The organism is Xanthomonas sp. GW, assembly GCF_014236815.1.
Taxonomy (GTDB): domain Bacteria; phylum Pseudomonadota; class Gammaproteobacteria; order Xanthomonadales; family Xanthomonadaceae; genus Xanthomonas_A.
Map to the genome: position 1 here is coordinate 5,115,268 of NZ_CP051189.1, position 57,671 is coordinate 5,172,938.

General features: G+C 67.0%; 45 protein-coding genes (2 of these 45 only partly in view). 22 read left to right on the top strand and 23 right to left on the bottom strand.

Features of this window, described 5'->3' with window-relative positions:
- Nucleotides 1–3,032: the 5' portion of a galactose-binding domain-containing protein gene (locus tag HEP73_RS21955; protein WP_185821564.1), read on the bottom strand. It extends 34 nt beyond the left edge of the window; only the first 3,032 of its 3,066 coding nucleotides appear in the window; the start codon lies at nt 3,030–3,032; its stop codon lies beyond the left edge, outside the window.
- A 388-nt stretch (nt 3,033–3,420) separates the two neighbouring features.
- Here HEP73_RS21955 and HEP73_RS21960 point away from each other — a divergent pair, with 388 nt between their 5' ends.
- Both HEP73_RS21960 and plsB read left to right on the top strand, forming a co-directional pair.
- Nucleotides 3,421–4,365 carry a hypothetical protein gene (locus HEP73_RS21960; RefSeq protein WP_185821565.1) on the top strand — a complete coding sequence of 315 codons (945 nt, stop codon included), beginning with the start codon at nt 3,421–3,423 and terminating at the stop codon, nt 4,363–4,365.
- On the top strand, nt 4,365–7,037 hold the full coding sequence (plsB, locus tag HEP73_RS21965; protein WP_185821566.1) for a glycerol-3-phosphate 1-O-acyltransferase PlsB: 2,673 nt from the start codon (nt 4,365–4,367) through the stop codon (nt 7,035–7,037). Before HEP73_RS21960 ends, plsB begins: the two co-directional genes overlap by 1 nt.
- Nucleotides 7,038–7,176: 139 nt before the next feature.
- Here plsB and HEP73_RS21970 read toward each other — a convergent pair whose 3' ends face one another.
- From HEP73_RS21970 to HEP73_RS21990, 5 genes are all read right to left on the bottom strand, one after another.
- Nucleotides 7,177–7,746, bottom strand: coding sequence for a DUF488 domain-containing protein (locus HEP73_RS21970; protein WP_185821567.1), 570 nt, complete (start codon nt 7,744–7,746; stop codon nt 7,177–7,179).
- Nucleotides 7,743–7,937, bottom strand: a complete 195-nt coding sequence (locus tag HEP73_RS21975) for a YdcH family protein (protein WP_003469862.1) — start codon at nt 7,935–7,937, stop codon at nt 7,743–7,745. The genes HEP73_RS21970 and HEP73_RS21975 overlap by 4 nt, the downstream gene beginning before the upstream one ends.
- Before the next feature lie 163 nt (nt 7,938–8,100).
- Complete coding sequence (locus HEP73_RS21980; protein ID WP_185821568.1) at nt 8,101–9,117, bottom strand: glycoside hydrolase family 43 protein; 1,017 nt, start codon at nt 9,115–9,117, stop codon at nt 8,101–8,103.
- A 30-nt stretch (nt 9,118–9,147) separates the two neighbouring features.
- Nucleotides 9,148–10,632 (bottom strand): MFS transporter, encoded by a 1,485-nt coding sequence (locus tag HEP73_RS21985; RefSeq protein ID WP_185821569.1) that lies wholly within the window; start codon nt 10,630–10,632, stop codon nt 9,148–9,150.
- Nucleotides 10,633–10,808: 176 nt separating this feature from the next.
- Complete coding sequence (locus HEP73_RS21990) at nt 10,809–13,748, bottom strand: TonB-dependent receptor (RefSeq protein ID WP_185821570.1); 2,940 nt, start codon at nt 13,746–13,748, stop codon at nt 10,809–10,811.
- 493 nt (nt 13,749–14,241) lie between these two features.
- Between HEP73_RS21990 and HEP73_RS21995 the strand changes: the two genes are divergently transcribed.
- From HEP73_RS21995 to HEP73_RS22015, 5 genes are all read left to right on the top strand, one after another.
- Nucleotides 14,242–15,552: an MFS transporter gene (locus HEP73_RS21995; RefSeq protein WP_185821571.1), complete on the top strand. Its 1,311-nt coding sequence runs from the start codon at nt 14,242–14,244 to the stop codon at nt 15,550–15,552.
- Nucleotides 15,553–15,651: 99 nt separating this feature from the next.
- Nucleotides 15,652–16,632: an endo-1,4-beta-xylanase gene (locus HEP73_RS22000; RefSeq protein WP_185821572.1), complete on the top strand. Its 981-nt coding sequence runs from the start codon at nt 15,652–15,654 to the stop codon at nt 16,630–16,632.
- Between the two features lie 58 nt (nt 16,633–16,690).
- Nucleotides 16,691–18,109 (top strand): glucuronate isomerase, encoded by a 1,419-nt coding sequence (gene uxaC, locus HEP73_RS22005; RefSeq protein ID WP_185823549.1) that lies wholly within the window; start codon nt 16,691–16,693, stop codon nt 18,107–18,109.
- 107 nt (nt 18,110–18,216) lie between these two features.
- Nucleotides 18,217–20,913: a beta-galactosidase GalB gene (gene galB / locus HEP73_RS22010; RefSeq protein ID WP_255423820.1), complete on the top strand. Its 2,697-nt coding sequence runs from the start codon at nt 18,217–18,219 to the stop codon at nt 20,911–20,913.
- Between the two features lie 95 nt (nt 20,914–21,008).
- Nucleotides 21,009–22,187 (top strand): endo-1,4-beta-xylanase, encoded by a 1,179-nt coding sequence (locus HEP73_RS22015; RefSeq protein WP_185821574.1) that lies wholly within the window; start codon nt 21,009–21,011, stop codon nt 22,185–22,187.
- 119 nt (nt 22,188–22,306) lie between these two features.
- Here the strand turns inward: HEP73_RS22015 and HEP73_RS22020 are convergent, their stop codons facing one another.
- Entirely contained in the window at nt 22,307–23,644 is a 1,338-nt protein-coding gene (locus HEP73_RS22020) for an XVIPCD domain-containing protein (RefSeq protein ID WP_185821575.1), read from the bottom strand.
- 11 nt (nt 23,645–23,655) lie between these two features.
- Nucleotides 23,656–24,129 carry a hypothetical protein gene (locus HEP73_RS22025; RefSeq protein WP_255423605.1) on the bottom strand — a complete coding sequence of 158 codons (474 nt, stop codon included), beginning with the start codon at nt 24,127–24,129 and terminating at the stop codon, nt 23,656–23,658.
- Between the two features lie 360 nt (nt 24,130–24,489).
- Here HEP73_RS22025 and HEP73_RS22030 point away from each other — a divergent pair, with 360 nt between their 5' ends.
- Both HEP73_RS22030 and HEP73_RS22035 read left to right on the top strand, forming a co-directional pair.
- Nucleotides 24,490–25,527, top strand: coding sequence for an SMP-30/gluconolactonase/LRE family protein (locus HEP73_RS22030; protein ID WP_185821577.1), 1,038 nt, complete (start codon nt 24,490–24,492; stop codon nt 25,525–25,527).
- A 64-nt stretch (nt 25,528–25,591) separates the two neighbouring features.
- Nucleotides 25,592–26,080, top strand: coding sequence for a DMP19 family protein (locus tag HEP73_RS22035; protein ID WP_185821578.1), 489 nt, complete (start codon nt 25,592–25,594; stop codon nt 26,078–26,080).
- A gap of 438 nt (nt 26,081–26,518) precedes the next feature.
- Here the strand turns inward: HEP73_RS22035 and HEP73_RS22040 are convergent, their stop codons facing one another.
- Entirely contained in the window at nt 26,519–27,394 is an 876-nt protein-coding gene (locus tag HEP73_RS22040; protein WP_185821579.1) for an aldo/keto reductase family oxidoreductase, read from the bottom strand.
- Between the two features lie 112 nt (nt 27,395–27,506).
- Between HEP73_RS22040 and HEP73_RS22045 the strand changes: the two genes are divergently transcribed.
- Nucleotides 27,507–28,403, top strand: a complete 897-nt coding sequence (locus HEP73_RS22045; RefSeq protein WP_185821580.1) for a LysR family transcriptional regulator — start codon at nt 27,507–27,509, stop codon at nt 28,401–28,403.
- A gap of 186 nt (nt 28,404–28,589) precedes the next feature.
- On the opposite strand, the gene HEP73_RS22050 is transcribed toward HEP73_RS22045, so the two are convergent.
- Together HEP73_RS22050 and HEP73_RS22725 are read right to left on the bottom strand one after the other, a co-directional pair.
- Nucleotides 28,590–29,153 carry a DUF6891 domain-containing protein gene (locus tag HEP73_RS22050; RefSeq protein WP_185821581.1) on the bottom strand — a complete coding sequence of 188 codons (564 nt, stop codon included), beginning with the start codon at nt 29,151–29,153 and terminating at the stop codon, nt 28,590–28,592.
- Nucleotides 29,154–29,362: 209 nt separating this feature from the next.
- Nucleotides 29,363–29,800, bottom strand: coding sequence for a SymE family type I addiction module toxin (locus tag HEP73_RS22725; RefSeq protein WP_241094072.1), 438 nt, complete (start codon nt 29,798–29,800; stop codon nt 29,363–29,365).
- Between the two features lie 573 nt (nt 29,801–30,373).
- Between HEP73_RS22725 and HEP73_RS22060 the strand changes: the two genes are divergently transcribed.
- The 7 genes from HEP73_RS22060 (at nt 30,374) to HEP73_RS22090 (ending at nt 35,303) form a co-directional block, all read left to right on the top strand.
- Nucleotides 30,374–31,240 carry a hypothetical protein gene (locus tag HEP73_RS22060; protein ID WP_185821582.1) on the top strand — a complete coding sequence of 289 codons (867 nt, stop codon included), beginning with the start codon at nt 30,374–30,376 and terminating at the stop codon, nt 31,238–31,240.
- A 49-nt stretch (nt 31,241–31,289) separates the two neighbouring features.
- Nucleotides 31,290–32,270, top strand: a complete 981-nt coding sequence (locus tag HEP73_RS22065; protein WP_185821583.1) for a hypothetical protein — start codon at nt 31,290–31,292, stop codon at nt 32,268–32,270.
- Between the two features lie 293 nt (nt 32,271–32,563).
- Nucleotides 32,564–32,884, top strand: a complete 321-nt coding sequence (locus HEP73_RS22070) for a hypothetical protein (protein ID WP_185821584.1) — start codon at nt 32,564–32,566, stop codon at nt 32,882–32,884.
- 90 nt (nt 32,885–32,974) lie between these two features.
- Entirely contained in the window at nt 32,975–33,556 is a 582-nt protein-coding gene (locus HEP73_RS22075) for a hypothetical protein (RefSeq protein WP_185821585.1), read from the top strand.
- A 269-nt stretch (nt 33,557–33,825) separates the two neighbouring features.
- Nucleotides 33,826–34,137 (top strand): DUF3658 domain-containing protein, encoded by a 312-nt coding sequence (locus tag HEP73_RS22870; protein WP_185821586.1) that lies wholly within the window; start codon nt 33,826–33,828, stop codon nt 34,135–34,137.
- 68 nt (nt 34,138–34,205) lie between these two features.
- Nucleotides 34,206–34,583, top strand: coding sequence for a hypothetical protein (locus HEP73_RS22085; protein WP_185821587.1), 378 nt, complete (start codon nt 34,206–34,208; stop codon nt 34,581–34,583).
- A 201-nt stretch (nt 34,584–34,784) separates the two neighbouring features.
- Entirely contained in the window at nt 34,785–35,303 is a 519-nt protein-coding gene (locus tag HEP73_RS22090; protein ID WP_185821588.1) for an O-acetyl-ADP-ribose deacetylase, read from the top strand.
- A 128-nt stretch (nt 35,304–35,431) separates the two neighbouring features.
- Here the strand turns inward: HEP73_RS22090 and HEP73_RS22095 are convergent, their stop codons facing one another.
- From HEP73_RS22095 to HEP73_RS22110, 4 genes are all read right to left on the bottom strand, one after another.
- Nucleotides 35,432–35,911 (bottom strand): hypothetical protein, encoded by a 480-nt coding sequence (locus HEP73_RS22095; protein ID WP_185821589.1) that lies wholly within the window; start codon nt 35,909–35,911, stop codon nt 35,432–35,434.
- Nucleotides 35,912–36,369: 458 nt separating this feature from the next.
- Nucleotides 36,370–36,693 (bottom strand): hypothetical protein, encoded by a 324-nt coding sequence (locus HEP73_RS22100; RefSeq protein WP_185821590.1) that lies wholly within the window; start codon nt 36,691–36,693, stop codon nt 36,370–36,372.
- Nucleotides 36,694–37,253: 560 nt separating this feature from the next.
- Entirely contained in the window at nt 37,254–37,616 is a 363-nt protein-coding gene (locus HEP73_RS22105) for a VOC family protein (RefSeq protein WP_179570159.1), read from the bottom strand.
- A gap of 70 nt (nt 37,617–37,686) precedes the next feature.
- The gene (locus HEP73_RS22110; RefSeq protein ID WP_185821591.1) at nt 37,687–38,085 is read right to left on the bottom strand and encodes a hypothetical protein; all 399 of its coding nucleotides are present in this window, start codon (nt 38,083–38,085) and stop codon (nt 37,687–37,689) included.
- Between the two features lie 105 nt (nt 38,086–38,190).
- On the opposite strand from HEP73_RS22110, the gene HEP73_RS22115 reads away from it, so the two are divergent.
- Nucleotides 38,191–38,595, top strand: a complete 405-nt coding sequence (locus HEP73_RS22115; RefSeq protein WP_179570163.1) for a hypothetical protein — start codon at nt 38,191–38,193, stop codon at nt 38,593–38,595.
- 78 nt (nt 38,596–38,673) lie between these two features.
- Here the strand turns inward: HEP73_RS22115 and HEP73_RS22120 are convergent, their stop codons facing one another.
- From HEP73_RS22120 to HEP73_RS22145, 6 genes are all read right to left on the bottom strand, one after another.
- Nucleotides 38,674–40,143 carry a mannitol dehydrogenase family protein gene (locus tag HEP73_RS22120; protein ID WP_185821592.1) on the bottom strand — a complete coding sequence of 490 codons (1,470 nt, stop codon included), beginning with the start codon at nt 40,141–40,143 and terminating at the stop codon, nt 38,674–38,676.
- A 378-nt stretch (nt 40,144–40,521) separates the two neighbouring features.
- Nucleotides 40,522–43,263, bottom strand: a complete 2,742-nt coding sequence (locus HEP73_RS22125; RefSeq protein WP_255423607.1) for a glycoside hydrolase family 3 protein — start codon at nt 43,261–43,263, stop codon at nt 40,522–40,524.
- A gap of 3 nt (nt 43,264–43,266) precedes the next feature.
- Nucleotides 43,267–44,919: a glycoside hydrolase family 43 protein gene (locus HEP73_RS22130; protein ID WP_185823552.1), complete on the bottom strand. Its 1,653-nt coding sequence runs from the start codon at nt 44,917–44,919 to the stop codon at nt 43,267–43,269.
- Between the two features lie 53 nt (nt 44,920–44,972).
- Entirely contained in the window at nt 44,973–46,232 is a 1,260-nt protein-coding gene (gene manD / locus HEP73_RS22135; protein ID WP_185821593.1) for a D-mannonate dehydratase ManD, read from the bottom strand.
- A 10-nt stretch (nt 46,233–46,242) separates the two neighbouring features.
- Nucleotides 46,243–48,234 carry a sialate O-acetylesterase gene (locus tag HEP73_RS22140; protein WP_185821594.1) on the bottom strand — a complete coding sequence of 664 codons (1,992 nt, stop codon included), beginning with the start codon at nt 48,232–48,234 and terminating at the stop codon, nt 46,243–46,245.
- The gene (locus HEP73_RS22145) at nt 48,231–50,432 is read right to left on the bottom strand and encodes an alpha-glucuronidase family glycosyl hydrolase (RefSeq protein ID WP_255423608.1); all 2,202 of its coding nucleotides are present in this window, start codon (nt 50,430–50,432) and stop codon (nt 48,231–48,233) included. Before HEP73_RS22145 ends, HEP73_RS22140 begins: the two co-directional genes overlap by 4 nt.
- Before the next feature lie 182 nt (nt 50,433–50,614).
- On the opposite strand from HEP73_RS22145, the gene HEP73_RS22150 reads away from it, so the two are divergent.
- The gene (locus tag HEP73_RS22150; protein WP_185821595.1) at nt 50,615–51,691 is read left to right on the top strand and encodes a LacI family DNA-binding transcriptional regulator; all 1,077 of its coding nucleotides are present in this window, start codon (nt 50,615–50,617) and stop codon (nt 51,689–51,691) included.
- A 26-nt stretch (nt 51,692–51,717) separates the two neighbouring features.
- Here the strand turns inward: HEP73_RS22150 and xylA are convergent, their stop codons facing one another.
- Nucleotides 51,718–53,058: a xylose isomerase gene (xylA, locus tag HEP73_RS22155; protein WP_185821596.1), complete on the bottom strand. Its 1,341-nt coding sequence runs from the start codon at nt 53,056–53,058 to the stop codon at nt 51,718–51,720.
- Nucleotides 53,059–53,570: 512 nt separating this feature from the next.
- Here xylA and ttcA point away from each other — a divergent pair.
- The 3 genes from ttcA (at nt 53,571) to HEP73_RS22170 (ending at nt 56,868) form a co-directional block, all read left to right on the top strand.
- Nucleotides 53,571–54,458 carry a tRNA 2-thiocytidine(32) synthetase TtcA gene (gene ttcA / locus HEP73_RS22160; protein ID WP_185821597.1) on the top strand — a complete coding sequence of 296 codons (888 nt, stop codon included), beginning with the start codon at nt 53,571–53,573 and terminating at the stop codon, nt 54,456–54,458.
- 130 nt (nt 54,459–54,588) lie between these two features.
- The gene (locus tag HEP73_RS22165) at nt 54,589–55,497 is read left to right on the top strand and encodes a recombination-associated protein RdgC (RefSeq protein WP_185821598.1); all 909 of its coding nucleotides are present in this window, start codon (nt 54,589–54,591) and stop codon (nt 55,495–55,497) included.
- Nucleotides 55,498–56,088: 591 nt separating this feature from the next.
- On the top strand, nt 56,089–56,868 hold the full coding sequence (locus HEP73_RS22170) for a YgjP family zinc-dependent metalloprotease (RefSeq protein WP_185821599.1): 780 nt from the start codon (nt 56,089–56,091) through the stop codon (nt 56,866–56,868).
- 694 nt (nt 56,869–57,562) lie between these two features.
- Here the strand turns inward: HEP73_RS22170 and HEP73_RS22175 are convergent.
- On the bottom strand, nt 57,563–57,671 hold the final stretch of the coding sequence (locus HEP73_RS22175) for a methyl-accepting chemotaxis protein (RefSeq protein WP_185821600.1). 2,072 nt of this gene lie beyond the right edge of the window; only the last 109 of its 2,181 coding nucleotides appear in the window; the start codon falls outside the window, past its right edge — the gene reads right to left on this strand; its stop codon occupies nt 57,563–57,565.

Here is a 57,671-nt window from a genome sequence, read left to right on the forward strand (position 1 = left end):
GCCAGCACCACGCCGGCAGCGTCGTAGGCGTCGATGCGCCGCCCGTCCACGCGCAGCTGCGTCGGCCGCGTGCGCGAGGGCCAGGCCACGCGCACCGCGGTGCCCGCGCGCAGGCCGCTGCCGAGCTCGATCCGCAGCGTGTCGCCGCGCTGACGCGCGCGCATGCTCAGCTGGCCGTACGCGGTGGGCAGGCGCTGCACCGCCAGGCCCTCGCCCTCGACCCAGGCCGGCGGCGCGCCCGGCAGCAGCACCAGCGCGTCGTCGCCCTCGTGCATCAGCATGCCGAACACGGTGCGCGCGTACTCGGCGCCGATCCAGGTGTGCGGCATGTCGCCCAGGTAACGCGGGAAGCGCGGCCGCGAATGCACCACTTCGGCCAGCACCTGCCATTCGAACGGGCGGCGGTCGCGCAGCATGTCCTGCAGCAGTTCGTCGGCGACCTGCGGCTGGTCCAGGTGCACGTAGGTCAGCACGTTGCGCATCTCGTACGGCGAATACGCCCACAGCGCGTTGGGCTGCTTGCGCTTGCGCACGTCGTCGAGATAGCGCGCGAAGGTGGTACGCAGCGCCGGTTCCGGCAGCAGGTCCTGCTGGCCGGTGGGATCCAGCGCGATCGACACGCTGCTCGGATCGCCGTCGCCCAGGTCGGCCGCCGCGGGGATGAAGTCGGCGCCCTTCCACGCCATCGTGGCGCGGATCGAGGCGGCCAGCGAGGTGCGCAGCGCAGCGTACTGCTCGCGCGCCCAGGCCGCGGTCGCCGCATCGCCCAGCGACTCGGCCAGCCACGCGCCGTCGTGCCAGCCCTTCAGCGCCCAGTAGTCGTCCCAGTAGCTGTGGGTGGGGCTGGAATAGCCTTCGTGGCTGATCGATGGCGCCAGGATGCCGCGGAAGCGTTCCGGCGCCGGCTGCTCGGCCATGTAGCCGGGCACCAGGGTGCGCTCGCGCAGTTGCTGCATGAACTGCATCGCCAGCTTCACCTTCGGCAGGTAGGCGCGCACGCTGTCCGGGCCACCATCCAGGCGCGCCACGTCGGCGACCAGGGTGATGTATTCGCCTTGGCTGTCGTATTCCAGGTCCGAGCCGAAGCCGTCGTTGACGCTGCCATCGTCGTTGAGGATCGGCGACACCAGTCCGTTCGGGTGCACTGCGTGGTCGCTGTACCACTGCAGGTAGTCGCGCGCGACCTTGGCCTGGCCCATGCGCAGCAGGATCGCCGAGGTGGCCATGCCGTCGCGGATGAAGGAGCGGTTGTAGTTGCGCGGGCCGGGCTGCATCGCCGGGCCGGTCTGGTTGATCAGCATGTACGCGGCCTGCGCGCGCAGCATGTCGACCAGGCTGGCGTCGGGCAGGCTCAGGCCGACGTTGCCGAGCCGGCGTTGCCAGTCGGCGGACACGCGCTCGGCCAGGGCGTCGAAGCCGCGGCCGGGAGTGCGCGCATCGGCGCCGAGCAGCGCGGCGCGATCCAGCGCCGGTGCAGGCGGCAGCCGGCCCTGCGCATCGGCGCTGGCGGTACCGAGCGGGAACGCCAGCACCACGTCCTGCTGCGCGCCCGGCGCCAGCGTCACCGCGTAGTTCAGCATCGCCGCGGCCAGGCCGTCGGCGTCGTGCGCATCGCGCTGCGCCGGCAACGTGCCGTCCGCGACATGACGGGTGATCTCGGTTTCCCCGTGTGCGCCGAACGCCTCGGCGCCGGTACCGCTGGGCGCGCTCAGCGATTCCAGCAGCAGGCGGCCGTTGACGCGCACCGCGGCGTCCTCGACGGCAATGTCGTGGATCGGCGACAGGCCGCCGTTCTGCCACGGCGGATTCATCTGCATCGGCCGCACCAGCAGCGACAGCGTGCCGCTGACCGGGCTGCTGCCGGTATTGCGCAGGCGGTGGCGCAGCAGCGTCACCGGTTGCCCGCCGTGTTCGATGGTGAAGGTCTCGCTGCGCAGTTCCAGCCCCGGCTGCGGCGACCAGCTCACCGACGGCATCGGCTTCCAGCCTTCGCGCAGCGCATGCGTCAGCGCGTGGCCGTCGGCGCCGGCGGCGGCGCCGGACGCATCGCGCCACAGCGGCTGCACCAGCGGCGCGCCCTTCCACGCCTCCAGGTTGCCGTACTCGTCGAAGATCGATTTCTGCCGTCCGGCGTGGATGCCGACCGCGGTCCAATAGGTCTGCTGCATGTGCAGCGAGGCCGGAAACAGCGCGCCCTGGCCGCGCTGCGCGGCTACCTGGTAGCGCTTCATCGGCGTCATCACCGCCTTCGGCCCGAGCAGGCGCAGGCGCCGCAGCGCCGGTGCGGCGGCGCCAGGCGCGGTATCCACGCTCAGCCGCAGCGCGCGCGCCTCGACCGGCGCGGTGCCGGCCAGATAGGCGCTGTCGCTCTGCCCGGCCTGCGGATCTTCGGCCAGCGTGCGCCAACGGCCCGCGGCGTCCTGCGCCTGCAGCCGCGCCGCGCCATGCGCACCGGCGAATTCGACGACCAGGCCGGCGCTGGCGAAGGCGCGCGGGAAGGCGATGTCCAGCTGCCGCGGCTGCGCGCCCTTGCCGGGCATGGCCAGCGCCGCGCCGCCTTGCCACAGCGCCGCCGCCGCATCCGCCGACACGCCGCGCAGGCGCGCGCTGGCCGCTTCGCCCAGCGGCTCCATCTCGAAGATCGAGATGCCCCAGTCGGCGGTGCGTTCGGGACTGGCCAGGCGCAGGTAGCGCGCGCTACGCGGCGCGAAGAACAGCGTCTCGGTGCCGCCCATCGAATCGGCCATGGTGTAGACCGTGTCCCAGCGCTGGCCGTCGCGCGAGGCCTGCAGCAGGAAACCTTCCGGATTGGCGCTGTCCCATTGCAGGCGCACGCCGCCGAGCCGCGCCTCGCGACCCAGGTCGACCTGGAACCAATGGCCGGGACTGAACGCGCCGCCGGTGCGGGTGGTGGCATCGCCGTCGATCAGGTAACCGATCGCCTGCGCCTTGACCTGGCTGGAAGAACTGGACGCGCGCCATGCCTCGCGCGGCGGCAAACGGCCGTCCTGCGCGTGCGCGGGCAGGGTCATGGCCAGGCCACACAGGACGCAGGCCAGGGTCAATCCGCCACGGCCGATACCAGCGTGACACAGTGCGCGGAAGATTTCGGACATGTATCGCACTGGGACCCCCGTCCAGTACCACCTCGAGGCAAGGTGGGCGGACGGTAACAGCAACTGCAAGCGGTTACATGATGCGCCGCAACATTGCGTAATGTGGCGGCACACTGTGCGATACGCCGACATCGCAGCGACATCGTTGTCTCGACCGGTCCGGTCGGGTCAGGAATTGTCCCGATGCGACATCGGCATCCAGCCGCGGCAATCGCCACGACCGCACCGCCAGCGGCGCACGGCTTGCCCGAATCGCGCGCGCCCAGCAAGATGCGGAACGTTTTGGGGAACGAGCCAGCACCATATGTCGCCACGTCCGACCCGGCTCACGCCCTTGCATGTCGTTCCCGCGCTGCTGCTGGCCGCGCTGGCCCTGTCCGGGTGCAAGCGCAGCCCCGCCGAGCTGCCCGGCGCCAGCGCCGAACCGGCCGCGGCCGTGCGCGAGCTGGCGCATACGCTGCAGCGCAACGACCTGGCCGGCTATGCCCGCGCCGCGGTGCCACCTGCGCACTATCAACGGTTGCAACAGGCCTGGAGCGAGGACCGCAGCCGCTGGCCGCTGACCCAGCTGCCGCTGGCCGAACGCCTGCCCGAAGTGCTCGACACGCTGTCCGCGCCGGATGCCGAACGCCAGCTGCAGCGCGCCTTCGACGCGCAGTTCGGCGGACAGACCGCGAGCCTGCGCCAGGCCGCGCACTCGCTGGGCCTGTTCGGCGTGCAATACCTGCGCAACCAGGGCGACTACACCCCGGAACAGCGCGGCCACTACGTGCAACTGGTGCAGGCGCTGAGCGGCTGGGCCGAGCACGCGCCGCTGGCCGAGCGCAAGCGCGCGCAGGCGGCGATCGCGCAGCTCAGCGCCGCCGCGCGCCGCACCGGCCTGCGCAACGACGCCGACCTGCGCGGCCTGGGCATGGAGCAGAGTCTGCAGCGGCTCGGGCCGTTCCTGGGCGAGCTGAAGACGGTGCTGGCCGGCTATGGCCTGGACCTGGACGCCAGCGCACGCGAACTGCGCACCGGGCTGGTCAGCCAGCAAGGCGATCAGGCGGTGGTGCGCATCCAGTACCCGCTGGGCAGCGCGCAGATCGACACCACCGCGGTCCTGGTGCGCCGCCAGGGCCGCTGGTACCTGCGCGATACCCTGCACGAGGTGGATGCGTTGCTGGCCAACGCCGCGGCACCGCGTACGGCCCCGGCCGAGGCGCCGACGGCGCCGCCCGCCGACCCCGCAACGCCGGCTAAGCGATAATGACGCCGATGCCAGAACAAAACCCCCTCCCCTTCCCCGACGACGCTGCGGCTGCGCGCGCCTCGGACCCGGCGCACGCGCCCGCCTCCGCGACCGGTGGCGATGCCGCCGGCAGCGTGCCGCCGGCCACCGGCGGCGCCGCGCTGCCGAGCCCGGTGCTCGCCGCGCGCGCCGCCAAGCGGCCGCTGTGGGCGCGCCTGCTCGGGCGCGTGGCCGATCCGTGGCTGGGCCTGAACATCGAACCGGCCGAACCCGGCCAGTACGACGACGGCCGTCCGGTGGTCTACGTGCTGGAGGACTACGGCCTGTCCAACGCGCTGATCCTGGACAAGGCCTGCCGCGAGGCCGGCCTGCCGTCGCCGCTGGTGCCGCTGCCCGGCGACCCGCTGGGGCGCAAGCGCGCGTACCTGGCGCTGTCGCGGCGCAGCAGCAACAACGCGTTGATCCCCGAGCAACGCGGCGCCAAGACCCACTCCGATTCGCTGGCCAAGCTGCTGCAGGCGCACCGCGAACGCCCGGACCTGGACATCCACCTGGTGCCGGTGTCGATCTTCGTCGGCCGCGCCCCGGACAAGCAGAGCGGCTGGTTCGCGGTGCTGTTCTCGGAAAACTGGGCGCTGGTCGGCAGCTTCCGCCGCCTGCTCGGCGTGCTGCTAAATGGCCGCAGCACCATCGTGCGCTTCGCCCCGCCGGTGTCGATGCGGCTGACGATCGAGGAAGGGCTGCCGCCGGAACGCACCGTGCGCAAGCTGCAGCGCGTGCTGCGCACCCATTTCCGGCGCATCCGCGAGGCGGTGATCGGGCCGGACCTGTCGACCCGCCGCCTGCTGGTGGACCAGGTGCTGGCCGCCGAGCCGGTACGCGAGGCGATCGCCGCGCAGGCCAAGCGCGACAACAGCAAGCCGATGGACGCCTGGCGCAAGGCCCACGCCTATGCCTGGGAAATCGCCGCCGACTACTCCAGCCCGGTGGTGCGTTCGGCCAGCTTCCTGCTCACCCACGTGTGGAACCGCATCTACGCCGGCGTGCTGGTGCACCACCTGGACAAGCTCAAAGAGGCCGCGCCCGGGCACGAAGTGATCTACGCGCCCAGCCACCGCAGCCACATGGACTACCTGCTGCTGTCCTACCTGCTGTACGAACGCGGCATCGTGCCGCCGCACATCGTGGCCGGCATCAACCTCAACCTGCCGGTGGTCGGACAGTTGCTGCGCAAGGGCGGCGCGTTCTTCATCCGCCGCTCGATCCGCGGCAACGCGCTGTACTCGGCGGTGCTCAGCGAATACGTGGCGCAGCTGGTGGCCGGCGGCTACTCGATCGAGTACTTCGTCGAAGGCGGGCGCTCGCGCACCGGCCGGCTGCTGCAACCCAAGGGCGGCATGATCGCGATGACCCTGCGCGCGTTCCTGCGCCAGCCGCGCAAGCCGGTGCTGTTCCAGCCGATCTACGTCGGCTACGAGAAGCTGATGGAAGGCAACAGCTATCTCGACGAACTCAGCGGCCGGCCCAAGGAGAAGGAATCGATCTGGGGCCTGCTGTGGAGCATCCCCAAGGTGCTCAAGCAGAACTACGGCCAGGTGGTGGTGAACTTCGGCGAGCCGATTTCGCTGAGCCAGGTGCTGGCGCAGCGCGCGCCGGACTGGGACGGCCAGCCGCTGGGCGAAGACGAGAAACCGAGCTGGTTGAACGGCACGGTCGATGCGCTGGCCGAGCAGATCCAGGTGCACATCAACGCCGCCGCCGACGTCAATCCGGTCAACCTGCTGGCGCTGGCGCTGCTGTCCACGCCCAAGCACGCGATGGGCGAAGCCGACCTGATCGCGCAGATCGAACTATGCAAGAAACTGCTGGCCGAACTGCCGTACTCGGACCGGGTCACCGTCACCCCGCATTCGCCCGAGCGCATCATCGCCCACGCCGAAGAGATCAACGTGCTGACCCGCACGCCGCATCCGCTCGGCGACGTGCTCAGCGTCAACGGCGACAACGCGGTGCTGCTGAGCTATTTCCGCAACAACGTGCTGCACCTGTTCACCGCCTCCTCGTGGGTGGCGTGCTGCTTCCAGAACAACCGCCGCATGAGCCGCTCCGGCCTGCTGCGGCTGGGCCGCACCGTGTACCCGTTCCTGCAGGCCGAACTGTTCCTGCCGTGGAGCGAGGACCAGTTCGCCGAACGCATCGAGCGCACCATCGAGGTGTTCGCACGCGAAGGGCTGTTGCTGCAGGTCAACGACGACGACGGCGGCGTGCTGGCGCGCAACACCGGGCAGACCGACGAGGTGTTCCGCCTGCGCGCGATCGGGCATTCGCTGCAGCAGGCGTTCGAGCGCTACTACATCGCCATTTCGGTGCTGGTCAAGAACGGCCCCGGCAAGCTCGGCGCCGGCGAACTGGAAAGCCTGTGCCAGCAGGCCGCGCAACGCCTGAGCCTGCTGTACGCCCCGGCCGCGCCGGAGTTCTTCGACAAGACCCTGTTCCGCGGCTTCATCCAGAAACTGCGCGAACTGAAGCTGGTGTGGCCGGACGAGAACAGCAAGCTGATGTTCGACGAGCGTTTGGACGCATGGGCCAAGGACGCCAAGTTCATTCTTGGTCGCGAACTGCGCCACACCATCGAGCGGGTCAGCCCGGAAGCGGCGAAGCCGGACGAGCCGGTGGTGCCGCAGGATTGAGCGGCTCCACCGCATGGTGCTTTTCTCGCCGCTAACGGCATATCTGTAGGAGCGGCTTCAGCCGCGACAGACACCATCCGGCAAGACCCTGTCGCGGCTGAAGCCGCTCCTACAGGTGACAGCGTGCGGATCGAATCGCTCAGCCGCCGAACAGATCGCCGGTGACCGGCGCGACATCCGCCGGATACACCAGCTGCCCGTGCGCATCGCTGCGCGCGGCGGGGTTGAGGACCGCCGGCTCTTGGCGCTTGGCATCGATCAGGTGGATCACCGGGTGGCCGTGGTGCAACAGGTGATCGCAGATGATCTGGCGGTGGCACTGGCGCCAGTAGGCCTCTGCGCACATCACCGCGCACGCGCCACGGCTGCCGAGGTCGCGAAGCTGGGCGAAGGCCTCGCCGAATTCGGTGCCCAGCGCGTAGTCGGCATAGTTGTGGAAGCTGACGCTGCGCCAATGGCCGTTGCGCTGCGGGTCGATGCCTGGTTGCTTGCCGCGGCGCCCGCCCAGCGCGCGGAAGTGCGTGTAGCCGATGCCGGCCGCGGCCAGACTGCGCGCCAGTGCGCTGCCGTCGAACTGCGGGAAGCGGCGCGAGTACGGAAACGCGCGCACGTCCGCCAGGTGCGCGATCTGCGCGCCGTGCAGGATGTCCAGGAATTCGTCCAGCGGCCGCGTGGAATGGCCGACGCTGAAGAACGTCGCCGCGCTCACGCCGGTTCGTCGGGGATCAGCAGGTTTTCCAGGCGCATGATGCAATCCTTGAGCTGCAGCTTGCGCTTCTTCAGCCGCTTGGCCTGCAGTTCGTCGTCGAGGTTGGCCGGGGTGCGCTGGATCTGTTCGTCGAGCGCACGGTGCTCGCGACGCAGGGCGTCGATGCGCAAGGAGATCTCGGCGGGCGTCATGTCTTCCACTAGGCCCGAGCATACACAGCCGATGGGGCTGCCGTCACCGTACCCGGCGACGGCAGCTGGATCGGCGGCGGTCCTGCCGGGGATCGCGAACCGGTGATCCGTTCGGGCGCGACGGTCGCGGCCGGCTACGCGCACCGACCGGTCCGCGCCGCGCTCACTCCCCGTACGGATGGACCAGGGCGATGCGCCCCTGCGCGTCGTGCTGCAGTTCGGTGAGCTTGATCGAGCGCAGGTGGGTGACGCCGCCGGACAGCATGGCGTCGTGATAGAACAGGTACCACTTGCCCTGGAACTCGCAGATGGAGTGGTGCGTGGTCCAGCCGATCACCGGGCTCAGCAGCGGCCCCTGGTAGGTGAACGGGCCGTAGGGCGAATCGCCGATCGCGTAGCACAGCAGATGCGTGTCGCCGGTCGAATACGACAGGTAGTAGCGGCCGCCGTACTTGTGCAGCCACGGCGCTTCGAAGAAACGGCGCGCATGGTCGCCGGCCAGCAGCGGCTGGCCGTGTTCGTCGACGATGCTGACCTCGCGCGGCGGCTCAGCGAACTGGGTCATGTCCGCGCGCAGCCGCGCTACGCGCGGGCCCAGTGCCGGCTCGGCATCGGCCGGTTCCTCGTGCGCCTGCGCATACGCGTTGTCGCGGTACTTCTGCAACTGCCCGCCCCAGATCCCGCCGAAATACAGGTAGTGCTCGCCGTCGTCGTCGGCGAACGCGGCCGGATCGATCGAGTAGCTGCCGTCGATGGCCTGCGGCTCGGCGGCGAACGGTCCTTCCGGGCGCGCACCGATCGCCACGCCGATCTGGAAGATGCCGTCGGCGCGCTTGGCCGGGAAGTACAGGTAATAGCGTCCGTCCTTGCACGCCGCATCCGGCGCCCACATCTGCCGCTGCGCCCACGGCACGTCGTTCACGTGCAGCGCCACGCCGCAGTCCACCGCCGGGCCGTCGGCGCTGTCCATGCGGAACACGTGGTAGTCCTCCATGTCGAAATGGCCGCCGTCGTCGTTGAAGGCGATGCCGGCGTCTATGTCGTGCGAGGGATAGATGTACAACGCGCCCTCGAACACGTGCGCCGACGGATCGGCGGTGTACATGTGGGTGACCAGGGGCTGCGAGATGGCCTTGCTGGCCAGCCTGTGCAGGTCTGCGGCATCGGTGTCGGCGGACATTGCGTACCTAGAGCGTGAGGGGAGGAAGCGTCAGTTGCCGAGCGCGGCGGCCTGCAGGCGGCGCGTGTCCAGGTCGCGTTCGATGCGCGACTCCAGCGCCTTGTCGATCTCGTACAGGAACAGCAGCGCCACGCCGAGCAGGAACGGGATCGCGCAGTACACGCTGACCGCCAGGCGGATGCCGCCGGTCACCGCGGCGCTCTGCTGCGGCAGCGCGGCGTCGTAGCCGTAGAACGCGAGCAGGCCGGCGACCAGCGCGCCGCCCACGCTCAGGCCGACCTTCAGCCCGCACAGCATCGCCGAGAAGATGATCGCGGTGGCGCGCCGGTGGTTCTTCCACTCCGAGTAGTCGGCCACATCGGCGATCATCGCCCACAGCAGCGGGATGGTGATGCCGTAGAAGAACCCGTGCAGCACGTAGGAGCCGAACACCAGGCCGATCGCCTGCGGCGGATACACCGCGAACGCCAGCAGGAACAGCGTGGACACCAGCAACGCGGCGCCGAACACGTTGCGCTTGCCGTAGCGGTCGGCCAGGCGCTTGGAGCAGCCGATGCCGACGATCATCGCCAGGATGCCGCCGGCGCTGAACACGCTGAAGGCGGAGGTCGGCGCGTCCTGCGGCCAGTGCAGCGCGGTCAGCCCGGCGCTGGCGAGCAAGCCGTTGATGCCGGCGATGAACCCGTTGAACCCGGCCTGGTCGAGGAAGCGGGTCAACGCCGCCGCATCCAGGTAGTACTTGAAGTAGTACACGTACATGCCGCCCTTCATCGCCAGGTTGACGAACACCAGGATGGTCAGCGCCAGCATCACCAGCCACGGCTTGTTGCGGACCAGGTCGCCCAGATCCTTGCGCACGCTGGACGGTTCGGCGGCGATCGGCAGCACCCGCTCGCGGGTGGTGAGGAAGGTGATCAGGAAGCAGATCGTGCCGACCACCGCGAACAGCGCCATGGTGCGCTGGAAGCCTTGCGCCTTGTCGCCGTTGCCGAGGATCAGCACCAGCGGCAGCAGCAGCACCTGGATCACGAACTGGGCGATGGTGACCGCGAAGAAGCGGTACGCCGACAGGCTGTTGCGCTGCTCCATGCTGCCGGTGAGCACGCCGCTGAGCGCCGAATACGGCAGGTTGTTGGCGACGTAGATCAGCACCAGCAGGGTGTAGGTGGTGAACGCGTAGATCACCTTGCCCTGCTCGCTCAGCGCCGGGGTGCTGAAGGCGAGCAGCGAGATCGCGCCGAACGGCAGCGCGGTCCACAGGATCCAAGGCCGGAACTTGCCCCAGCGCGTGCGCGTGCGGTCGGCGAGCACGCCTACCAGCGGCGTGAACACCAGCGCGCCGAACAGGCCGACCACCGAGATCAGCGTGGCCGCGGTGCCGGCGGGAATGCGGTAGATGTCGGTGTAGAAGAACGCCAGGAACGTGATCAGGGTCTGGAAGATCAGGTTGGCGGCCAGGTCGCCCAGGCTGTAGCCGATCTTTTCGCTGAGCGGGAGGCGGTGCGTGCTGGTCATGGGCCTGGGAGTCGCGGGAGGAGCTTGCTGCCCTCTCCGCCGGAGAGGGGCCGGAGGACGAGGGTACGGCGAACGCGGAAGCAGGTGCAGCGGTTGCGGCGCGTCTGGCGGCAGGCCCACTGCCGGCCGCGCGCGCGGTGCCTCGCCGCAGCGGGGCACCGCGCCCGGCGCCAGGATCAGAACGAGCCGCGGATGCCGAGCATGATGGTGCGTCCGGGCTGGTACAGGTCGTAGGTGGCGTTCGGATACTGGAAGGTGGTGCGCAGCGGTTCGTCGGTGAGGTTGGTGACGTTGAGGGTGATCTGCGGCGCCGAGCGCATCCACGCCAGCGTGTAGCTGGCCGACAGGTCCAGCTGTCCGCGCGCGTCGGCCATCAGCCGCGCATCCGGGATGCCGTTCTGGTTGGCGCCGGAAATGATCATGTCGTCGTTCCAGGCGTAGGACAGGCGCACCGAGGCGTTGTTCTTCTCCCAGTACACGGTGCCGTTCCACAGGTTCGGCGCCACGCCCACCGCCACCGCCTGGATGCCGTCGCCCTCGGACTCCTGCTTGACGTGGGTGTAGTTGAGGCTGAAGCCCAGGCCGTCGAGCAGGCGGTCCAGCGGCTGCACCCAGATCGCTTCCAGGCCGCGGATGTTGAGCGTGCCGTCGGCGTTGACCTGGGTCTGCACGTCCACGGTGGCCGCGTTCGGCCCGCCGCGCTGGTCGATCGCGGCCTGCTGGGTCGCGGTCAGGTCGCTGTAGGCCACGCCCAGGTCCTGGAACGGAATGCGGCGCACGCCGTTGACGGTGAAGCCGTCAATGCGCTTGTCGAACAGGGTCAGGCCGACGAAGCCTTCGCCGCCGGTGTACCACTCGCCGCCGATGTCCACGTTGGTGGAGCGGTACGGCGCCAGGTTGGAATTGCCCTGGGTGGCGGTCTGCGCGGAGGGATCGCTGAAGTTGGTGTTGGGCAGCATCGCGCTGGGATCGGGCCGGGTCAGCGTGCGCGAGCCGGACAGGCGCAGCACCACGTTGTCGGCCACGTCCCAGGCCACGTTGAACGAGGGCAGCAGTTCGTTGTAGTCCGAATTCAGCACCTGATAGCGGCGCACCCCGCCGACGGTGACCGGGCCGCTGATGGTCTGGTCGGTGGTCACGTAGCGCACGCCGGCGTTGAAGCGCATCGACCGGTTCCACACGTCGGTCTCGGCGTTGGTCTCGACGTAGAAGCCCCAGTTCTTTTCCTCGATACCGCCGGTGGAGGCGCCGGTGTTGGCGGCGTTGGTCTCCGGCGCGGCGGCGCTCAGGCCGTAGTAGCCGCTGTCGCGCAGGAAGCGATCGAAATCCACGGTGATGAAGCCGCCCTGGCCGGATTTCAGGTACGAGGCCAATGCCGATTGCGGGATCAGCGAGCCGGGGCCGCCGGTGCAGGTGGTGCCGGCGCCACGGCACACCAGGGTCTCCCAGGCAGTGCTGTTGTCGAAGCCGCGGATGCGGCGCTCGGCCTGGTCGTAGGCGACGCCGACCTTGATGTTGCGCTTGTCCTCGCCGAACTGCAGGTCGGCGCGCGCGCCGCGAGTCTCGGTCTCGCGCTTCTCGTTGCTGATGTTGAGCCGGCCGCCGGTCCAGCCCCAGCCCAGGTTCGGATCGTTGAGATCAAGCGGGCTGTCGATCGAAGGCTGGTCGCCACCGGTGTTGCTGTAGTCCACGGTGGTGAACGGCGAGGTCACCAGGATGCTCGGCGACTGCCGCTCCATCCAGCTGCGCGTGGCGTTGGCCTGCACGTTGAGCTTGATGTCCTGATTCGCGCCGAATAGCAGTTCGGCGCCCGGATTGACGCTCCAGAACTTGACGTCCTCGTGGTACGGACGCGCTTCCAGGAAGTACTGGGCGTTGGTGAAGGTGGCCTCGGTAACGACGTTGTTGCCGTCCAGCTGCATGTCCAGCGGGATCATGTTCCCGTTGCGCCCGATCAGGTTCATGCTGGTCCGATCGGTGGTGCGCTTGGCCTTGGAGAACATCGTGTCCAGATAGAAATGCGCGGTGTCGCTGGGCCGCCATTCCAGCGACATCACCGAGGCGTCGCGGTCGCGGTCGCCCTGCATCTGCACGCGGCGGCCCAGGCGCGGGATCAGCGCGTCGCTGATCTGCGCGATGCTCAGGCCGGGGTTGTGCGCCAGCAGCCAGGCGGCGTCGATGCTCTCTCCCGGAGTGAGTCCGGCGCCAGCGGTGACCGGCACGGTGTCGGGGATGCGCCAGTTGCCGCCGCCGTTGGCATTGCACGCGGCCGGTTGGTTGGTCGACGGCGTGCCGGCCGGCGGCGTCAATCCACATTGCGCGTAGGTCAGGCCCGGATTGGTCCAACCGACCGTCTCGAACCCTTCCACGCCGATCTTGCTGCGCACCGAGGCCACGCCGAACAGCGCGCCGAAGGTGCCGGCTTCGTTGGTCCAGCTGCCCATCACGGCGCCGCGCGGGGTGGTCTTTTCGCTGGTGCTGTTCCAGTCGCCCTGCAGCTGGTAGGTCAGATGCGTACCGGGCCGATCGAATGGCCGCGCGCTGCGCATGTCGACCACGCCGGACACGCCGCCTTCGAGCATGCTCGCGGTCGGCGTCTTGCTCACCGTCAGCTGGGTGAAGAACTCGGTCGGAAACAGGTTGAGGTCGACCTCGCGGTTCTGGTTCTGCGCGTTGATACCGATCGAGGCGGTGGCGATGCTGGCGCCGTTGAGCGTGGTCTTGGTGAAGCTGGTGCCCAGGCCGCGGATGGCGATGTTCAAGCCTTCGCCGTTGACGTCGCGCGCGAGCTGCACGCCGGGAATGCGGTTGAGCGACTCGGCGATGTTCATGTCCGGGAACTTGCCGATGTCCTCGGCGAACACGGTATCGCTGAAGGTCACCGAATCGCGCTTGGCGTCGGTGGAGAACTGGATGCTGCGGCGGTAGCCGGAGACGGTGACCGTATCCAGCTGCTTCACTGCATCGTCGCCGGCCGCCGCGGGCGATGGCGTCGCCTGCGCCGCAGGCGCTTCTGTTGGAGGCGCGGTCTGCGCCCAGGCGCTGCCGGCGGCCATGCCGAGCAATGCGGTGGCCAGTGCATGAGACAACGTGGTGCGCGCGTAACTGTTCTTCACCGTGATCCTCCCCAAAAAACAGGCGACCTGCGGCTCCGTGCAGTGTGACGCGGAGCGACCAGCCGACGAATTGCCCGAGTGACGGAAAAACGTGCAGCGACTTCAAATGCCCATGCTTGGGCAGTGGCCGCGGATGTTAGCGCTACCAGGATGGCTGTCACGCTGCAGGGCAACATAAACCCGCTGCATACCGATACATTCCGGAAAACGTGCGCCTGGTATGGCGGATGCACGTCGCATATCGGCGTCGGCATCGCGTTTCGTGCTGCTGTGCACGATGGATCGCCTGCGGCGGCGTGCTAATGATAGCGCTACCAAACGGCGGCGACCGCCGCGCCCTGTGGGGATCGAAGCGTATGCACCGAGCCGGGAACAGCGCAGATAGCGTGCTGCATCGCAATATCCGACAGCTGCACGGATGCAGCGCCGCATGCCGCTGCCGACCTCCGCAGCACGGCGCGCATATCCAGGTCGCCATGCCGGTATCGCGCACATGATTCCTTCGCCGGGCGCCGATGCCACCGACACCGCCGACAACACCACCGGCGCCCGCCTGGGGCGCATGCGCTGGCGCATCTGCGCGCTGCTGCTGGCCGCCACCACCATCAACTACATCGACCGCCAGGTGCTCGGCGTGTTGGCGCCGTTCCTGCAGGTGCAGATCGGCTGGAACGAGATCGAATACGGCTACATCGTCACCGCGTTCCAGGCCGCCTACGCGCTGGGCCTGCTGTGCAGCGGCGCGGTGATCGACCGCTTCGGCACGCGCGCCGGCTACGCGCTGGCGATCGGCATCTGGAGCCTGGCGGCGATGAGCCATGCGCTGGCCACCACCGTCATCGGCTTCGCGATCGCGCGCTTCTTCCTGGGCCTGGGCGAATCGGGCAACTTCCCGGCGGCAATCAAGACCGTGGCCGAATGGTTTCCGCGGCGCGAGCGCGCGCTGGCCACCGGCATCTTCAATTCCGGCTCCAACATCGGCGCCATCGTCGCCCCGCTGCTGGTGCCGGTGATCGCCAGCACCTGGGGCTGGCAGTCGGCGTTCCTGTTCACCGGCGCGCTCAGCGCCACCTGGCTGGCGGTGTGGTGGCTGAACTATCGCGCGCCCGAGCAGCAGCCGCGCCTGAGCGCGGCGGAACTGGCGCATATCCGCAGCGACCCGCCGGAACCGATGCAGCGCCTAAGCTGGGCGCAGGTGCTGCGCCACCGCCAAGCATGGGCGTTCGTGGTGGCGAAGTTCGTTACCGATCCGATCTGGTGGTTCTTCCTGTTCTGGCTGCCCAAGTTCCTGCATGCCGAGTACGGACTGAGCCTGCTGCAGCTCGGCGCGCCGCTGATCGTGATCTTCGTGCTCGCCGACGTCGGCAGCATCACCGGTGGCTGGATTGCCGGGCGCTTCATCGCCCGCGGCTGGAGCGTCAACCGCGCGCGCAAGACCGCGATGCTGATCTGCGCGCTGTCGGTGGTGCCGATCGTGTTCGCCGCGCGCGCCGACAACCTGTGGCTGGCGGTAGGCCTGATCGGCCTGGCCACCGCCGCGCACCAGGGCTGGTCGGCGAACCTGTTCACCCTGCCCTCGGACATGTTCCCGCGCCACGCGGTGGCCACCGTGGTCGGCATCGGCGGCTTCGCCGGCGCGGTCGGCGGCATGCTGATCGCCACCTTCATCGGCTTCCTGCTCGAGGCCACGGGCAGCTACGTGCCGGTGTTCCTGATGGCCGGCTCGGCCTACCTGCTGGCGCTGGCGCTGGTGCAATGGCTGGCGCCGCGCCTGCAGCCGGCGGAGCTGGAAGAGCATGCCTGACCGGGCCTGCCTGGCGCATGCCGAAAAGCGCAGACGCGCGAGCGTATCCGCATCCATCCAACACCGTTCCACCCCGCTCTTCCACCATGAGATGCCATGATGAAAACGATCGCATCGATCTTGTTCGCGCTGTCGCTGGCCGCTTCCGCTGCGGCCGGCGCCGCGCCGCTGGCCGCCGGCAAGCAGCGCTTCCTAGGCAGTGCCTATGGCCCATCGCAGACGCAGGACTTCACCCGCTACTGGAACAAGGTCACGCCCGAGAACGCCGGCAAATGGGGCAGCGCGGAAGCGGTGCGCGGGCGCATGGACTGGAGCGCACTCGATGAAGCCTACACCCTGGCCAAGCGCAACAACATGCCGTTCCAGATGCACGTGCTGATCTGGGGCAGCCAGCAGCCGCTGTGGATGCGGACGCTGTCGCCGACGGAGCAGCGCGCCGCGATCGAGCAGTGGTTCGCCGCGGTGGCGCAGCGCTATCCGGACATCGACCTGCTGGAGGTGGCCAACGAAACCCTGCCAGGCCACAATCAGCCCGACGACAGGAAGGACGACAGCGGCAACTACCTGCGGGCGCTGGGCGGCACCGGCAGCACCGGCTGGGATTGGGTGCTGCAGTCGTTCCGTCTGGCGCGGCGCCATTTCCCCCATGCCAAGCTGATGATCAACGACTACGGCATCACCAACAGTGCCGACGCCACGCGCCAGTACCTGCACGTCATCCAGCTGCTGCAGCGCGAGCGACTGATCGATGCGATCGGCCTGCAGCAACATGCCTTCGAGACGCGGGCGGACGTGCCGATCTCGGTCCACCGCGCCAACCTCGACACGCTGGCCGCGACCGGCCTGCCGATCTACGTCACCGAACTCGACCTGGACGGCCCCACCGATGCGCAGCAACTGGCCGACTACCAACGCGTGTTCCCGCTGTTCTGGGAACACCCGAGCGTGCGCGGGGTGACCCTGTGGGGCTTCCGCCGCGGCCTGTGGCGCGACAAGGAAGGCGCCTACCTGATCCGCGACGACGGCAGCGAGCGCCCGGCGCTGGCCTGGCTGCGCGGCTACGTGGCGAGCAAGCCGTAGCGCCAAGCGCGCTGCCTCCGACCATCATCATTCCACGACCCGCATCCCGACCATGACCCTGTCCTCCCCCGCCCTGTCCCTGCATCCCGATCGCCTGCTGCCGCCGGAGCCGGGCACGCGCGCGATCGCGCGCCGCCTGTACGCGCAGGTCGCCGCGTTGCCGATCGTCAGCCCGCACGGCCACACCGATCCGGCCTGGTTCGCCGAGGATGCGCCGTTCGCCAACGCCACCGAACTGCTGCTGGTGCCCGACCACTACGTGTTCCGCATGCTCTACAGCCAGGGCGTGGACCTGGATGCGCTGGGCATCCCGCGCGCCGACGGCAGCCGCGCCGCGGTGGACCCGCGCGCGGCCTGGCGCGTGTTCGCCGAACGCTTCCAGCTACTGCGCGGCACGCCGTCGGCGCTGTGGCTGAACCATGTCTTCCACGAGGTGTTCGGCCTGCGCGTGCGCCTGGACGCGGCCAGCGCCGACCTGTACTACGACCACATCGGCGAGGCGCTGCAGACGCCGGCATTCCGGCCGCGCGCGCTGTTCGATCGGTTCGGCATCGAGGTGATCGCCACCACCGAATCGCCGCTGGATCCGTTGCAGCACCACGCCACGATCCGCGCCAGCGGCTGGGGCGGGCGGGTGATCACCGCCTACCGCCCCGATGCGGTGATCGACCCGGAACACGAGCAGTTTCCCGATGCGCTGCACCGTTTCGGCGAGCTGACCGGCGAGGACGTGTACGCCTGGGACGGCTACCTGCGCGCGCATCGCCAGCGCCGCGCGTTCTTCGCGCAGATGGGCGCCACCTCCACCGACCATGGCCACCCCAGCGCGGCCACCGCCGACCTGCCCGCGGCCGAGGCCGCGCGGCTGTTCGCGCGGGTGCGCGGCGGCGGCGCCAGCGCCGCGGACGCGGAACTGTTCCGCGCGCAGATGCTGACCGAAATGGCGGCGATGAGCGTGGACGATGGCCTGGTGATGCAGCTGCATCCCGGCTGCTTCCGCAACCACAACCGCGCGCTGTTCGCGCGCTACGGCCGCGACAAGGGCGCCGACCTGCCGCTGCGCACCGACTACGTGCACGCGCTCAAGCCGCTGCTGGACCGCTTCGGCAACACGCCGGGCTTCACCCTGATCCTGTTCACCCTGGACGAGAGCACTTACGCGCGCGAACTGGCGCCACTGGCCGGACACTACCCCGCCCTGCTGCTCGGCCCGGCCTGGTGGTTCCACGATGCGCCGGAAGGCATGTGGCGCTTTCGCGAGCAGACCCTGGCCAGCGCCGGCTTCTACAACACAGTCGGCTTCAACGACGACACCCGCGCGTTCCTGTCGATCCCGGCGCGGCACGACGTCGCGCGCCGCGTCGATTGCGCGTTCCTGGCCAAACTTGTGGCCGAGCATCGCCTCGACGAGGACGAAGCGGCCGAGGTCGCACTGGACCTGGCATATCGGTTGCCGAAGCAGGCCTACCGGTTGTGACAGCGGGTGTCGCCTGCGCCGTCGCCGCATCGGCGCGCGAACCTGCGCGCACGGCCGTGGCGGTGCCCAGGCGCGCGCGGCGACACGCGCTCGCACCGCTGCTGGCGCTGGCCTCGCTTGCCGCCGGCAGCGTCGACGCGGCGCCGGCGCCGCAGTCGCCGCCCCCACGCGAGCGGCTGTCGCTGGATGCCGATTGGCGCTTCCATCGCGGCGATGCGCCCGGCGTCGGCGACACGCTGGACTACGACGTGCGCCCGGAGATCGAACGCAGCGCCGACGGCAAGGTCGCCGATGCCCGCCCCGACGCCGCCGACCATGTCGCGGCACGCACCCGGCCGGTACTCAAGCCGTGGATCCTGCCCACCGGCAATGCCTTCATCGCCGACCCGACTCAACGCCACCAGCGCCCCCCCGGCGACCCGGGCAGCGACGTGGCCTTCGTGCGCGCCGATTTCGACGACAGCGCGTGGACCCGCGTGGACCTGCCGCACGACTGGGCGATCGCCGGTCCGTTCCTGAAGGACGGCCCGTACGGCGGCATGGGTCGGCTGCCGAGCTGGGGCGTGGGCTGGTATCGCAAACGCCTGGATATTCCCGCCAGCGACCGCGGCCGCGCGGTGTTCCTCGACATCGACGGCGCGATGTCCTACGCCACGGTGTGGCTCAACGGCCGCCTGGTCGGCGGCTGGCCGTATGGCTACAGCTCCTGGCGCGTGGACCTGACCCCGTACCTGGTGCCCGGCGGCAGCAACCAACTGGCGATCCGTCTGGACAACCCGCCCGAGTCGGCGCGCTGGTATCCCGGCGGCGGCCTGTACCGCAGCGTGTGGCTGAGCAAGACCGCGCCGGTGCATGTTGGCCAGTGGGGCACGCAGGTCAGCACGCCGCAGGTGTCGGCGCAGGCGGCGACGGTGCGGGTGGCGGTGACGCTGGACAACAGCGGCGACGCGGCGGCGCAGGTGCAGGCCAGCACCGCGATCTATGCGCTGGATGCCGAGGGCCGCCGGCAAGGCGCGGCGGTGGCGCGGATCGCCGCGGTCAGCACCCGCATCGCCGCGCGCGCCAGCACCACGCTCGACGGCAGCGCGCGCATCGCCAAGCCGCAGTTGTGGGGACCGCCGCCGACGCAGAAACCGCACCGCTACGTCGCGGTCACCGAGGTGACGCAGAACGGGCGCGTGGTCGATCGCTACGAAACCCCATTCGGCGTGCGCACGCTGCGCTGGGATCCGGCGCGCGGCCTGCTGGTCAACGGCAAACACGTGCCGATCCGCGGCGTCAACAACCACCACGACCTCGGCGCGCTCGGCGCGGCGTTCAACCTGCGCGCTGCCGAGCGCCAGCTGCAATTGCTGCAAGGCATGGGCGCCAACGCGATCCGCATGAGCCACAACCCACCGGCACCGGAGTTGCTGGAACTGACCGACCGCATGGGCCTGCTGGTGGTCGACGAGATCTTCGACAGCTGGGAAATGAAGAAGACCCCGCTGGATTTCCACCTGCTGTTCGCCGACTGGCACGAGCCGGACCTGCGCGCGCTGCTGCGCCGCGACCGCAACCATCCGTCGGTGATCCTGTGGAGCGTGGGCAACGAAGTCGGCGAGCAATACACCGGCGAAGCCGGCGCGGCGATCGCCCAGCGCCTGCAGGCCATCGTGCACGAAGAAGATCCCACCCGCCTGGCCACCGCGGCGATGAACTACGCCGCGCCGGACATGCCGCTGCCTGCGGCGCTGGACGTGATCGGCCTCAACTACCAGGGCGAAGGCATCCGCGACACGCCGGAGTTCGCCAGCACCGAGCGCATCCGCAAGCCGCCGCAATATCCGCTGTTCCATGCGCGCTTCCCGCACACGCCGATCTTCAGCAGCGAGACTGCCTCGGCGCTGAGCAGCCGCGGCGTGTACCTGTTCCCGGTCACCGCGGACAACAGCGCGCCAGTACGCGACGGCCGCGGTGGCGATGCAATCGCGCACCAGGTCAGCGCCTACGAACTGCACGCGGTGGATTTCGGTGCCAGTGCCGACAAGGTGTTCGCTTCGCTCGACACGCATCCCTTCGTCGCCGGCGAGTTCGTGTGGACCGGCTTCGACTACCTGGGCGAACCGACCCCGTACTACTCCTCGCGCAGTTCCTACTCCGGCATCTTCGACCTGGCCGGTTTTCCCAAGGACCGCTATTGGCTGTACCAGGCGCGCTGGCGCCCCGAATTGCCGATCGCGCATCTGCTGCCGCACTGGACCTGGCCGGGCCGCGAGGGCCAGGTCACGCCGGTGCACGTGTTCACCTCCGGCGACGAGGCCGAGCTGTTCGTCAATGGCGTCTCGCAAGGCCGCAAGAAGAAGGCGCCGCTGCAGTACCGGCTGCGCTGGGACGAGGTGGTCTACACGCCGGGCGAACTGCGCGTGCAGGCCTACAAGGACGGCAAGCCCTGGGCCAGCGAGCGCGTGCGCACCGCCGGCCCGGCCGCGCGGCTGCAGGCCACGCCCAACCGCACCACGCTCCGCAACGACGGCCGCGACCTGGCCTTCGTCACCGTGCGCCTGCTCGACCGCGACGGCACTCCCGCGCCCACCGCGGGCGACCTGCTGCGCTTCCGCGTCGAGGGCCCGGGCGAACTCGTCGCCACCGACAACGGCGATCCCACCGACCTGGAAGCGTTCGCCGCACCCACGCGCAACGCGTTCAACGGCCTGGCGCTGGCGATCGTGCGCACCCTGCCGGGCAAGAGCGGCACCATCACCTTGCATGTCGAATCGGACACGCTGCAGTCCGCCAGCACGCAGATGCGGGTGCAGCCATGAGCGGCGCGCTAGCCGGCATGCAGGCGCCGCCTGCACGTCGCCGCACACGCACCACGCCTCCGCGTGACATCCACGCTCGAACAAGGACCGCCGCCATGCCTGCACTGCGCAACATACGCACCGCGACCCTGCTGCTGGCCTGCCTGCTCGGCACGGCGACGGCGGGCGCCGCCGACCAGCCGACCGCCGCGGCGGACAGCCGCGGCCTCAAGGACGCCTACGCCGGCGCGTTCTTGATCGGCACCGCGGTCAACGCCGACATCGTCTCCGGCAAGGACGCCGCCTCCGCCGCACTGGTGCCGCGGCAGTTCAACGCGATCACCGCCGAGAACGCGATGAAGGCCGAGGTGGTCAATCCGCGCCCGGGCGTGTTCGATTTCGCCGCCGCCGATGCCTTCGTCGACTACGGCCGCCGCCACGGCATGTTCGTGGTCGGCCACACCCTGGTCTGGCACAACCAGACCCCGGACTGGTTCTTCGTCGATGCGCAGGGCAGGCCCAACAGCCGCGACGCGCAACTCGAGCGCATGCGCGCGCACATCCAGGCCGTGGCCGGGCGCTACGTCGGCAAGGTGCAGGCCTGGGACGTGGTCAACGAGGTGATCGACGAGGACGGCAGCTACCGCAACACCAAGTGGGTGGAGCGTGTCGGCGACGGCGACGAGCTGGTGCGGCAGGCGTTCCGCTTCGCCGCGCAGTACGCGCCGGATGCGCAGCTGTACTACAACGACTTCAACGCCTGGCGCCCGGAAAAGCGCGACGGCATCGTGCGCATGGTGAAGATGCTGCAGCGCGCCGGCATCCGCATCGACGGCGTCGGCATGCAGGGCCACTGGGGCCTGGACTATCCCAGTCAGCACGACATCGAAGCGGCGATCGACGCCTACGCCGCGCTCGGGGTCAAGGTGATGATCACCGAGCTGGACGTGGACGTGCTGCCGCTAACCAAGGAAGGCCAGGTGATCGGCACCGGGATGGCGCACAAACAGTTCCAGCTACCCGAGTTCAAGCGCTTCCTCGATCCGTACCGCGACGGCCTGCCGGCGGACGTGCAGGCGCAGCTGCGCGACCGCTACGCCGAATTGTTCCAGCTGTTCTGGCGCAAGCGCGACAAGCTGGCGCGGGTCAGCGTGTGGGGCGTGGACGACGGCATGTCATGGAAGAACGACTACCCGGTGCCGGGCCGCCGCAACTATCCGCTGCTGTTCGACCGCGAGCGCAAGCCCAAGCCTGCGTTCGAAGCGGTGCTGGCGGTGCCGGCGCAGGCGCAATAGCGCGCCCGGCCGGCGCAGCAGCAACCCCTCCACCGCCGCGGCACGCCCTGGCCCTTTTGCCGGGCAACCTGCCGCATTGCTGCGAAGGCCGGCGCGCGTATCGGCGCGCCGGCAATGCCTCAGCGCGTCAACACCTGCGGCGCCTGGGCCTGGGTCTGCGCCTGCGTGGCCTGCTCTTGCGCCTGCACCGTGCGCTGGGTCTGCGCCTGCTGCGCGGTCTGCTCCTGCAGCTGCTGGTAGGTTTCCTGCGCCGGCCGCGCGATCGCCTCGCTGGTCGTCATGTGCGCTCGGTTGGCGTAGGGATCGGGCGATGCCGTGGCGCCGTCGCGGTACACGAACGCCAGCTCGCCGCCCTGGTGCGCCCCGGTGGGCCGGTTGAAGCCCACCGACAGCTGGTCGCGCTCGCTGAAACCGCTCTGCCTGGCCAGCAGGGTCAGGCTGGCGGTCATGCGGTCGCTGTTGTCGTCCCAGCCCTTGCCCAGCGCCTGCTCGGCCTGGGCGACGCCGCTGCGTACCTTGTCGTGCAGCGCGCGATCCGCACCGGTCGGCTCGGCCGCGGGCGCAGCAGCGCGCGGCGCCGGCGGAGTCGCGCCGGTATCGCGGAAGCCGTTCGGGATCCACTCCGCCGGTACCTTGCCCTGGTCGATGCCCAACGCTTTGAGGTCGGCGCTTACTTCCGGCGGCGCGCGCTTGGGATCGCGCAACTGCGCGGCGTCCTCGGCTTCGGCGACCATGCCCAGGTCGCGCGCGCCGTAGTTCTGCGGATAGCCGCGCGCGTCGTAGAACAGCTTGCCCATCGCCTCGACGTTCTTCGGCGCGTTCGCGTCGATCTTCAGGTCGTTGCCGAAGGTCAACCCATCCTTGGCCTTGTAGGTCGCCTTGGCGCCCTCGCCGTCCTTGTCGATGTAGCTGGCCATCTCCGTGCTGGCGTTGTACAGATCCTTCAGCGTCGCCTTGGGATTGCTGTGCTTGACGTAGTCGGCCAGCGTGTTGATCCCGGCAATCTCGTCCTTGGACTCGCGCGTGCGCTCCTCGGCGCCGTGCGCCTTCAGTGCCGCGGTGTAGTCGTGCGGCGAGGGCGACCTGGCGATCTCGTCGATCTTGTCCTTGAACGCGGTATCGGATGTGTCGATCGCCGTCTTGTTGATGGCATGGCCGATCTCGTGGCCGAGGATGATCCGCGCGGTATTGGCCGAATCGTCGCGCGGCGCATCCATCTTGGCGGTGCGCAGCACGTCCATCGGCAGCAGGATCTCGCCGGTGCTCGGCCGGTACGCGCCGTTGCCGTCGCGCGGATGCGCCCCGAACCCGGACAGCTGCTTCTGCTCGATCGCCTGCTCCACCCGCGCCTTGAGCTCGGGCGTGTTGTCCAGCATCTGCCGCAGCGCCTGGCCTTCCTTGGCGTGCGCCGCCTCGAACGTGTCCACCATCTTCTTCAGGTCATCGTCGGTCGCCATCACCCATCTCCTTATGCGGTGGCCAGGATCTGCAGCAGCGACACGCAGGCCTGCGCGTCATCCGCGCCGGCAGCGTTGCCGACGAACGCATACACCACCACGGCGCCGCGCTCGAAGTGCCAGCGCCCCGGGCTGCCCAGTCGCGGCGGCGCGATCCATTGCGCGGCGAAACCGGCCTCGGTCAGCGCCTGCTTGTACGCGCCTAGCGGCTGCGTGCAGTGCGCCGGTGAAGCGGATGCCGGCGCGAAAGCGAAGTCCAGCCGCGACGGCGGCTGTCCATCGGCATCGGCCACCGACTCCAGCGAATAGCGCCCGCCGCCGGCCACCGGGCCGGACGCACTGAACGCATGCGCGGTGTCGCCGGCGTCCACCTGCAGGCCCGCATGCGCGGCGACCTGCGCCGGGGTCAGGTCCTGCTTGCCGCCGATCGCCAGGATCAGCCGCACTACGCCTTGTGCCAGTTGCTCTGGCGTCATCTCCGACATGGCCCGCTCCTTTGTAGTGGGAATCGATGAGGGTTGAGGGTGCGCACCGGCGCAGGCGGCCAGCAGCGCCGCCGCCAGCAGGGCAGTGCCGCGCTGCACGAGCCGGCGCCCAGCGCGCGGCGGTGGGCGGATGTCGCCGGGGGAAACAGAGTCCATGGTGCGCCTCTCCTTTGAACGCCTGTCGCGCGTGTCCGCGGCCAGGCATGTTGCCGGCGATTGTAGCCATCGCGCCGATGCGCTGCAGCCGGACGAGCGACGCCAACGTGGCCGCGAGCATACGCAGCCGTGCGTGCGCGCCCAGGTGAAGAGCACGCGCCCGGCAGATGGCATCATCGCCCCACACCACCCAGGAATCCTCCGATGCGATTTCCGACCCGCGTCCTGCTCGCCGCCGCCGTGCTGGCATTGCTTGCCTGTTGTGCGAAGAGCCAGCCGCCCGCGCCGCGCTTTCCCGTGATCGGTCATGTCACCGCATTCGATCCCGCGTTTAGCGACACGGTGGCGGCGGACGCGCATATCGAGCGCATCGCCGAAGGCTTCACCTGGTCCGAAGGCCCGGCCTGGGTTCGCGACGGCGGCTACCTGCTGTTCAATGACGTGCCGCAGAACACCATGTACCGCTGGTCCGAGCGCGACGGCCTGTCGGTATTCCTCAAGCCGTCAGGCTACGCCGGCCCGCCGCTGGACGCCTTGCGCGAGGCTGGCGCCAACGGCATGCACGCCGAGCCGTCAGGCAGCGTGCTGCTTGCCGATTCCGGCACGCGCGCCGTCGCCCGGCTCGATCCGGCCACGCGGCGCAAGACCCTCCTGGCCAGCGCCTACGACGGCCACCGCCTCAACAGCCCCAACGACCTGGTGCGGCGCAGCGATGGCGTGGTGTTCTTCACCGACCCGCCGTACGGCCTGAAGGACGGCGACAACTCCCCGGTCAAGGAACTGCGCTACAACGGCGTCTACCGGCTGGACACCGACGGCAGCGTGCACCTGCTCGACGACAGCCTGAGCCTGCCCAACGGCATCGCCCTGTCGCCCGACGAACGCACCCTGTACGTGGCCAACTCCGACCCGGCGCGGCCGATCTGGACCGCCTACACGCTGGACGCGCGCGGCGCGGTCACCGGCAAGCGCGTCTTCGCAGATGCCTCCGACATCGTCGGCGACGCCAACCCCGGCCTGCCGGACGGCATGGCCGTGGCCAGCGACGGCCGCCTGTTCGCCACCGGCCCCGGCGGCGTACTGGTGTTCGCACCCGACGGCCGCCGCCTGGGCCGCATCGAGACCGGCGGCCCCGTCGCCAACTGCGCCTTCGGCGACGACGGCCGCACCCTGTACATGACCTCGCACAAGATCCTGGCGCGGGTGCGGGTGAAGGCGACGGGGTTGGGGTTTACGCCATAACCGACCGACGGGTTCCGCCCGTCCATTCAAGCCGCTTAGCGCGGCCAACACGGACATTGGGCCTATGGAAATCACCGGATTCGCGGATGCAGTAGCGCTGGATGAACCCGCATATGCGGTCTTCAAGGCTGCGCTCGACGTAGTCTTCGACAAGGGCGACGGAATTACGGAGCATATCGACCGCCTCTCTCCTGAAGCGCGGCTTGTTTACTTGCTGTGGTGCTTGGACGGCGAGATCCACAATGGTGGCTTCGACCAACTTTTCACGAACTCGCTGGGCAACCATTGCGTCGAGATCCTTGGCCACTTGCAGACCATCGGCGCGGGCAAGTCCCACGACCTTCTGTCCAAAGCGGTTTCGTGGTTTCCGAACGCATTGCCATACAACGACCGCCGGGTCAGGTGGTCGCAACGTCAAGCCTTCTCTGATACACCTGATTACGAGGCGGAAATGGACAGGCTGGACGCCGAGTTCTACAAGTACGAGGACAATCTAGGTTCACTACTGAACTCGTATGTGGCCCAACACCCGAATGCGTCGATCAGAGCCTGATCCGCTCCAACGTTCGGCCTCTTAGGAGGCACTCCATGCTCGCCTTGGTGCCCATTTTGTCCTGTCGGACGAAGATGTTGCCGTTTTTCTATCTGAGCAACGTAACGAAGAACGTCTGGCCGTCGTTGAGGAAGAAATCGAGGGACGCTGGTTTGAGAAGTCCGGAAGCCCAGTCCCCTTCTCCCCCCGGGAGAAGGTGGCGCGTAGCGCCGGATGAGGGTACGGCCGACCGAGACATTTTCACGGCGCCCCAGGCTGCTCTTTTCACGGCAGGCATCCACAGTGGACGCTTTCAATCCAACCATTCGCGCCGCCGCTATATCTGCCGCTTCGTTCGTCGCGGCTAAAGCCGCTCCTACAGAGAGAATTCAAACGTCTTCGCGCTGTAGCCAGGAGTCGGCGTCGCTGCGACACGCACGCTGATTTGCGTTGCTTTTCTCAGCCGCCCTCTTGCCCGATCCGATCCAACGCAGCTAGGACATCGGCCGACAACGACAGCTCAGCCGCCGCCAGGTTCTCCCGCAGATGCGCAACCGACGAGGTGCCCGGGATCAGCAGGATGTTCGGCGCCCGCGCCAGCAGCCAGGCCAGTGCCACCTGCATCGGCGTCACGCCGAGTTCCTGTGCAATGGACGACAGCGAGTCGGACTGCAACGGAGAGAAGCCGCCGAGCGGGAAGAACGGCACATAGGCGATGCCGTCGCGGCCGAGCGCGTCGATCAGCGCATCGTCGGCGCGGTGCGCGAGGTTGTAGTGGTTCTGCACGCACACCACCTTGGCGATGCCCCGCGCTTGCTGCACCTGCGCGGCCGTGGCGTTGCTGATGCCGAGATGCCGGATCAGCCCGCGCCGCTGCAGCTCGGCGAGCGCGCTGAACTGCGCCTCGATCGAACCCTCGCTGGGCTTGTACGCATCCAGCATCACCCGCAGGTTGACCACATCCAGCACCTCCAGGCCAAGGTTGCGCAGATTGTCGTGCACCGCCTGGGTCAGCTCGGCCGGGCTTTGCGCCGGCAGCCAGGATGCGTCGCCGCCGCGCATGGCGCCGACCTTGGTGACGATGGTCAGCTGCTGCGGATACGGATGCAGCGCCTCGCGGATCAGCTGGTTGGTGATGTGCGGCCCGTAGAAATCGCTGGTGTCGATGTGGTCCACGCCCGCGGCAACCACCTCGCGCAACACCGCCAGCGCCGCGGCTTGGTCCTTGGGCGGCCCGAACACGCCCGGCCCGGCCAGCTGCATCGCGCCGTAGCCGATGCGGGTCACGCGGCGGTCGCCGAGGGAAAAGGTGCCAGCTGTCGAAAGCTTGCTCATGACTGCCTCCAGAAGTGCTGGGCCGAAGCCCGGGTGAGGCCTGCACTGTAGGCCGCGCGCCGATGCGCGATAATCCGGTCGAATCGGCACGGGCTGTGCGGGATCTCGAACAATGACCACGGACCTGCAAGACCTCTTCGCCTTCCTGGCGGTGCTGCGCGGCGGCGGCTTCCGCGAAGGCGCCCGGCTCAGCGGCAGCTCCGCCTCCAGCCTGAGCGAGGCCGTGCGGCGCCTGGAAACCCGCCTCGGCGTGCGCCTGTTCAACCGCACCACCCGCAGCGTGCTGCCCACCGAAGCCGGCGCGCGCCTGGCCGAGCGCCTGATCCCCGCCCTCGACGAAGTGGAAGCGGCGCTGGACGTGGTCAACGGCTTCCGCGACCGCCCCAGCGGCACCCTGCGCCTCAACGTGCCCGGCGCTGCCGCGCGCCTGGTGCTGCCGGCGATCGTCACCCCGTTCCTGAAGGCCTATCCGGAGATCAGGCTGGAAGTGATCGTGGAAGACAGCTTCGTCGACATGCTGGCGGCCGGCTGCGATGCCGGCATCCGCTACGACGAGCGGCTGGAGCAGGACATGATCGCCGTGCCGATCGGCCCGCGCGTGCAGCGCTTCGCCACCGCTGCCGCGCCCGAGTACCTCGCCGCGCACGGGCACCCACAACACCCGCGCGACCTGCTCACGCACGCCTGCCTGCGCGGCCAGTTCGCCAGCGGCGCCATCCCCGCCTGGGAATTCGAACGCGACGGCGAGGTCGTGCTGGTCGAACCGACCGGCCCGCTATTGGTGCGCCTGGGCGCCGCAGTGGACCTGGCCATCGACGCCGCCGTCGGCGGCCTGGGCGTGATCCACCTGTTCGAAGACTGGCTGCGCCCGCACCTGGACAGCGGTGCGCTGCAGCCGGTGCTGGAACCATGGTGGCAAAGCTTCAGCGGCCCATTCCTCTACTACCCCGGGCGCCGCCACCTGCCGGCCCCGCTACGCGCGTTCGTGGATTTCATTCGGACGCCTTGATCGCGGAGCAGGCGGCAGTGCCACGCCGCAGCTCCGGCATCCGGAATGCATCGCCAACCGCCGCTCCCTGCTCCCTGCTTCCTGTAGGAGCGGCTTCAGCCGCGACCCGCCTCACCGACAACGCCCAGCGCGCCTGCCGGAGACGCGCCATCTGCATCGCCCCACCACTTGCAAGAAAACTCCCAACTACTCCCGAAACCGCCGCAACCAAACAAACCCAGGCACTGCGATCCGCATCTTCGACGTCCCATCCCACGCCAATACAAATCCCGCATCCACCAACGCCGCAGCGACCTGCCGCCCGACCGCAAGATCCGCATCCGCCCCACCCTGCAAATCCCCGAACGCGATAAACAACCCACCGCCATCCACCGCGCACTCCACATCCTGCCCGTGGTAGAAACAATAGCCGCGGTACTCGCCCTCCGGCGCCTCCGCCACCGCCTCGGTCACCTCGGTGTGACCATCGGACATCGTGTAGCCGGCATTCGCCAGCGCGCAGATGCCCACGTCGTGCAACTGCTCGAACACCGCGTCCAGGCGATCGCACTCGGTCTGCGCCGGCCAGCCCTGCTCCGCCTGCTGCTTGGCCTGCCACTGGCCGCCGACCGCGGCACGCAGCATCGGTTCATCGCAATCGTCTTCCAGAATGTCGTCGAGCATCTCCTCGCGGATCTCGGACTCAGAGTAGTAGCCGGACCAGACCCACTTCCGGATTGAATCGAGGACATACGCATCGGTCTCGTTCACGCTCACTCCTTTGGAGGCCAGGCACTTGCCTGGCGCGCACGGTAGCAGGGCGACGTTTCGATCTTGAAAACGCCGAGTGAACCTCGGGGTCGACGCTGGCAATAGCGCAGCGAGAGACCGACCACCGACACCACGCCAGTCGCCGCCTCACGCGACGCTGGCGTGGCTATGGCGGCGCATGCCACAAGGACGTGCGCACACCAATAACGTCAGACCTTGGATCGCAGCGGAGGCGAAGCGGCGCGCGTTGCCCGCGCCTTCTTCTTCCCCGCAGCCCGCGCCGATGGCACGACCGCAGCCGGCACGCGGCTGATCAACAACACCCCGCGCCCCACCGTCACCCGCAACGCATCGCCCACGGCAAAACCGTACTGCTCCAACCAGCGCCCGGACAGGCGTAACTTGGGCACCGCACAGCCGACGACATCCTCGGCGCGGCGCACGTCGTAGTGCTGGTAACTCATCGTGCAGCGCTCGGGCACGCGGAAGCGCAGGCGCGACGCGGCCGGTGTGATCGATGGGGAGGCATCTACGGCCGTTGGATGCTCAGCGGCCTGCGTGTCGGCTGATCGAGCGCGGCGCTTGGGTGTACGCGACGCGGACGCAGCCTTGGGGGGAGTGAAGGTGGTTCTGTTGAAACGGTGCATGTCGGACTCCTTGTGTGCTGAGGAATCCACCGACTCGCTGTCAACCGAGGTGGCGGACGGTGCGCGGTTGACAGACCGGCCACAAGGAACCGGCAGACCTTTCGGCCTCCGCACACCGCCCGCCAAAGGACGAGCACGCGACCCATCCCGAAAGCCGGACAAAAAGAAAAGCGCCGACATCGAGCAATGGACGCTGGTGCGCCTTGTGGTTTCAGGCTGTCAATCCCGGCTGCGGAATGTGCCGCAGCGCTTCAATCATGTAACTTGTCATCGAACTTTGTCAACGGGCTTCTATCCGATATTAAAAGCTTTGTTAGAAAGAGATCGCACAAATACAAATCAACTGTCTACCGATGAGGTTCGCAGGATGCTTGTGAGTCCGTAGTTGTGATGCTACGGTCATATTGCAAATTTCCAGATATGGCCAGCATTTGGAAAAATACTACACACATGTAGTCGGGTAAATTTTTGTTATTATGCAACTAAAGAAAACAGCTAGAATTAAAAATATGGCCGTATGAATTACAGTCCAGCATATCAATTAACATTAACTAGGCAACGCGGGGGGATTTCGTGGAGATCCATGAGATTGACGGATTTGCTGATGATTTAGAGCAAATCGAAGAATTTTGCGTGTTCATTGCGGCAAATCGGAGGATGTTAAATGCGTATGGGCTGAGAAGAGCTTTGCGATACGGAAATAGTGGCTCTGTCATATCGATGATGAAGGAGCTTCCTGAAAAATTGGCGAGCGCGAAAAGGACGATCATCGTCATAGACAAACAGGCTGCCTCTGAAATAGATGAAATCGAAAAATCTTCGAATATTTTAGAGCAAATCGGACTCATAGCTCTCCAGCTCAGAATCGCAAATACACGCTTGAAGCCTGATGAGCTCTCACTGTCATTGCTAGACATCCTATCTTCCATGCCGTACATCGGACGCATCTACAGCGGGAATTCTCTAGTCAGCGATACCCAAATCTCAATTCAAAAAACGATTCTTGGCTTGCAGCGTCTGCGCGCTTCCCTGCTTGCTTTCCACTCTCACTATAGCCATCGAAACTATGGCGACAATGATCTTTTTAAGCCATCTCAGCTTCATCCCAAAAGGGTTGTGGAGCTAATTGACGCTGCGGCTTTAGTTGTTGAATCATCTATACAAATTTCCATTGAACAGAAGAAAATAATTAATAATTACATAAATGAGGCAAAATCTGAAGCTGCATCAAAGTATCCGTCCTGGTCAAAAATTGTTGGCATCCTAATGATTGTCGCCGCAATAACTAGCGGAGTTGCTGATGCGAAAAGCGCAGCACAGAACATCCACGATGCGATCCGCTACATAATTGAGGTGTCATCTGATAGTCCACTACTGGGAAATGAAAGGCTTCGGTTAGATTACGACGCCTCAGAGAAGCCTGCTGGGCGTACAGTCTAGCAATTACGCCCCTTCGCGATGCGATTAACTTAGGTTTTAACTACCCAATATGCCCAGTTCCAAGCCACCTTTCTTTTTCCAAGCGACCCAAAGTGTCGATAATCGTCTCGGGGATACCTTCGGATTTGTATGGGCGAGCTACGCCGGATTAAGGGAACTGTGGTGGCAAGTTAGAGGATTCAAGAGTCAGTTTCCAAGCCTGAAAGCCAGCGAAGTCAGAGGCAAGTTTCTCTCAGGCCTTCCCCTACCAGGGGGAATTGATCTTGATCGGATTTTTCTCAAAACCGATTGGCCAGAGCACGAAGAGGAATTTGCCAAATGGATCCTCTTCGAAGCTTGTACTCTTTATGAAAGCTGGGCAGAAAAAGTGTGCGGTGACATTTTTCCCGCCTCGTCAGCTGATCGGAATGCCAAGCAACTTCAGTTCCCCAGCGGGGTAGGCAAGAGAGGAAATAGGACCGGTTATATCGTCACTATCCAAGACGCAAATACTCCGATCTCACATCTCATGGCAACTGAATTTCTTCCAACCCTTAAGAAATCGAAGCTCAATAGATGGGCAGTTATCGAAGAGCACCTCATTGCCTACCGCTTCTTCAAAGAGTGCCGAAACGCGTTCATTCATTCTGATGGATTCGCCACACAAAACGTGCTAGATGCTCAAATTAGGTTATTGGCTGTTCAAGGTGTCGCACCCAATCCGTTCCGTCACCTTTTTGCACTCCCCACGCTTACCTTGGGAAAGCGCATTGCTCTAAATACTAGAGATTGCATTCTCTTCGCAACCCTGGTTCGAAAACTAATCTGTACGTTCGATGCGGCTCTAAGTGTAGCCAAGGCCAGTGAAGTCCTTCTTCAGCAACGGTTAGAATTAATCAAGACGGGTAATACCGCCTGGGTCAATCTCCCGAATGATGCGGTAAGGCGAGAACAACGAGTGCATAGAATGCTAGCAGCCGCCCGAATTCCTGAGCCGGTCAATCTGCCGAATGTTATGGCGTGGATGCAGGCGAAGAAGATTATCCAGTGATAAAAATAATAGGGTCAGGTTCTTAGGTATCCCCACGTTTACAGCGCCAGCGTCATCTGTTCGCGTACTGCCGCAGGCAGTGCGTGTAAGCGCTGGAGCCATCGCGATACCGGCTCCATCGGCCAGCGTCAAATTAATAGGGTCAGGTTCACTTAAGAAGTCAACCTGACCCCGGTATTGCTGATAAGGCCGCAACAAAGGGGCCAGAGGAAATATCCGCTTGAAATAGATATTTCCTACGTCTCCTTTGTTCCTCGGCTTAATCCAAGTTTTTAGCCTCAGGAGATACTTCAATGCAACTCAAATTCGCGGATTATAACGAGGGCGAGGGCGCCGAATTACTTTGTCCTCGTTGCATGTTCAACTACCTGCACCACTATCAGATTGATATCTTTGAGCGCGGCGAGGACGCGGCCACTGGCCTTCACGTCCAGGTCGTTGATGGTAGCTGCACGACAGATACGCTCCTTCGTGACAACCCCAGCTCCCGTCGCCACGGCTTGACGGTTGGTCTTTGGTGCGAGGGCTGTCGCGCTAGGCTACTGCTAACTATCGCCCAGCACAAAGGAGTAACTTTAGTCGACCTGATTGACACTGGCGAAGATTTTGAATAATTTGAAAACTAAATATTCAGGCCGACCCCGCTTCACGGAGCGACTTCACTTTTAGTGTTATATTCATAAAAATGTGTGAGTGCGTATCTCGTGACCATTGCCGTGTACATTGATAGCTGTGCTTGGAACTACTTTTACGAAAAGGCAGTCGACCTTGCGAAAGAGCTGCCACAGCGCCAATTTTCGATTTATTTAACTCGCGAAGTTGAAATTGAGCTAGCCGCAATTCCTGACGTCGGGAGTGATGGCACAGACAAAGGCCCACTCAAGGCTTACATCAAGCAATTTATAAGTAGTGCCCCTGTCAAAACAAGCTACGCATTTGGCTTTCAAACACTTGAGCCAGATGGCACACCATCACCAATTCAGGTCTATGGGGGCTTCAACGTTGGCGTCTGGCAATCAGTAGAGGAAAGAAATTTCTACGCAACACCTAAGCTTGAGCAACAACTTCGATCAGGTAAGAAGGCCAAGTCAGGATTAGGCAAGAATCAAGCAGACGCCTCCTTAGCCGCCAAATCGCTCAGCTCTATTGTGCTAACGAACGAGCGAATGAATAAAACAGGCCCTTTAAAGTTGGCCTCTGAATTGGGTGGCAAGGTGGTCCATCTGCAAGACCAAGTCGAGCCAAGTGGGCTTTCGATCGGTAGCTACTTGTCATCGATAGCCTGAGTTGCGCTTATTGCGTATACGTCGCATGCCAACTCTGTCAGCCGCTACAGCATCTCCAACCGCCGACGCACGCACGCAGCAACAGCGGGCCCAGAGGAACCATCCAGCTCAAGCGATATTCCCCGGCCCCATTGCCCCGTTATCGGCTATTCCACTCGATTGAAACGGTTAATAACGGGGTCAGGTTTACTTAATAATTCAACCCGACCCTGTTATTATAACATTGGGGCGGCTTAATTCAGGCGTTAGGCCTCATAAGAGACACTGCGATGACCGGCGACATAGACGATCCAGCACTCGACGCAGATGAGGCGGCATCTGTAGCGGCACTTGGCCCGGACGACATCCGGGCAATCGACCATGCCCTCACCGCAAACTGCCACACTCAGTGGCGCAAAGTCGCTTATGTTGTAGGTATGGCAATGGATGCATGCCCAGACCGGTTTCATGACATACCGGACATCTTCTACGCTGAACGCGTTAGGGCCCTGGTGTCGCAAGGTGTGCTCCAGGGGCAAGGCAACCTTTCGCGCATGCGCTTCAGTGAGGTTCGGCTCCCCACTAAAGGCCCCTCACAATGAGGCCTAACAATTCGTTCAAGCCGAACTTGCTTCGCAAATCGGCTCAACTCAGGCGCTAGGTGAAGGTCATGAAATTCGCGACCGTCTTACTCGCTTTTCTGGTATCTGTGCCTACTGCGCATGGACAAAACCATACGACTTCTGGATTGGATACATTAGGCCGCCAACTTGCTGCATTCCGCGCCATGCCTGTTGGGGACCCCTCGCCAACACCCGTCGCATGCCCTTCTGACAATCTTTTGCATGGCTATATCGGCCTTGACCGCCAAGAGCTCTATCGCAGGCTTGGACAACCCGACTGGGTCAATCCGCGGACATCGCGACACTGGTACAGCCTTACTCGCCCGATCTCAAGCAACTGGCGGGGCGGTGGCTACTGCTCGACTGGCTTCTCATTCGACGACAAAGACGTGGTTGAGGACGTGTCCGTTTCAATAGCAATGTAGGCCTGCTACACCTAACAATCCATTCAAGCCGAGCCCAAATGAAGGCAACGCCAAAGTGCACGCCTTCGGCTATATTCGCGCTCAGTCGCCGCCCTTCTGCGGGCCGGCCTAATTCAGGCGTTAGGTGCCAGTCGAACATGATCGCAATCAAGCCGACGCCGCTATGCTGTGCGGCTCAACTCAGGCATTAGGCTTCTTTCAATGACTGCGACTCTTCGAGCCCTGCGATCAGACATCACAAAGCTATCGGTCGACGCGATCGTGAATGCCGCCAACTCCTCGCTGCTTGGTGGCGGAGGTGTTGATGGCGCAATCCATCGGGCGGCGGGGCCAGATCTCCTCCACGAGTGCCGGTTATTGGCAGGCTGCAAGACTGGAGACGCAAAGGTCACCAAGGGGTATCGCCTACCCGCCAAGTACATCATTCATACGGTTGGGCCTGTTTGGCGGGGCGGCGCCAACGGCGAAGCTGAACTCTTGGCTTGCTGCTACCGTCGATCCATTGAGCTGGCCGCTGCTAAAGACGCTGCCTCGCTCGCCTTTCCCAGTATCAGCACGGGAATCTATGGCTATCCTGTCGCCCTAGCGGCGAGAGTTGCCATCGCTACTGTTCGCAAGTACAGCCAAGACTTTTCTTCTATTCAAGAGGTCATCTTTTGCTGCTTCTCCACCGAAGACCTCTCTGTCTACGAAGGTGTCCTCAGTGAAGCGGCGGCCTAACAACGGACCCGCCTGCGGCGGTCTGCTTAATTTAAAAAACACTATGCATCAGCCGAGATCAGCAGACCGGGGCCAGAGGAAATATCTAGTCCAAACGATATTCCCCGGCCCCGTTGTCCCGTCACCGGCTAGTCAGCGCGGTTGAAACGGTTCGTCGTTATCTCCGGCTTGCCGTTGATGTTCAGCCAGACAACGGTTTCGAGCATCGTCTTGCCGTCCGCGGCGACAGTGTAGGTGCGTGTGGTGCGCGGCATTCCCTTCAGGTAGAACGCTGCCACCATGACGTTCGGCGTCGGCAGCGCCACAGCCGTGGTATCGACCGTCGGATATCCCTTGCTTGGCGCAGCGGTTCCATTGAGCGGATAGGTCGCGGTGGCATGGATTTCATGTCCATCGCGACCAAGGACATCGGCATCCGTCCGCCACTTACCGTCGCCTGCCTCGCTGTACGTCATCGTCACACTTTTCGGTCGCATCTCAAGTGGAGCCTGCACGCTTTCGACATCGAGCACCCATTTGCCGAGCAAGAGAGACTTGGGCGATTGGGCGAGCATTGGCCCACTGTAGGCGAGGCCCGCGATCAGCAGCACAGCAAGAAGCTTCTTCATATGAACTCTCCATGGACTGACGAACATTTCTAGTAACGGGGTCAGGTTCACTTAAGAAGTCAACCTGACCCTGAGGTTTCCTGAGGTTTCGCTGTTGCACGCGACGACAACTAAGGATTTAAGCCGTGCGACGAAGCGATGTGGCCTGAAGTATCAAACGAGCCCGTCATCGGTACCACTGGACAAGAGCGTGCCATCCCGCGCGACTCTTGCGCCGCACGCTGGGCATTGCCATCCCCCCAGCATCGCTTCGCGCGCATTACTTGGCTTGCGGAACCTCGGCAGGAGCGTCTTGCACTTCGGGCACGACTTGCGAGGAAGCAGGAACGCCACGACCAGCACCGCTGCACCTCCAGCGATACCGCCAACCACCGCGAATGCCAAAACCGCGTACGTGAACATGCTGCCAGGGCCTCACATGGGGGTTGGGCGGTTGCGAAACCTTCCGCCCGAGTACGTCAGTTCCATAGTACGACCACGGCAACGACGGATGAAGCCACGAGAAGTGGCAAGGCCAGGAGCAGCAGCTCCGCGAGGCGGCGACGCGGCCGAGGCGCAGGCAGACGCACAAACGACACGACCCCGATACCCAGGGCAACCAAGGAAAGAAAGCACATGGCCAACAACCCGAGCCCCCAGGCCCCGAGCAGGGGCATGCCACACACGCCAGCGTCCTGCGTCTCGGCCCACTGGCTGAAGCGCCAGGAAAAATAGGCCACGTACGCGGCCGGCGCGAGCACCGACAGCACCAACATGGCGATGGAGCAGGATCGTAACGTCATCTCGGTGGCACCCCCGGCGTCCTCTCGGCGCAGACGACACAGCGCTGCTGAAGCGTCGCGCAGTCAACGCAAATCTTCCAGGCACTGTTGCAGTAGTTTTTGCTTGCAGCGCCGCCTTGACCGTTCCAGATTGCACCGCACAGCGTACAGCTGCGGAAAGAGCGGTTGCGTTCAGCGCCCTTGCAAGCTTGCGAGCAGAAGGGCGTATCTCTCTGAGACGCCATGTCGTTCTCTTGGTATCCAGCTGTCATGTAAGCGCCTGGAAGCGGCGTTGCGGCGAGTATCCGCGAACGCCAGAAGCCTGGGAAGAGAACAGCTCCCACACTGCATCGATGATTGGCGAGCCACGGCTGGCGATCCTTCACCGATAGGGGCAGCGCCCCATACCCGACGGTTACCGCCGTCGGCGCCACCTGACTGTATGGATTCCAGTTCGAGATCAAGGTGATCGCGACGCTGCCCGAGCTACGGTAGCGGGCGGACTCGAAAATTGGACGCCGAACTACAGTGATGCACGCACCGCGTGCGGACACGATCCGGGTGATGCCGCTCGCCCTGGCTCACTCCTCTGGAGGCCACTCACGGAAATTCACGCACACGGTGCTCTTGTCCAGCATCGCGAACTCGCGCGAGCCCCAGGGCCGGAGTGCGACGGTATTGCAATTCGGGTGGAGCAGATGCGGTACGCGTGCGGACATTTCCGCGAAGATCGCATCGACATCGTCGGTGTCGATGCTGAGCTCCGGACGGTCCTTCGCCGCCCACTCGGGGTTCTCGACCAAATAGGCCTTGGCGCCGTCGCGTGCGACGACCGCCATCGTGCCGTCCTGGTACTGGACGGCAAAGCCCAGGCCGTCGACGAAGAAGTCGAGTCCGTCCTGCAGGCGGTCGTAGAAGATCTTCGGAATGAGGTTCTTGAACATCGGGGTCTCCTGCGCTGGAAGCCTGCTGGCGGCTGGAGCTACGGTAACACCGAGAAGCGCCGGGTCTTGCTCACAACTCCGCTGCATCCTCCGCAAGCGCCCATTCCTTCATGTCCGGGATCACCTGTCCCGCCACGAACGCGAAGACGTCCTCGAAGCTGGCGACGACGATGTTCCAGGTGCGCGGCGATGGCTGGGAACTGTCGGCGAACACGGGATGAAAGCAGACGACGGTGTCGCTGATGCGTCCATCGACCACCAGCAACCCCGCGAAGTCGTCGCGGTCCTGGCGCCTGGCGAAGGTGAAGACGGCGCCACCGCTCACATCCTCGCGAGCGAATGCGCGCGACGCGAACGCCAGCTCCGACGCTTGGGTGATGAAGTGCCAGGGGGTGAAGCTGGTCAGGTCCTGCGTAAGGAACCAGCGCAGTGCGTTGGGCCAGGCGGGGTCGATCTGATTTCGTTCCATGCGTGTGAGGCGGGCTTGCGCTGCTCTTCGGATGGCTGGATGCGTGGCTGCAGCCTTACACTGATACGCTCAAACCTCAAGATCAGGTACACCCCAAGGAAAGCTATGCGGCCGCTGCTGGCGATTTCATTCGTACTCGCTGTTTTCATGAGTAGCGCCGACTGCTCGCCGCTTTCATCCACCGATCGTTGGGACGGATTGAAGGATGAAAGCGATCGGCAAACGTCGACCTTCCGCGGCATGCTGTGGGAAAGGGAGATGCTTTTGGTGCACAACCAATTCTGGGCTCAGGTGTATCAGGCCTGCGCGCCCGAGGCGAGAGCTGCCGGCATCGGCAGCTTCAAGGCCGTCGCAACCGTCGACCGCCAAGGCAAGGTGACCGAGTATCTAGTCAATCCGAACGTTCCCGCGCTGCGATGCTTCGCCAAGCAGATGGTGGGCCGCCAGTATCCGGAACCTCCAGCAGCCCCCTTTTATGAAGTCTATGGCGTCACTATCAGTTCCGAATGAACTTGGCGGGAGGTCGACCATCTCGCGCATGACATCCTTGAGGTCATTCGTTTTTGTCGTCGAATGACTGCTGCGGATCTATGCCGACTCAAGGGCTCTTTTCACACTACTCGACCCGCTGTCATCGCCGCTCAGCATTGCAAAAGCCGTTCGCAACGTCTCGACGAAACGCGCATCCTGCGATAGCGGAGCGAACACTGTATCCAGTTTGAGGAACGCCTCCACATCGCCTCCTGCATCACCAGTCGCACCGCGCCCGATCCCGGTCAGCACCTCGCTCATCGGGTCCACCAACGCCACACCATCGCGCGCCTGCCGCCTCACAAACTGCATCCACGCCGCGATCGGCAGGCACAGGCGGTCGATGCGGCGGCCGGCGGCCAGAGCGTCGGCGATGGTGCCGAGCAGGCGTACCGGGATTTTTTGTGAGCCATCCCAGGCGATCTGCGCCAACCGGTGGGCGATGGCGGGGTTGCGGAAGCGGGCGAGGATGGCGCCAGTGTAGTGCTGCGGGTCGAAGCCAGGCATCGGCTGTAACGTCGGTGCGATGTCTTCGCGCATCAGGGTTTCGACGAAGGCGGCCAGTTGCGGGTGGCGCATGGCGTCGGCGACGGTGTCCAGGTCGAGCAGGGAGCCGAGGTAGGCCAGCGCGGAGTGCGGGCCGTTGAGCAGGCGCAGCTTGGCGCGGTCGTAGCCGGCGATGTCGTCGCTCAGGGTGACGCCGGCGCGCTCGAAGGCGGGGCGGCCGTTGCAGAAATGGTCTTCGATCACCCATTGGCTGTAGCGCTCGCGCTGGATCGGCCAGGCGTCGTGGCAGCCGAGTTGCGCGGCGACGCGTTCGCGCAGGGCGTCGTCGCTGGCCGGGGTGATGCTGTCGACCATCGAGCGCGGGAAGGCGGCTTCGGTTTCGATCCAGGCGGCCAGCGCCGGGTCGATGGTGTGGGCGAACTGCAGCACGGCGCGGCGCAGCTTGCCGCCGTTGTCGGGCAGGTTGTCGCAGCTGAGCACGGTGTACGGCGCCAGGCCCAGGCGCAGGCGTGCGCGCAGGCCGGCGACGAGGTAGCCGATGGCGCTGCGCGGGGCGTGCGGGGCGGCCAAGTCGTGGACGATGTCCGGATGGGCGAAGTCGAGCTGTTCGCCGGCCAGGCAGTAGCCTTTCTCGGTGACGGTAAGGGTGACCAGGCGCACCGCCGGGTCGGCCAAGCGGGCGAGGACGGCGGGTTGTTCGTCCTGCGCGCAGAGCACTTCGCGGATGGCGCCGATGATGCGCAGCTCGGGGGGTTCGTCGAGCAGGGCGAGGGTGTAGAGGCCGTCCTGCGGGCGCAGAGCGTCGCGGACCTGCGGGCTGTGCAGGGAGACGGCGCTGATCGCCCAGTCCGGTTCGGTTGCGAGCAGGTCGTCGAGATAGACCGCCTGGTGGGCGCGGTGGAAGGCGCCTGCGCCGAGGTGGACGATGCCGATGCGGAGGCGGTCCAGGGCGTAGGTTGGGCGGGCGATGGCCGGCGGCAGGTTGGTGAGTGTGGCGGCGGTTAGGCGTGGTTCGGTCACGGGAGATCCAGGAGGGGATTTTTTCTGGCTGAGGCTTGGTCGGTAAGGCTGTCGGGACTGAAGTCCCTCCCACAGTGGAGCTAAGGTGGGCTGGTGCTTGGTCGGTAAGGCGGTCGCGGCTGAAGCCGCTCCTACAAGGGAGCTTAGGCGGGCTGGGGTTGGTCGGTAAGGCCGTCGGGACTGAAGTCCCCTCCTACAGTGGAGCTGAGGCGGGCTGGTGCTTGGTCGGTAAGGCGGTCGCGGCTGAAGCCGCTCCTACAGGGGATCGTGGGGGTCCGGTGCGTGGTCGATTACTTGCCTGGGGCTGAAAAGCTCGAGGCTGTCTGCAGCCACGGCTTCGGTGGTGCGAGCGGTGACGGCCCGCACCACCGATTGCGGTCACCGGCGCGGCGTTGCCTCCGCCGCGGACGACGGCTGCACGCTGAAGCGCTGGCGGGCGCGCACGTCGCTGCTGGAGGCGCCGACCTGCAGTTCGTAGTCGCCCGGGTCCACCACGTAGGCCTTGCGCGCTTCGTCGTAGATGCGCAGGTCGCTCTGCGGGGAAATGGCGAAACGCACTTCGCGGGTTTCGCCGGGTTGCAGGGCGATGCGCTGGAAGCCGCGCAGTTCCTTGTTCGCGCGTTCGCGCTGCGGCGACAGCGGGCGCAGGTACAGCTGCACCACTTCGTCGCCGGCGCGCTGGCCGGTGTTCTTCACCTTGAGCGTGGCATGCAGGCTGCCGTTGGCCGCGAGCTTGCTGCGGTCCAGGCGCAGGTCGGAATAGGCGAACTGGGTGTACGACAGGCCGTGCCCGAACGGGTACAGCGCGGTGCCGGCGAAGTAGCGGTAGGTGCGGCCGCGCATCGCGTAGTCGTCGAAGGCGGGCAGCTTTTCGCTTTCCTTGTAGAACGTCACCGGCAGTCGGCCGCCGGGGTTGGCGTCGCCGAACAGGACGTCGGCCACGGCGCTGCCGCCGCGCTGGCCGGGGTACCAGGCCAGCAGGATCGCCGGCACGTGCTGCTGCGCCCAGTCGATGGCCAGCGCCGAACCGGTGGTCAGCACCGCCACCACCGGCTTGCCGGTGCCCTGCAGCGCTTCGAGCAGCTCGCGCTGCGGCTTGGGCAGGCGCAGGTCGGTGCGGTCGCCGCCGGCGAAGCCGGGATAGTTGACCTTCATCTCCTCGCCTTCTACGTCGCCGGTGAGGCCGCCGACGAATACCACCACGTCGGCGCGGCGTGCCGCGTCCAGCGCGTCCTGCAACGGCGGCTTGGCGCCGGGCTGGCGCCAGGCCAGGCGCACGCCGGCATCGCGCTCGCCTTCGAAATACTCCAGGCGCAGATCGTAGCTGCGGCCGGCTTCCAGGCGCACATCGATGCCGTCGGCGTGCAGGCGGTCGCTGGCGCTCCAGCGATCGATCACGCGCTTGCCGTCGAGGTACAGGCGCACGCCGTCGTCGGCCGCGGTTTCCAGGTGATAGGTACCGGTGGCTGGCGGCACCAGCTTTCCGCTCCAGCGGATGCTGAAGTTGTCGGCCGGGATGGCCTGGTCCGGGCCGGCTTCGCCGCGCGCTAGCAGGTTGTCGGTGGGCGAGCCGCGGTCCCACTTGAAGCCGATCTGCGCATCGGTGCGCACCAGTGCCGGGGTGCCGGACAGCTCGCGGTTGCGGAAATATTCGCCGCGCAGGCCGCGCTCGGGCGAGTCGGCCGACGGGCGCAGGTACTGCGGTTCGATCAGCGGCGTGGCGTTGGGGTCGTCGCGGCCTTCGACCAGGTCGGCGCCGCGTGCGTAGAGCACTTCGGCGTCGGGCGCGGCCTCGCGGATGCCCTGCAGCACGGTGACCGGCGCGGCCGGCGTGCCGTAGTAGTTGCCGAGCAGCGCCATGGTGTCGTCGGCGGTGGGGCCGACCACGGCGATGCGCTTGATCTTCGCCCGCGACAACGGCAGCACGCCGTCGTTCTTCAGCAGCACCAGCGATTCGCGCGCGGTGCGCCGCGCCAATGCGTCGTGTTCGGGCGACTGGTTGGCCGAAATGGGAATCTGCGCCCAGCGCAGGGTGTTCGGCGGATCGAACATGCCCAGGCGCATGCGCGAATACATCAGCTTCTGCAGCGCCTTGTCGACTTCGGCTTCGCTGATCAGCCCCTTGCGCACGGCGGCCGGCAGTGTGGAGTACTCCTCGCCGCATTCCAATTCGGTGCCGTGCTTCACCGCCAGCGCGGCGGCTTCCTCGCGGGTGGCGACGATCTTGTGGTTCTTCCAGATATCCACGATCGCCCAGCAGTCGGACACCACGTAGCCGTCGAAGCCCCACCGATCGCGCAGCACGTCGCGCAGCAGGAACTTGCTGGCGCTGGCCGATTCGCCGAACACGCGATTGTAGGCGCCCATCACCGAATCCACCTTCCCTTCCTTGACCAGCGCTTCGAACGCCGGCAGGTAGGTCTCGTAGAGATCGCGCTGCGACGGATGCGCGTCGAAGTGGTGGCGGTCGGCCTCCGGGCCGCTGTGCACGGCGAAGTGCTTGGCGGTGGCGTCGAGCTTGCGGTAGGCCTCGCCTTGCGCGTTCTTCGGCACGTCCGCGCCCTCGCCCTGCAGGCCCTGCACGAAGGTCACGCCCATGCGCGCGGTGAGGAACGGATCCTCGCCGTAGGTTTCCTGGCCACGGCCCCAGCGTGGGTCGCGGAAGATGTTGATGTTCGGCGACCAGAAGGTCAGGCCCTGGTAGCGCGCGTGCTGGTCGTGGCGCAGCGCCTCATGGTGCTTGGCGCGCGCCTCGTCGCTGATCGCGGTGGAGACGTCGTGCATCAGCGGCACGTCGAAGGTGGCCGCCATGCCGATCGCCTGCGGGAACACGGTGGCGCCGCCGGCGCGGGCCACGCCGTGCAGCGCTTCGTTCCACCAGTCGTAGGCCGGCACGCCCAGGCGCGGGATCGCCGGCGCGGCGTTCTGCATCTGCGCGGCCTTTTCCTCCAGCGTCATCCGCGACACCAGGTCCGCGGCGCGCTGCTCGAAACTGCGCTGGGTGTCCAGGTACGGCGGCGCTTCGGCGGCAAGTGCCGCGCATGGCGCGATGGCCAACAGCAACGCCAGCGTCGCGACGCGGCGGCCATGTCCTTGGTACGGCGCAGTCTCGGTGTGCATTGCCTACTCCTTGCTGGATCGATCCGGTTCGCGGCGGGCGTACGGCCCGAGGGTGGTGCCGGTGAAACCGCCGGCCACGGCCGTGCTGAGCATCGCCGCATCGTCGTCGCGGCGCAGCCACTGCCAGTCCTGGCCATCGGCGGCGAAGGCGAAGCCATAGCGGCCGCCGTCGCCGGCGATCTTCAGGCGCAGCACGCCCTTGGCATCGACCGTACTGCGCGCGACGGTGGTGGTGCGCTTGCCGTCGCGCTTGTCGAGGAACACTTCGGCGCGCGCGCCGCGGCGGCGCACGCCGAGCACGTACCAGGCATCGGCATTCTGGAATGCGGCCAGGCCGGCGACCAGGCCCGGCTGCGCCGGTATCTGCACGGCGGTGCTGGCGTCGAAGCGGGTGTGCTGCTGCCGGTAGCCCAGGAATGCCGGATTGCCGCTGCCGTCCAGGCCTTGCGTATCGGGTTGCAGCGTCAGCCAGCCCGGACGGGCGCGCAGGTCGAGCCATTCGCGCTTGGGCGTGCGCAACATTAGCCAGCGGCGATCGCGCTGCGGCGCGTCGAAGCCGTCGCGCCAGGTGAAGTTGCCGCTCAATGGTGCGGCATCGGCATCGGCGCGCAGTCCGGCCGGGCCGGGCGCGACGTAGGGAATCGGCTGCCCGGCGGGCAGGATCGACGGCCAGCCGTCGTGCCAGGTGACCGGCAGCAGGAAGGTCTCGCGGCCGGTGTTGTAGCGGTCCTGCGCGTACGGGCGGCTGGCCAGGAACAGCGCCCACCACTTCCCATCCGGGCCTTCGACCAGGTCGGCATGGCCGGCGTTGGTGATCGGGTTGGCGCGTTCGGCGGGCAGGTCGTGCTGGGTCAGGATCGGATTGTGCGGCGCCGGCACGTACGGCCCCCACGGCGTGCGGCTGCGCAGCGCCACCTGCGAATGCTGCGGGCCGGTGCCGCCTTCGGCGCAGGACAGCACGTACCAGCCGTCGCGCTTGTACAGGTGCGGGCCTTCGATCCAGATCGGCTTGCTGGCCAGATCGGTGCCGCCGTTGACCAGCACCTTGCGCGGGCCGACCGGCTGCATCCGCGCCAGGTCGAAGCGCTGCATCCAGATCGCGCGATGGCCTTCGTACAGCGGCGCGCCGTCGGGCGGGCCGTTGTTGAGCAGGTAGGCGGTGCCGTCGTCGTCGAAGAACAGCGACGGGTCGATGCCGTCGATGTCCGGCAGCCAGTGCAGCGCCGACCACGGCCCAGCCGGATCGTCCGCCGTGGCGATGAAGTTGCCACCGCTGTCCACCGCGGTGCCGACCACGTAGAAGCGGCCGTCATGGTGCGCGATGCTGGCGGCGAACATGCCGCGCGACACGCGCAGGCCGTCGTAGTCCAGTTGCTCGGCGCGCTCGACCACATTGCCGACCTGCCGCCAGTGCACCAGGTCGCGGCTCTCGAATACCGGAATCGCCGGGAAATAGGCGAAGGTGGAATTGACCAGGTAATAGCGGTCGCCAGCCCGGACAACGCTGGGGTCGGGATAGAAGCCGGCCAGCACCGGGTTGCGGTAGTGGCCGGGCGGCAGCGGCGTGGCGAACACCGCATCGTCGCCGCGGTATTCGAACCAGTCGAATTCGGCGATGTTGGCGGCCCGCCCGCGTTGCGCCGATGCCGTCTGCATCGCCACGACACACAGCAGCGCCAACACCAGTGCGCGTCCCCAGCGCATGCGCCTCACCAGTCCCACATCGCGCCGTCTTCCAGCCGCGCCACCGGCAGCTGCTTGGGCGCGTACGGATAACGTGCGGCCAGCGCCTCGTCGATATCCACGCCATGCCCGGGCGTCTCGCCGCAATGCAGGCGGCCGGCATGGAAGGTGTAGTCGTGCGGGAACACCGCGTTGGCTTCGTCGGAATGGAACATGTATTCCTGGATGCCGAAGTTCGGTACCCAGGTATCGAAGTGCAGCGCCGCGCCCATGCACACCGGCGAAAGATCCGTGGCGCCATGGAAGCCGGTACGCACCTGGTGCAGCGCGGCGAAGTCAGCCAGCCGGCGCACATGGGTGATGCCGCCGGCATGCACGATGGTGGTGCGGATGTAGTCGATCAGCTGCTGTTCGATCAGGTGCTTGCAGTCCCAGATCGAATTGAATACCTCGCCCACCGCCAGCGGCGTCACCGAGTGCTGGCGGATGGTCTCGAACGCGCGCTGGTTTTCCGCGGGGGTGGCGTCTTCCAGCCAGAACAGCCGGTACGGTTCCAGGTCGCGCGCCAGCCGCGCCGCCTCGATCGGGGTCAAGCGGTGATGCGCGTCGTGCAGCAGTTCGATCTCGTCGCCATGGTCCGCGCGCAGTTGTTCGAACAGCTTCGGCACCACGCTGAGATAGCGCGGCGTGGACCACACGGTCTCGGTCGGCAGTTCGCTCTCGGCCGGTTCGTAGGGCTTGCCGCCGCTGGAAATGCCGTAGGTCTTCTTGATCCCGGGCACGCCGCACTGCGCGCGGATGGCGATGAAGCCGAGTTCGCGGAAACGGGCGACTTCCTCGCTGGTCTCGGCGATGTCGCGGCCGTTGGCATGGCCGTAGACCAGCGCGCCTTCGCGCGAGCGCCCGCCCAGCAACTGGTACAGCGGCATGCCGGCCATCTTGCCGAGGATGTCCCACAGCGCCACGTCCACCGCGGCGATCGCGGTCATCGTGACCGGCCCGCGCCGCCAGTACGCGCCGCGGTAGAAGAACTGCCAGATGTCCTCGATGCGACCGGCGTCGCGACCGATCAGGTTCGGCACCACGTGGTCCTGCAGGTATGACGCCACCGCCAGTTCGCGGCCGTTGAGGGTGGCGTCGCCCAGGCCGTACACGCCGGAACGGGTGACGATCTTGAGGGTGACGAAATTGCGCCCCGGGCAGGTGACGATGACCCGCGCCTCGACGATCTCGCGATCGCGGGCCGAGCCTTGGGCGGAAGAAGCGCTATCGGAAGTCTGGGTCATCGCGGGTCGCTCACGGGGAAGAAGCCGCGGCCGCACGGGCCGCGGACGGGAGGGAAAGTTCGAACGGACTGGCCGGCAGCCTGGCGCGGTCGAACAAGGTGCACACCGGGCTGTCGGCCCAGCAATAGCGAACGCGGGTGGGCGCGGTGCCGGCGGGAACCGGCAGGCGCACGCTGTGGCCCTGCAGTTCGGCCTGCGCGTAGCGGCAACTGCCGGATGCCGCGCCGCACAGTTCGAAACCGATCGGTGCGGCGGCGCTGTAGGTCTGCAATGCGCCATCGACATCGTCGAAATCGACGACCAGCGCCGCGCCATCGCGACGCAGCGCATGCGGCACCGGCCCGGACGGCGCCAGTGTTTCGCCGTAGACCACGTGCCGCGCCGCGCGCGCCAGGCGGCGGCCGAGTTCCTGCTTGTTGGCCGGATGAATGTCGTAGCGGTCGCCGATGTCGATCGCCACCGCCAGGCCGGCGTGCGGGTCGGTGCCGACGAAGCGCCGTTGCGCCTCGCGCAGCTGCGCCCAACCGCTGTCGCCGGGCTGGGTGGGCGGCGCGCCGTAGTTGGCCAGTTGCACCAGCAGCAGCGGCAACTGCGGGCCGAAGCGCTGCCGCCAGTCGCGCTGCCAGGCGTCGAGCAATGCCGGATAGCCGGCGGCATCGCCGGTATTGGATTCGCCTTGGTACCACAGCACGCCGCGCAGGCCGACCCGGCCCAGCGGCGCGATCATGCCGTTGTACAGCGTGGTCAGGCCCGCGGCCGAGGACCATGGCGCGCGCGGCGGCGTGCCCAGTTGCGGCGGCACGATGCGGTATTGCCATCCGGCCAGTGCCACCCGGCTGCCGTCGCCCAGTTGCAGCTGCTGCGCGTACGGCCCGCCGAGCAGGCCGCCGCGGCGATAGCTGTTGTACACGTTGACCACCACGGTGTTCTTGCCCGCGTGCAACGTGCCGCGCGGCAGGCGATAGCTGCGCGGCTGGTCGGCGCCGTAGCTGCTGCCCACCGCCTGGCCATTGACCCAGGTCTGGTCGAGTTCGTCCACCGGCCCCAGCGCCAGCGTCGCCTGCTGTTTCGCCTGCTCTGCGCTCAGCGTGACCGTGCTGCGGTACCAGACCATGCCGTTGAAATTGACCAGCTGCGGCACGCCCCAGTCGTCCCAGGCGCCCAGCGCCGCCGGTGCGGCGCGCCAGTCTTCACTGGCATCGTCCGGCTGCCACGGCGCACCAGTGCCGTGCGCGCGCCACCACGTCTCCCACAGCTGGCCCCAGCGCGGCGCCGCCTGCTGCGGATCTTTGGCGTAGCGCGCCAGCACGTCCAGCGCCGGCGCGTTGCCGTCCACCTTGCGCAAGGCCGCATCGCCGATCCACGCCTGCATCTGCGAACCACCCCAGGAGGCGTTGATCAGCCCCATCGGCACGTCCACGGTCTTGCGCAGTTCGCGGGCGAAGTAATAGCAGGCCGCGGAGAACGCACCGACCGTCTCCGGCGTGGTCGGCTGCCAGGCGGCGGCGGCGCCGAACTGCGCCTGCGGGGTCGGGCTGGACTGCGCCGGCACCTTGAACATGCGGATCGCCGGCTGCTGCGCATCGGCGATCTCGCTGCGCGTATCCAGCGTGCGTTGCACCGGCAGTTCCATGTTCGACTGGCCCGAGCACAGCCACACGTCGCCGAGCAGTACGTCGTCGGCGCGCTGCACGCGGCCGTGCGCGGTGCTGGCCTGCAGGACGTACGGCCCGCCGGCCGGCAGCGGCGCCAGCTGCGCCTGCCAACGGCCCTGGCGGTCGGCGCGCGCCTGCATGCGCTGCTGCGCCAGCTGCACGGTCACCGTCTCGCCGGCCGCGGCCTGCCCCCAGACGCGGATCGGCGCATCGCGCTGCAGTACCGCGTGGTCCTGAAACAGCGCATTCAACAACGGTGCGTCGTCGGCATGCGCGAACGCAGGCACGCACAGCACCGCCAACAGCAGGCGGCGCGCGATGTGGACAGCGGAGCGGTGCGGCGTCATTTCGGATTTCCCGGTGCGTACGGAAACGACAGCGATTGGTAATACGCCAGCGGATGCGGCGGCGCCGCGGTACCCGGCGGCAGCGCGCGTCCGGACACCTCTTGCCAATACGCAATGCTGGCATCGCGCCACCACTGCGCCTCGCGCTGTTGGATCGCCAGGAAATCGGCGACCTGGCGGTAGCGCTGCGCATCCACGTACGGCGCCAGCCCGGCCCAGGTCGCGCGCATCCGCACCACCTCGGCCACGCCGTGGTCGTAGCGGCCGAGCAGCGCATTCCACAGCGGCTGGCCCGAGGCCATGCGATGGTCCCACGGCACGTGGTGGAACCACAGAAGATATTCTTCCGGCACCGTGCGCACGTCGCCGAAGCGGCGCGCCAGCGGCGGCGCGTACTGCGCCACCGCGTTGCTGCCGGTCACGCTGCGGTCGAAGCCGATGCCGTTGCGGTCGGCGCGGTGGTAGTACACCGGATCCCAGTCCGGCCGCGCGCTGCCCGCATCCCACGGCGCCGGGCCGTAATGGTGGCCGCGGCCCATCAGGTGATGCAGGCCGAGCGGGGTCATGTAATCGACTGCGGCTTCATGCGAGGCCATCATCATGCCGACCACCGGCGCGACCAGCGCCGGATCGTTGCCGAAGGTCATCCGCACCCAGTCCTCGGCGATGGCCTGCGCATCGCCCTGCGGATCCCAGGCCAGCCGCCCGAACGCGTACCAGTTGGCCTGGTCGAAGATCGAGCCGCACCAGTTGCGGTCCGCGCCGATGTTGGCGACCCCGGCGATGCCGCTGAGCGCGTGCCCATCCACGGCGCCCTCCACCACCCGTGCCACCGTCGCGCGCTTGCCGCGCCGCGTGTCCGCTTGCAGGGTTTCCTGGTACAGCGTGCCCAGGTAGACCAGGTGGGTGGCGAAACCCAGGTATTCCTTGGTGATCTGGAACTCCAGCATCAGCGGCGTCTTCGGCATCGCCCCGAACAGCGGATGGAACGGCTCGCGCGGCTGGAAGTCGATGGCGCCGTTCTTGACCTGCACCACCACGTTGTCGCGGAATTTCCCGTCCAGCGGCACGAACTCGCTGTAGGCCTGCTTGGCGCGGTCGTCCGGCTGCTCGTGCGAATAGACGAAAGCGCGCCACATCACCACCCCGCCATGCGGCGCCAGCGCATCGGCAAGCATGTTGGCACCGTCGGCGTGGCTGCGTCCGTAGTCCTGCGGGCCGGGCTGGCCTTCGGAGTTGGCCTTGACCAGGAAGCCGCCGAAATCGGGAATGCGCGCGTAGATCTCGTCCGCCTTGTCCTGCCACCAGCGCCGCACCGCCGGGTCCAGCGGATCGGCGCTGCGCAGTCCGCCGATCTCGATCGGCGCGCTGAAGCGGGCGCTCAGGTACACGCGGATGCCGTACGGGCGCAGCGCCGCGGCCAGCGCCGCGGTCTTGTCCAGGTAGGCCGCGGTCAGGCTCACCGCCTTGGCATTGACGTTGTTCAGCACCGCGCCGTTGATACCGATCGAGGCGTTGGCGCGCGCGTAATCGGTATAGCGCGGGTCCACGTAGCCGGGCAGCTTCTGCCAGTCCCAGAGCGAGGCGCCGGCGTAACCGCGTTCGATCACGCCGTCCAGGTTGTCCCAGTGATCGAGCACGCGCAGCTTCACCCGCGGCGCATCGCGCAACGCCAGCGGCGCCGGCGCCTGCCCGGTCTGCAGCAGACGCAGGAAGCGGAATGCCGCATACAGTGCGCCGCGTTCGCCACCGCCGACGATGGCGGTGAGCGGGCGGCCGTCGACCACCACGCTGCGGATCAGGTAGCCCTCTTCGCCCAAGCCGCGCGTGTCAAGCCGCAGCCGCGCGATCGCCGGCGTGGCCGGGGTGCCGAGCACGATCGCGCCGGCGCGGTCCGCGCTTGTCGCCAGTGGCGGCTCGGCGCCGAGCAGGCCGCCCAGGCCGCGGCGCAGTTCGTCGCGCGCGGCTAGTTGCATCGGCGTCTGGCCGTCCGCCACCAGCTGCGTGGCGGCCGCACGCCACGGCGCGGCCTGCGCCTCGGCCAGCGGCTGGTAGCGCAACCATAGGTCGTAGCCGTCCTCGGCCTGGGCCACGGCGATCGGCAACAAAAGCGCCAGCCACAGGCAGGCGCTGCGCAACCAGCCGGCGCGCAACGGGCGCCGACGCTGCTGCGCACGCAACCGCGGGTGGCCGCTCATGCGCGCCCCCGCTGGCACGGTGCCGACGCACGCTTGCGGTCGCCGCCCACCCGGCTTCCCGGTACCATGCAGGCGTCACTCGTGTCGGGATCCACACCGTGTCGCGGCGCCGCCGCACACGCGGCTTGCGCAGCACGTCCCCGGTCGCGATCCACGCCCGCAAGCCAACGAAGAGGCGCATCTTGGAGAAGGTCAGGAAATCGGTTCGCCGCAAGAGCCTCGCCGTGACCATCGACGAGGTGGCCGCACTGGCCAAGGTCTCGCCGATGACCGTGTCGCGGGTGATCAACGGCCAGGGCAATGTGCGCGACAGCACCCGCGAGCAGGTCATGCGCGCGGTCGACACGCTCGGCTACACGCCGAACCTGGCAGCCAGCGCGCTGGCCGCCGCGCAGAGCACGCGGGTCGCGCTGATCTACAGCAACCCCAGCGGCGCCTACCTGGGCGAGCTGCTGGTCGGGGTGCTGCGCGCGGCCTCGCGCACCTCGATCCAGGTGGTGATGGACTACTGGGACGACCTCGGCGCCGAGGCCGAACGCAAAGCCGCGCGCAAGCTGGCCAAGAGCGGCGTGGCCGGGGTGATCCTGCCGCCGCCGCTGTGCGAATCGGATGCGGCGATCCGCGAGCTGGTGCGCGCCAAGGTGCCGGTGGTGGCGATCGCCTCCGACCGTTTCAGCGATCAGGTCGCCTGCGTGCGCATCGACGAGTTCAACGCCAGCAAGGACATCACCGCCTACCTGATCGCGCAGGGCCACACCCGCATCGGCTACATCGCCGGCCGCTCCAACCTGTCGGCCAGCGCGCGCCGCTTCGAAGGCTTCCAGGCGGCGCTGGCCGAGGCCGGGCTGCGCCTGGACCGGCACCTGCTGCAGCCGGGCGACTACACCTATCGCTCCGGCCTGGATGCCGCCGAGAAGCTGCTGTCGCGCCGCCATCGGCCCAGCGCCATCATCGCCAGCAACGACGACATGGCCGCCGCGGCGATCTCGGTCGCGCACCGGCGCGGCCTGGATGTGCCGCGCGATCTGTCGGTGGTCGGCTTCGACGACACCTCCGCGGCGACCACAGTGTGGCCGGAACTGACCACCATCCGCCAGCCGATCGCGGCCATGGCCGATGCGGCGATCGACATCCTGTTGCGCAGCATCCGCAGCAAGGAACGCACGGCTCGGACGAAGATCGATCATGTGCTCGCTCATCAGCTGGTCAAGCGCGATTCGGTGGCCGCACCGGCCGCCGCGCGCAGCGAACGGCGCTGACGCGGCGGCGGGCGGCAGGTTCCGCATCAGCGGATCAGGTACTGGTTGATCAGGTTCTCGTAGGCTTCCTGGCGGCCGCTGACCTGCTTCGGCGCGCCCGCGCTTGCGGCGTGCTTGGCCAGGTCGGCCAGCGTGCTGGAACCGTTGGCGAACGCCGCACCGGCGCCGCTGTCGAAGCTGCTGTAACGCTCGGCGCGCCATTGCTCCAGCGGCGAGGACGTCAGCAGTGCATGGGCCACTTCCAGCCCGCGCGCGAACGCGTCCATGCCGCCGATGTGGGCCAGGAACAGGTCCTGCGGATCGGACGACTCGCGCCGCACCTTGGCGTCAAAGTTCAAGCCGCCCGGCGCCAGCCCGCCCTGGCGCAGCACCACCAGCATCGCGCCCACCGTGTCATACAGGTCGGTCGGGAACTGGTCGGTGTCCCAGCCGTTCTGCGGATTGCCGCGGTTGGCATCGATGCTGCCGAGCAAGCCTGCATCGGACGCCACCTGCAGGTCGTGCTCGAAGCTGTGGCCCGACAGCGTGGCGTGGTTGGCCTCGATGTTGAGCTTGAAGTCCTTGTCCAGGCCGTGCTGGCGCAGGAAGCCGATCACCGTGGCGCTGTCGAAGTCGTACTGGTGCTTCATCGGCTCCATCGGCTTGGGCTCGATCAGGAAATTGCCTTTGAAGCCGATGCTGCGGCCGTAGTCGCGAGCGATGGTCAGGAACCGCGCCATGTTGTCCTGCTCGCGCTTCATCTGCGTGTTGTGCAGGCTGGCATAGCCTTCGCGGCCGCCCCAGAACACGTAGTTCTCGCCGCCCAGCTCCACCGTGGCATCGAGCGCGGCTTTGACCTGCACCGCCGCGCGCGCGACCACGTTGAAGTCCGGGTTGGTCGAGGCGCCGTTCATGTAGCGCGGGTGCGAGAACAGGTTGGCGGTGCCCCACAGCAGCTTGATGCCGGTGTCGGCCTGGCGCTGCTTGGCGATGCCGACCATGTGCGTGAGGTTCTTCTCGTACTGGCCGACCTCGTCGGCGTCCGGCGCCAGGTCGATATCGTGGAAGCAGTAGTACGGCACGCCGAGCTTGGTGAAGAACTCGAATGCCGCATCGGCCTTGGCCTCGGCGCGGCCCAGCGCGTCGCTGCCGGCGTCCCACGGATAGGCGCGCGTGCCCGGGCCGAACGGATCGGCACCGTTGCCGCAGAAGCTGTGCCAGTACGCCACCGCGAAGCGCAGGTGCTCGGCCATGGTCTTGTCGCCGATGCGCTTGGTCGCGTCGTAGACCTTGAAGGCGAGCGGATTGTCCGAGGCCTTGCCTTCGAACGCGATGCGGCCGATGCCCGGGAAGTATTCCTTGGCGCCGATGTAGACGGAGTTGCTCATGGGAGGTGGAATCCTGTCGAGTGGGAGGAACGAGAAGACGGGAGTTCGGCCGCGGCAGCAGCGGAAGGCAGCGGGAGGGACCCAGGCATGCAGGAATGGAGCAGCGCCGACACGGACATGCGCGTGGCCCGATCGCCGCGGCCGGCCCGCGCACTGGTCGCGCGGGTGCAGCAGGCGCAGTCGCGGGCGACGCTGAGGCGCCGCATCCGGTAGCTTGCATGCTTGGCACGCCGCGCCATACGCGGCGTTATGGTAGCGCTACCAGAAACCGCGCTAAAAAAAGCTTCACTGCGGAGGGAAGCCGAGGGGGCCATCAGATGCGGTTCGCAAGCCGGGGGACAGGCGGACTTTACCCAGCCCATCGGCGAAACGCTTGCTGCGCTGCGCCATCGGCGCGCGCAGCGTGCGCGCCACCACAGTGCGACGCGCCGGCCGCAACGTGCGCCACGTCGCGATCTCGCGCGGGTAACGCATGCGTCCCGCGCAACGCGCTGTGCAGTGCGCCGACTACAATGCGCGCCGATGACCTCCGCGCCCCTGCCCCTGCCGCACCCCTCGCCGATCCCGCCCCGCGCGACCGGCGCACGCCATCGGCGCTGGGCAAGCGCCTGTGCCGGCAGGTCGGCCAGGCGATCGCCGATTTCGGCATGATCGAGGCCGGCGACAAGGTCATGGTGTGCCTGTCCGGCGGCAAGGACAGCTACACCCTGCTGGACATCCTGCTGCAGCTGCAGCGCAAGGCGCCGGTGCCGTTCGAACTGGTGGCGGTGAACCTGGACCAGAAGCAGCCCGGCTTTCCCGCGCAGGTGCTGCCCGACTACCTGCACGCGCTCGGCGTGGCCTGGCATGTGATCGAACAGGACACCTATTCGGTGGTCAGCCGCGTGGTGCCCGAAGGCAAGACCATGTGCTCGCTGTGCTCGCGGCTGCGCCGCGGCGCGCTGTACCGCTATGCCGCCGAAAACGGCATCAGCAAGATCGCGCTGGGCCACCACCGCGACGACCTCGTCGCCACCTTCTTCATGAACCTGTTCTTCCACGCCAGACTCGCGGCGATGGCGCCGAAGCTGCGCAGCGACGATGGCCGCCACGTGGTGATCCGGCCGCTGGCCTACGTGCGCGAGGCCGACATCGCCGAGTACGCGCAGGCGCGCGGCTTCCCGCTGATCCCGTGCACGCTGTGCGGCAGCCAGGAGAACCTGCAGCGGCGCCAGGTCGGGCTGATGCTGCAGCAGTGGGACCGCGAGCATCCGGGCCGCATCGAGCAGATCGCGCGCGCCATGGGCAACGTGCAGCCGTCGCAGCTGGCCGACCCGGCGCTGTTCGATTTCCGTACGCTCGGCGCTGCCGATGCCGCGCCGGCCACGGCAGCCTGGTCGCTCGACGACGACGACACCTGAGGCCGCCGCCGCCGGCGCGCGCGCCGCTGAACCGCGCGTTGCGGTATCCGGGCGGGAGCGATGCGACAATGCCCGCCGCCCACCCTGCGCACGGCGCCGGGCCGTTCCGTTTCCTTCTGCTGGATGCTCGATGTTCTTTCGCAACCTGACCCTGTTCCGCTTCCCCACCACCCTCGACTTCTCCGAGATCGACAAACTCCTGCCGGAAGTGCAGCTCAAGCCGGTCGGCCCGCTGGAAATGAGCTCGCGCGGCTTCATCTCCCCGTTCGGCCGCGACGAGCGCGAAGTGCTGTCGCACCGCATCGCCGAGTTCCTGTGGCTGACCGTCGGCGGCGAGGACAAGATCCTGCCCGGCTCGGTGGTCAACGACCTGCTCGAGCGCAAGGTCGCCGAGATCGAGGAAAAGGAAGGCCGCCGGCCCGGCGGCAAGGCGCGCAAGCGGCTCAAGGACGACCTGATCCACGAATTGCTGCCGCGCGCCTTCGTCAAGTCCTCGCGCACCGACGCGATGCTCGACCTGCAGCACGGCTACGTCGCGGTGGACACCTCCAGCCGCAAGACCGGCGAGAACGTGATGTCCGAGATCCGCGGCGCGCTGGGCAGCTTCCCGGCGCTGCCGCTGAACGCGGAAGTGGCGCCACGCTCGATCCTGACCGGCTGGATCGCCGGCGAACCCCTGCCCGAAGGCCTGAGCCTGGGCGAGGAGTGCGAGATGAAGGATCCGATCGAAGGCGGCGCGGTGGTCAAGTGCCAGCACCAGGAACTGCGCTGCGACGAGATCGACAAGCACCTGGAAGCCGGCAAGCAGGTCACCAAGCTGGCGCTGATCCTGGACGACCACGTCTCCTTCGTGCTCGGCGACGACCTGGTGATCCGCAAGCTGAAGTTCCTCGACGGCGCCCTGGACCAGTTGGAGAACACCGACCAGGACGGCGTGCGCGCCGAACTGGACGCCCGCTTCGCGCTGATGAGCGCCGAAGTGCGGCGCCTGTTCCTGTTGCTGGAAGAGGCGTTGAAGCTGAGCAAGGCGGAGACCTGAGCGAGGCCGGCAACATCTGGGCCGATCGCGCCTTGCGCCATCGGCCCAGACAGGCACCGAAGCCGGCCCATTTCCGGGCTGCGTTCGTCGCGGCTGAAGCCGCTCCTACACAAGCCGCGCGCCTGCTGGGCCGGGTGCACTGTAGGAGGGGCTTCAGCCCCGACCAACAGCTACCGAAGCCGGGCAACTTCCCAACTTCGCTCGTCGCGACTGAAGTCGCTCCCACAAGGGACCTCGGCGGGCTCGCTGGGTGCACTGTAGGAGGGGCTTCAGCCCCGACCGGCAGCTGCCGCAGCCGGACAACTTCCCGACTGCGCTCGTCGCGACTGAAGTCGCTCCCAGAAGGGACTTCGGCGTGCCGGCTGGGTGCACTGTGGGAGGGACTTCAGTCCCGACTGCTGCCAAGCCGGCCAGCTTCCTCACTTCGCTCGTCGCGGCTGAAGCCGCTCCTACAGGGGCCTTGGCGTGCGCTGTCCGGATCCGCTGCCGAACGATCCGCAGGCCACTGTGACCGGAAATTCAGCTGAAGCATGCAGCGCGATCGGTGCGCGCTGTCACCGTGCGCGTGCGCATGAGCGGTATGCTGTGCGCATGCCCGATTTCCTCCGTCGCCTGATCGCGCCGCCCGCCGCGGCCGTCGAACGCGACCTCGTCCGCCTGCGGCTGGACGAGCGCGAGATCGAGGTGCTGCGCGTGCGCGACCCGCGCGCGCGGCGGATCAAGCTCAGCGTGGACGAGCGCGGCGCGCGCCTGACCCTGCCGCTGCGCGCCAGCCTGGTGTCCGGCGAGCGCTTCCTGCTCGAGCACCGGCACTGGCTCGGCGAGCAGCTGGCGCGTTACCAGGACGAAGACGACGAGCCCGGCCTGCAGCGCGGCGTGCCCGGCTGGCTGCCGCTGCGCGGCGAACGCCTGCCGCTGCGCTGGAGCGAGGGCCGCTACGCGCGGCTGCAGGTCGATGGCGACGGGGCGGAGCTGCAGCTGCCGGCGCGCGCCGGCGATGCCGCGATCGCGCGCGCGCTGCGCGAGTTCTACGAAGCGCAGGCGCGCGCCGACGTCGGCCGCTGGCTGCCCAAGTACCTGCCCTCGCTGCCGCGCGCACCGGCGCGGGTGCGGCTGAAGGTGATGTCCTCGCAATGGGGTTCGCTGGCGCCGGATGGCTCGATGGCGCTGGATCTGGCGCTGGTGCTGGGCCAGCCCTCGGCGTTCGAGTACGTGCTGGTCCACGAGCTATGCCATCTGCTGCAGGCCAACCACTCGCCGGCGTTCTGGCGCGAGGTGGAAGCGCGGTTCCCGGCCTGGCGGGCCGAGCGCGACTATTTCCACGCGCACGGTCGGCGCCTGAAGGCGCAACTGCGGCGGCTGTTGAGTTAGCACGTTGCGCGCCGCTGTTGCGCGCACGAGGCAAGGAACGCAAGAAAGCATGGAGGCTGTTTCAGCCCGGACGATGGCGTAGCCCCGGGCGACGACCTGCCGGCACGCGGTGGGCCGCGTGCCCAACGGCAGCAAGCCGGCTACGCCTGGACCCATGAGAGCGGCCCTGCATGTTGGACCTGTCAGGCCGGCAGCCAGCGTAGTGCGACACGGCCACAAGGCTCGCAGTCGCGGCGCGCCGGGCGAATCCAGCGGGGTCTTCGGGAAGGGGCGCGCGCGCCTCGAGGCGCACAGCGCCGGCGATGGACAGATCGGAGAAAACGGAAGGACGGTGGATTTCGCCTCAGCGCTGCGGAAGAAGAACTCCATGCGCAGCGCCCGGCAGGCCCCCTCTCCCCGCCTACCTCACACCTGGCGCGACCTCCGGCGCCAGCGAACGATACGGTCCGAGCGGCACTACGCCGGCATGTCAGGACGCCGGGATCGGGCCGCGTACGCAAGACGTATCGCGTCTATGCCTGTTTTGTCGGCAGGCGTGGCGGGAACTTAAGCGAAATTTTTTCTACACACAAGCTTCACAAGCGTTGTGTAGGCGCCGCATTCAGCCGCCGGCCCAGGTAAGGCCGATCCGCTGGCGCCACGCGAGCGGGAGCGCCCCTGCAACGGCCCCCGCCCACGTGCTATGCCCACCCGCTCAGCCGCCGACGGCGAGGGCGAGCCCGGCAGGCACTGACGCCAGCGCAGCAGCCACCGGCCGCCGTTCCGGCACCGCCGGCTGCAGCCGGAACACCGCCACCGCCGCG

Bases quoted from the DNA above. Each gene is read 5' to 3' on its own strand.
- HEP73_RS22020 (WP_185821575.1), bottom strand. From the start codon at position 23,644: ATGGCGACCGACGATGACCTGAAGAAGATGGTGGACACGTTCGAGGCG.
- HEP73_RS21995 (WP_185821571.1), top strand. From the start codon at position 14,242: ATGATTCCTTCGCCGGGCGCCGATGCCACCGACACCGCCGACAACACC.
- HEP73_RS22140 (WP_185821594.1), bottom strand. From the start codon at position 48,234: ATGACGCCGCACCGCTCCGCTGTCCACATCGCGCGCCGCCTGCTGTTG.
- xylA (WP_185821596.1), bottom strand. From the start codon at position 53,058: ATGAGCAACTCCGTCTACATCGGCGCCAAGGAATACTTCCCGGGCATC.
- HEP73_RS22035 (WP_185821578.1), top strand. From the start codon at position 25,592: ATGGAAATCACCGGATTCGCGGATGCAGTAGCGCTGGATGAACCCGCA.
- HEP73_RS22025 (WP_255423605.1), bottom strand. From the start codon at position 24,129: ATGTCGGAGATGACGCCAGAGCAACTGGCACAAGGCGTAGTGCGGCTG.
- ttcA (WP_185821597.1), top strand. From the start codon at position 53,571: ATGCGCGCCGATGACCTCCGCGCCCCTGCCCCTGCCGCACCCCTCGCC.
- HEP73_RS22040 (WP_185821579.1), bottom strand. From the start codon at position 27,394: ATGAGCAAGCTTTCGACAGCTGGCACCTTTTCCCTCGGCGACCGCCGC.
- HEP73_RS22110 (WP_185821591.1), bottom strand. From the start codon at position 38,085: ATGGAACGAAATCAGATCGACCCCGCCTGGCCCAACGCACTGCGCTGG.
- HEP73_RS22145 (WP_255423608.1), bottom strand. From the start codon at position 50,432: ATGAGCGGCCACCCGCGGTTGCGTGCGCAGCAGCGTCGGCGCCCGTTG.
- HEP73_RS22085 (WP_185821587.1), top strand. From the start codon at position 34,206: ATGAAATTCGCGACCGTCTTACTCGCTTTTCTGGTATCTGTGCCTACT.
- HEP73_RS22095 (WP_185821589.1), bottom strand. From the start codon at position 35,911: ATGAAGAAGCTTCTTGCTGTGCTGCTGATCGCGGGCCTCGCCTACAGT.
- HEP73_RS22045 (WP_185821580.1), top strand. From the start codon at position 27,507: ATGACCACGGACCTGCAAGACCTCTTCGCCTTCCTGGCGGTGCTGCGC.
- HEP73_RS22870 (WP_185821586.1), top strand. From the start codon at position 33,826: ATGACCGGCGACATAGACGATCCAGCACTCGACGCAGATGAGGCGGCA.
- HEP73_RS22105 (WP_179570159.1), bottom strand. From the start codon at position 37,616: ATGTTCAAGAACCTCATTCCGAAGATCTTCTACGACCGCCTGCAGGAC.
- HEP73_RS22170 (WP_185821599.1), top strand. From the start codon at position 56,089: ATGCCCGATTTCCTCCGTCGCCTGATCGCGCCGCCCGCCGCGGCCGTC.
- HEP73_RS21980 (WP_185821568.1), bottom strand. From the start codon at position 9,117: ATGTCCGCCGACACCGATGCCGCAGACCTGCACAGGCTGGCCAGCAAG.
- plsB (WP_185821566.1), top strand. From the start codon at position 4,365: ATGACGCCGATGCCAGAACAAAACCCCCTCCCCTTCCCCGACGACGCT.
- HEP73_RS22165 (WP_185821598.1), top strand. From the start codon at position 54,589: ATGTTCTTTCGCAACCTGACCCTGTTCCGCTTCCCCACCACCCTCGAC.
- manD (WP_185821593.1), bottom strand. From the start codon at position 46,232: ATGACCCAGACTTCCGATAGCGCTTCTTCCGCCCAAGGCTCGGCCCGC.
- HEP73_RS21975 (WP_003469862.1), bottom strand. From the start codon at position 7,937: ATGACGCCCGCCGAGATCTCCTTGCGCATCGACGCCCTGCGTCGCGAG.
- HEP73_RS22065 (WP_185821583.1), top strand. From the start codon at position 31,290: ATGCCCAGTTCCAAGCCACCTTTCTTTTTCCAAGCGACCCAAAGTGTC.
- HEP73_RS22115 (WP_179570163.1), top strand. From the start codon at position 38,191: ATGCGGCCGCTGCTGGCGATTTCATTCGTACTCGCTGTTTTCATGAGT.
- HEP73_RS22130 (WP_185823552.1), bottom strand. From the start codon at position 44,919: ATGCAGACGGCATCGGCGCAACGCGGGCGGGCCGCCAACATCGCCGAA.
- HEP73_RS22725 (WP_241094072.1), bottom strand. From the start codon at position 29,800: ATGCACCGTTTCAACAGAACCACCTTCACTCCCCCCAAGGCTGCGTCC.
- HEP73_RS21985 (WP_185821569.1), bottom strand. From the start codon at position 10,632: ATGACCAGCACGCACCGCCTCCCGCTCAGCGAAAAGATCGGCTACAGC.
- HEP73_RS22030 (WP_185821577.1), top strand. From the start codon at position 24,490: ATGCGATTTCCGACCCGCGTCCTGCTCGCCGCCGCCGTGCTGGCATTG.
- HEP73_RS22090 (WP_185821588.1), top strand. From the start codon at position 34,785: ATGACTGCGACTCTTCGAGCCCTGCGATCAGACATCACAAAGCTATCG.
- HEP73_RS22015 (WP_185821574.1), top strand. From the start codon at position 21,009: ATGCCTGCACTGCGCAACATACGCACCGCGACCCTGCTGCTGGCCTGC.
- HEP73_RS22000 (WP_185821572.1), top strand. From the start codon at position 15,652: ATGAAAACGATCGCATCGATCTTGTTCGCGCTGTCGCTGGCCGCTTCC.
- HEP73_RS22070 (WP_185821584.1), top strand. From the start codon at position 32,564: ATGCAACTCAAATTCGCGGATTATAACGAGGGCGAGGGCGCCGAATTA.
- HEP73_RS22125 (WP_255423607.1), bottom strand. From the start codon at position 43,263: ATGCACACCGAGACTGCGCCGTACCAAGGACATGGCCGCCGCGTCGCG.
- HEP73_RS22100 (WP_185821590.1), bottom strand. From the start codon at position 36,693: ATGACGTTACGATCCTGCTCCATCGCCATGTTGGTGCTGTCGGTGCTC.
- HEP73_RS21960 (WP_185821565.1), top strand. From the start codon at position 3,421: ATGTCGCCACGTCCGACCCGGCTCACGCCCTTGCATGTCGTTCCCGCG.